The following is a 54,149-nucleotide window of genomic DNA, read 5'->3' on the forward strand; positions in this document are numbered from 1 at the left end:
GCCCTCGCCCTGCGCGGCTACCACGTCCTCGCCTACACCCCGCGCGGCCTCGGCCTCCCCGGCCTGCCCACCACCTCCGAGGGGTACGTCGACGTCGCCGGACCGCACGACGTGGCCGACGGCTCGACCCTCGTCGACTTCGGCATCGAGCACTTCGCCCCCGCCGTCACCGGCTTCATGGGCGAGTCCTACGGCTCCGGCATCAGCCAGCTCGTCGCCGCCCACGACGAACGCGTCGCCGCCGTCGTCGCCCTCAGCACCTGGGGCAACCTCGCCACCAGCCTCTACGAGAACCGGACCCGCCACCTCGCCGCCGTGCGGGCCCTCATCGGCTTCACCGGCGGCCCCGTGGAGGAGAAGTTCGACGAGGGCAACCGGAAGATCCTCGACGACTTCCTCGGCGACCGGAACCTCGACGCCGTCGTCCGCTGGGCCGAGCGGCGCTCCCCCGAGACGTACACCGACCTCACCGACGACCACGGCACCCCCACCTTCTACTCGAACACCTGGCACGAGAGCCTCTTCGCGGTCAACGAGGCCGTCGACACCTTCGACCGGCTCCGCGTCCCCAAGCGGCTCAACCTCTGGATCGGCGACCACGCCGCCCCCGAGGGCGCCGGCCTCCTCGGCACCGGGCTCGGCGCCCCCGACCCGGTGCTCGACGAGGCGTACGCCTGGCTCGACCACCACCTCAAGGGCGAGCGCAACGGCGTGGAGGAGTGGGACGAGGTCTGCGCCCAGGTCATGTTCACGTACGTCACCGAGCCCGTGTCCGACCCGGTCACCGGGCAGCCCACCGGCGCCCGGCGCATCGTCGGACCCGCCGTCCGGGAGTCCCGCCCCACCTGGCGGGACGTCACCGTCGGCTACGAGCTCCTCGCCCTCACCGGCGAGGGCGCGGGCGGCACCGACGGCGGGCTCGTGCCGTTCGGGCGGGACGGGGAGGGAACGCCCGCCACCGGGTGGCGCCGCACCTTCCTCGCGGGCGTCGACACCGAGGCCACCGCGATGGGCGAGCCGCTGAGGACCGGTCAGGAGGAGTGGAAGGGCAACCCCAGGACCTACGACATCCGCAAGATCGACCGGCGGCACGCCCTCGCCTGGACCACCGGGCCCCTTGTCCCGGCCGACGGCGGCCCCGTCGGCCGGCGCGTCCGCGGCGTCCCGAGGCTCCGCCTCACCGTCCGTTCCACCGTCACCACGGCGTGCCTCGTCGCCCACCTCTTCGACGTCGCCGAGGACGGCACGGCCCGCATCGTCACCCACGAACCGCTCAACGCCTACGACCTGACGGCCGACCGGGACACCACCGTCACCTGGCGGCTCCAGGCCGCCGCGTACGACGTCCCGGCCGGCCACCGGCTGATGCTCGTCGTCGACAGCAAGGACCCGCTGTACGGCGACGCCTCCGTCACCTGGACGCAGACCGAGATCGGCTCGCCGCCCGAGGCCGCCTCCTTCCTGGAACTGCCGCTGGGCTGAGCCGCCGGGATACGCCCGCGGGGGGACGCCGTGCCCGGGGGAGAGCCTCTAGCGTGACCGCATGAAGCGACTCACCCGGGCGGCCGCGGCCGCCGTGCTCGCCTGTGCCCTGGCGTTATCCGCCGGCACCGCCGCCACCGCCACGGCCCCCACCGCGCCCCGGACCGACGCGGGTCCCTCGGCCGGCGCCGTCTCCGCTCCGCTCGCGCTGCCGGCGCCGAGCGGACCGCACCCCGTGGGCAGCACCGTCCTGCCGCTCGTCGACCGCTCCCGTACCGACCCCTGGGTGCCGACGGCCGACGGCCGGCGGCTGATGGTCACCCTCCACTACCCGGCCGCACGCCCCGGCGGGCCCCGGGCCCCGTACGCGACCCGCGAGGAGACGCGCCGCCTCGCCGAGGGCCTGGGCGCGGGCACCGCGCTGCCGGCGGACGTCCTGGCCGCCACCCGGACCCACAGCGGGAGGGACGTCCGCCCGGCGCCCGGACGCCGCCCGCTGGTCCTGCTCTCGCCGGGCTTCTCGGTCTCCCGCTGGACCCTCACCCACCTCGCCGAGGACCTCGCCTCGCGCGGCTACGTCGTCGCCTCCGTCGACCACGCCTACGAGTCGTACGGCATCACGCTCCCCGGCGGCGAGACGCTGGGCTGCGCCGCCTGCGCCGCCCTCGACGAAGAGGGCGTCCCCGGCAGCGTGGTGACCTTGACCCGGGCCGCCGACATGCGGTTCGTCCTGGACCGGCTCACCGGACCCGCGCCCGCGTGGCGGCACGCGCGCGTGATCGACGCCCGCAGGATCGGGATGGCCGGCCACTCCATCGGCGGCGCGAGCGCCGCCACCACGATGGTCGCCGACCGCCGGGTCGACGCGGGCGTGAACATGGACGGGGCCTTCTGGGAGGACCTGCCCGCCGAGGGGCTGCGCGGCCGTCCGTTCCTGATGCTGGGCACCCACGACGAGACCCATCTGCCGGGCGGCCTCGACACCACGTGGGACCGGATCTGGCCGGGGCTCGACGGGTGGAGGCGGTGGGTCACGATCGCCGGATCCGGGCACTCGACCTTCTCGGACTTCCCCCTGGTCGAGCGTCACTTCGGCCTGCCCCACCCGGAACTGGCACCCGAGCGCGCCGTCCTCCTCACCCGCGCCTATGTGGCCGCCTTCTTCGACCGCCATCTGCGCGGAGCCCCGGACGGCCCGCTCGCCGGCCCGACCCAGGACCGTCCGGAGGCCCACTTCCACACTCCCTGACGCGCGGACCGGGCGGCGGGCCTCCCCGCTTCCCGACGCGCGGACCGGGCGGCGGGGCGCGGGAGGGTCAGAGGCGGTACGCCGGGACGTGGGCCGCCGCCCAGTCGGCCAGCTCGCGGGAGCAGGCGGCGACCGACTCGCGCCAGGTGCGGTCGGCGCCGTCGCCGGCCTCGTCGCTGACGTGCTTCACGATCCGCAGCGGCACCCCCGCGAGCTCCGCGGCGGCGGCCAGGGCGTACCCCTCCATGTCGACCAGCGGCGCCCGCTCGGCCAGCCGGGCGCGGGCGGACTCGTCGGAGATGAACGCGTCCCCGGTGGCGAGCACCACGTCACCGCCGTCGGGGAGGGCGATCGGCGCCCCGTACGTCTCGCCGGTCAGGGTCGCGAGGAGTTCGCCGTCCAGGTCGTGCTGGACGACCGTGCCGACGACGTGCGTGCCCGTCCAGCCGGTGCGCAGTGCCCCGGCGGTGCCGAGGTTGACGATGCCCGAGGGGCGCGGGCCCCGGGCGAGAGCGGTGGCGAGCGCGGTCGCCGCGTTCACCTTGCCCATGCCGGTGAGGAGCACGGGCAGGGCCGTGTCCAGGAACTGCGCCTCCTCCTTGACGGCGAGGACGAGCAGCGGGCGGTCGGGGGTGATGTCTCCCAGGAGTTCCATGGGCCCCACGCTAATTCGCCCGCCCCGGGGCCGTACAGCCGAGCCGGGTGTGGCCGGCGGCGACGAGGGCGCGGGTCGCGGGCGCGCCGACGCCGCGCGGGAAGCCGGTCGCGGGACGGTCGGATCCGGTGGAGGTCATGGCCCGGTCGTGCCACGGGCGGGTGGCCCCGCGCCGGGAGGGAAGCACGGCCTCCCGCGCCGGGAGGGAAGCACGGCCTCCCGCGCCGGGAGGGAAGCACGGCCTCCCGCGCCGGGAAGGAGCCCCGGCCCCCGGGCCGGGAAGGAGGGCGCCCGGGCCGGGGCTCCGCCCTCGCCGCGGTTCAGACGGGGAGCAGCCGGCCGATCAGTTCGCCGAGCTGACGGGCGTTGCGGCACGGACGCATGTCCACCAGCTCCGCGTAGAGCGGGGCCACCGAGTCGCCGGTGCCCCACAGCGCCGGCTGCTCGGGGTTGAGCCAGTGGACCCGGCGGGCCCGCTCCGCGATGAGCCGCAGGGACTCCGGACGGGGATCGGCGTTGTTGGTGCGGGCGTCCCCGAGGACGAAGACGACCGTGCGCGGGCCGACGGCGTCCGCGTACCGCTCGACGAACCCGTCGAGCGCCGTCCCGTAGTCGCTCTGCCCGTGCCAGCCGGTCAGCCGGGCCTCCGCGAGGATCCGCTCGCCGAGCCCCGAGGGGTCCGCCGTGCCGCGGGCCAGGAGGCCGGTGACCTCGTCGACCCGGTTGACGAAGGCGAAGACCCGCACCCGGCTGAACCGGTCGTGCAGGGCCTGCACCAGCACCATCGTGAACTGGGCGAAGCCGGCCACCGACCCGGACACGTCACACAGCAGCACCAGCTCGGGCCGGCCGGGACGGCGTCGGCGCAGCACCGGACGCACCGGCACGCCACCGGTCGACAGCGAACCCCGCAGGGTCCGGCGCAGATCGATCTCGCCGCGCGAGGCGCGCCGCCGCCGGGCCGCGAGCCGGGTCGCCAGTTTCCGCGCCAGCGGGCGTACCGTCCGGCGCAGTTCGTCCAGCTGCTCCCGTCCGGCGAGCAGGAAGTCCACCCGGTCCGCCGTCACGGCGACCGCCCGCCGGGCCACCTCGTCGCGGCCCCGCCGCTCGGCGACCCGCCGCCGCGCCTCGGTCCGCACCCGTTCGCGGAAGCCCTCGATCGCCCGCCGGATCTCGTCGTCGAGCAGCCGGCCGGTGAAGCCGGTCTCCTGGCCGGCGGCCGTGCGCGCGGCCCGCACCCGGGCCAGGAGGGTCTCGGGGCGGAGCCGGGAGAGCGTCTGGTGCGAGGACCAGCCGTCGGACCCGGGGCCGGAGCCGTATCCGCCGAAACCGGCCACCGCCTCGGCGGCGAGCCGGTCCAGGAGCGCGGAGTCGCCGGCGGCGAGCGCCTCCGCGATCCGCGCGCGCAGCGCGGCGAGGTCGGCGGCGTCCCCGGCCTCCTCCCCGGGCCGCCCGGGGGCGGTGACCAGCGCCGGGAAGTACAGGTCGAAGACCCGGTCGAAGACGGGGCGCTGCCGCTCCCCGTGCAGCAGGGTCGCGGCGAGCGCCGCCCGCGTCCGCTCCCGGTCGGCGAACCCGACCGCTTCGAGCGCCAGTCCGGCGTCGACCGTCTCGCCGGTGCCGATGCCGAAACCGTGCTCGCGCAGTGCCGCCACGAGCCCGGTGAGCCGCGCCACGGGTCCTTCGGCGGTCGCCGGGGCGGCGCCGGCGACCGGCCCGCCGCCGCTCACACCGCTTCCAGGTCGAGCTCGGCCCCGGCCCTCACGATGTCGTCCTGGTGCTTGAGCAGGACGCCCAGGGTCTCCCGGACCACCCGCTCGTCCAGCCGGTCCGCGCCGAGGGCGAGGAGCGTCCGCGCCCAGTCGATCGTCTCCGAGACGGACGGCACCTTGCGCAGGTCCATCGCGCGCAGCGCCCCCGCGACCCGGACGACCGAGGCCGTGAGGGCCGCGTCGAGGCCGGGCACCTTGAGCGCGACGATCCGGCGTTCCAGCTCCTCCTCGGGAAAGCCGATGTGCAGGAAGAGGCAGCGCCGGCGCAGGGCCTCGGACAGTTCGCGGCCGGCGTTGGAGGTGAGGACGGTGAAGGGGCGCCGGACGGCGGTGATCGTGCCCAGTTCGGGCACGGTGACCTGGAAGTCCCCGAGGACCTCCAGGAGCAGGCCCTCGACCTCGACGTCGGCCTTGTCGGTCTCGTCCACCAGCAGCACGGTCGGCTCCTCGGAGCGGATCGCGGTCAGCAGCGGCCGGGGGAGCAGGAACTCCTCGCTGAAGATGTCGGTGCGGGCCTCGTCCCAGGACTCGCCCCGTCCCGCCGTGATCCGCAGCAGCTGTTTGGCGTGGTTCCACTCGTAGAGGGCCCGGGCCTCGTCGACGCCCTCGTAGCACTGGAGCCGTACGAGCCGGGCGCCGGTCGCCTCGGTGACGGCCTTGGCCAGCTGGGTCTTGCCGACGCCCGCGGGGCCCTCGACCAGGAGGGGCTTGCCCAGCCGGTCGGCCAGGAAGACCGTCGTGGCGATGGCGGGGGAGGCCAGGTACCCGGTGGCCGCGAGCCGCTCCGCGACGTCGTCGACGGAGTCGAAGAACCCGTTCGTCATGACTGTCCCCCCGGGGAGCGATGTTTCTTACTGGTCGGTAGCTTCTGGTTCCACTCGATCAGATCGCGCCCCTCCGCACAAGCGTTCCCGCGACCGTTCCCGCCGGCGCGCGCCACGCGCGGAACGCGGCCCCGGCCCCGGTGACGTAGCGCTTCCCGGGCCCCACCCATCGTGGTGACGAAACGTCACTCCGCCCTCCCTGGGCGACGGTTTTCGGCCTCGACGCGATTCTTTCGCCAGGACGCTTGTGCCGCGCCCCGGAGCCCGGCACGCTCCTCGTATGAACACGGCCAGGCATGCCAGTGAACGTCTGATGAGCTGGCCCTCGCTGACCCGTGGCCGTGCGCACTGCGGTGCGGAACTCGGTCTCGGGACGGCGACGGAGGAGATCGTCCACTTCCACGGCGAGCACGAGGCCGACGTCCATCTCACCCGCGCGATGGTCGCCAGGCTGCGCCCCGCCCTCCTGAACTCCACCGCGGTACGGCTCCGGGCCGGTTCGGGCTGGGTGACGGTGAGGCTCGACGCCGGCTCCGACATCGACCTGCTGGCCACCCTGGTCAGCGCCGCCCTCCAGGCCAGCGCGGCTCCCGACGTGGCCCCCGACCGCTGTACCCGCGCCCGCCCGGCCCTCGTCCTGCGCTGACCGGACGGGCGCGCGCCGGGCGTCAGGCGCGGGCGCCGTCGCCCTCTTCCCGGCCGGGAACCGGGAAGAGCATGCAGGTGCTGGTGGCGTGTGCGAGGAGCCGGTCCTCCTCGTCGTACAGCCCGGCCTCCGCGAGCGCGGTGCGCCGCCCCTGCGAGAGGACCGTGCCGATGGCGCGCACCTTGCCCGTGTCCATCGTGATCGGCCGCAGGAAGCGGGTCTGCAGGTCGAGCGAGGTGTACGCGGTGCCCCGCGGCAGCGTGGTGTGCACCGCGCAGCCCGCCGCCGAGTCGAGGAGCGTGGCGTAGACCCCGCCGTGCACGCTGCCGATCGGGTTGTAGTGCTCCTCGCCGGGCTCCAGGGCGAAGACCGCCCGCCCGTGCTCGGCCTCCTCCAGGGAGAACCCGAGCAGCGCCGCGATCGGCGGGCCCGGCAGCCGGCCCGCGATCATCTCGCGCAGGAAGTCGAGCCCGGCCATGGACGCCGCCGCCCGTGCCGTGGCCCCGGCGTCCTCCCACTCGACCGTCCGTGACCGCCCCATGACCACTCCACTCCGTCGTTCCCCGCCGCCGTGGCGACGGCTGACTCTGTACCGCGAAGCTAGCCTCCGCGTCGGCTGACTGTCAACGACAGAGCCAGGTGGCTACAGTGTGACGATGAAGTGGCTGGAGACGGACACCGAGAACTGCTCGGTCCGCCGCACCCTGGACCTCGTGGGCGAGAAGTGGAGCCTGCTCATCCTGCGCGACGCCTTCAACGGCGTCCGCCGGTACGACGACTTCCGCCGCCACATCGGACTCTCCGAGGCCGTCCTCGCCGACCGCCTCCGCAAACTCGTCGCAGCCGGAGTCCTCCGCGCCGTCCCCTACCGGGAACCCGGCACCCGCACCCGCAACGAGTACCGGCTCACCCCCAAGGGCATCGACCTCTGGCCCGTCATGCTCGCCCTCAAACAGTGGGGCGACACCCACACCGGCGACCCCGAGGGGCCCGCCCTGGACATCCGCCACAGCGCCTGCGGCGCCCCCGTCCGGGTCGTCGTCCAGTGCGCCGGCGACGACGCCGAGGTCCTCACCGTCCGGGACGTCACCGTCACCCCCGGCCCCGGCGCCCGCCCGCTCCCCTGACCGGCCCCACACCCACCCGTTCGGCCGCATCGCTGCGGGACCCGGCCCTCGGGCGGGTACCGGACCTGACATGCCCCCCCTCCCCGGTACGCCGAGCGACCCGCCGCCGCCCGAACACGCCCGCTGGTTCCAGCGGTTGCACGCCCGCCTGCTCGACTCGTCCGCGGGCGTCGTGTGGAACCGGGGCCGCGCCATGGAACTCATGCACCGGGCCATGGGGTTCGCCGCCCTCAGCCTCCTCACCCTCGTGCCCCTCCTCATCGTCGTGGCCGCCGCCGACCTTGCCCGCGGCCAGGGCTTCGCACGCTGGCTCATCCAGGGCCTCGGCGTCACGGAGGTCTCCGAGGAAGAGGTCGAGGAGCTCTTCGGCCAGCCCGGTCAGGCACTCCAGCGCACCACCGCCTTCGGCCTCGCCGCCCTCGCCGCCTTCGGCGTCACCTTCGGCTCCGCCGTCCAGACCGGATACGAACGCGTCTGGGACCTCCCCACCGCCCGCTGGCACACCATGTGGCGCCACGTCGTCTGGCTCGCCGTCCTCATCGCCGCCCTCCTCCTCTTCGTCGCCTTCCCCGCCCCCGAGAACGCCCCCGCCGGCGTCACCGTCCTCGTCGCCACCGGCGACCTCCTCGGCACCTTCCTCTTCTTCTGGTGGTCCCAGCGCTTCCTCCTGTGCGGCCGGCTCCGCTGGCGGGCGCTGCTGCCCGGCGCCGTGCTCACCGCCTTCGGCCTCCTCGGGCTGCGGGTCTTCTCCCAGCTGGTCTTCTCCCCGCTGATCGCCTCCAACGCCGTCACCTACGGGCAGTTCGGCACCGTCCTCGTCCTCCAGTCCTGGCTCGTCGGCGTCGGCTTCGTCGTCTACGGCGGCGCCCTCGTCGGCCGCCTCGTCCACGAGAGCCGCGTCCGCCGGCGCCTCACCCCGCCGGACCCCCGCTGACCCGGCGCCCGCCGTCCCGGCTCACTGGTCCCGCCGGCGCACCGCCACCACCGTCACCAGCACCGCCACCACGGCCCAGGCGCCGTACACCGACCACGCCCCGCCCGTCGACCACGGGAACGGCCCCGCCACACCCTCCCCGGCCAGCCGGTGCCACGCCCGGAACGGAGCCGTGTGCGCGAGCACCGCCGTCAGCCGGCGCTCCTCGCTCAGCACCATCGGCAGCAGCAGGAGCAGCACCACGGCGCCGACCACGGCCGCCGCGCCGCGCCGCAGCACCGCCCCCAGCGCCATCCCGGCCAGCGCGCACACCGGAGCGAGCAGCGCCGACGCCACCACCAGCCGCACCGCGCCCGGATGCCCCGGCGACACCCCGACACCGCGCAGCGACAGCACCGCCTGCGAGGCCCAGAACGACCCGCCCGCCACCACCGCGCCGAACCCGGTCTGCACCCCGGCCAGCACCAGCGCCCTCGCCGAGACCAGCGCCCCCCGCGCCGGCACCGCCGCGAACGTCGTCCGCACCTGCCCGCTGCCGTACTCGCCGACCACCGCCACCGCGCCCATCGCCGCCGAGCACAGCACCAGCACCGTCGCCGCGTTCCCCGTGAACGCGTCCCCCAGCGCCAGCCCGTCCGCCACGAAGGCCACCCGCGACGCCTCGTCGTAGGCGAACCAGTACCGGTAGTGGTCCCAGGCCGCCCCCACGTTGAACGCCACCACCGCCAGCGCGCCCAGCAGCAGCGACCAGCCCGTCGAACGCAGCGACCACAACTTCAGCCACTCCGAGGCCACCAGATCGCGGAACCTCGCCCTCGGCTCCACCACGGAAGCGATCGTCGTCGTCATCGGGCACCCCCTGCCGTGTAGTCGGCGCTCTCCGCCGTCAGCTCCATGAACGCCTCCTCCAGGGAGGTCCCGCGGGTCGTCAACTGGTCCAGCACCACCCGGTGCTCCGCCGCCAGCTCGCCGACCCGGGCCGCGCTCAACCCCGTCACCGTCAGCCGGCCCTCCTCCGCCACCACCTCCGCGCCCGCGGCCAGCAGCAGCGGCGTCAGCGTCCCGGGGGCCGGTGTCCCCACCGCCACGCTCGGCCGCGCCCCGCGCGCCGCGAACTCCGCCAGGCTCTGCTCGGCGATCAGCCGGCCCCGGCCGACCACCACCAGGTCATCGGCCGTGTGCTCCATCTCGCTCATCAGATGGCTGGAGACGAACACCGTCCGCCCCTCCTCCGCGAGCCGCCGGAACAGCCCCCGCACCCAGCGCACCCCCTCCGGGTCCAGCCCGTTCAGCGGCTCGTCGAAGAGCAGCACCGGCGGATCGCCCAGCAAGGCGCCCGCGATCCCCAGCCGCTGGCGCATCCCCAGCGAGAAGCCGCCGATCCGCCGCCGCGCGGCGGCGGCGAGACCGACCTCCGCCAGCACCGCGTCGACCCGGGCCGCCGGTATCCGGTTGCTCCGCGCGAGGATCCCGAGGTGCGCCCGCGCGGTACGCCCGCCGTGCACGTCCGAGGCGTCGAGGAGCGCGCCCACGTGCCGCAGTCCTCGCGGCCGGTCCGCGAACCGCCGGCCTCCGACCGTCACCGCGCCGCTCGTCGGCGCGTGCAGTCCCAGGACCATCCGCAACGTGGTGCTCTTCCCCGCGCCGTTGGGCCCGAGGAAACCGGTCACCCGGCCCGGCCGCACGGTGAACGTCAGCCGGTCGACCGCGGTGGTGGCGCCGTAGCGCTTCGTGAGTTCCCTTACTTCGATCATGTCCACCACGGTGCCCTCCGGACCCGCCCCCGGGCATCGGACCAGGACGGACAGTCACACGACCGCCGGTCATCCCCGGTCGTACGACCAGGGGTTGACGACCCGGAGCGGACGACGATCTACGATCACCGGATGTCAGCGACTTCGCCGACCCGCCTTCGCACACGGGTCACGCCCGGCCAATGGGCCGCGCTCGCCTGGCTCGCCGGGCTCCTCTTCACCGTGCTCCTGCGGCTGCGCCTGCCCGGCCAGGAGGAGGCCGACGTCCTCGCCGGCGTCGTCTTCCTCCGCTGGGACGGGCTCACCATGCTCGGCCTCGCCACCGCGCTGGCCCTGCGCGGCAGCGTGCTTCTCGACCGCCGTCCCACCGCGGCCCTCGGCCACCTCCTCGCCGCCGCGGTCCTCTGCTCCACGCCGCTGAGCGTCACCGCCATACCGTTCGCCCAGTACCTCGCCGTCGACGTCGCCCTCTACGCGATCGCCGCCCACCGGCCGACGAGGGAGTCCGAGCGCGCCGTCCTCCTCGCGGTCGGCGTCGTCCTCGCCCACCTCGCCGTCCGGCTCCTCGCCGGCTGGACCGCGGGCACCACCACGGCCCTCGCCGTGTCCTCCACCGCGAGCGCCGTCTGGCTCCTCGGCCGCTCCGCGCGCCAGAACCGCCTCCACGCCGAGGAGACCCGCGCCCGCGCCGCCGAACAGGCCGTCACCGCCGAGCGGCTCCGGATCGCCCGGGAGATGCACGACACCGTCGCCCACAGCATCGGCATCGTGGCCCTCCAGGCCGGAGCCGCCCGCCTCGTCATCGACAAGCGCCCCGAGCTGGCCCGCGCCGCCCTCGACGAGATCGAGGCCGCCAGCCGCGAGACCCTCGCCGGCCTCCGCCGCATGCTCGGCGCCCTCCGCACCGCCGACGCCCTCGACGCACCCGAGGGGCCCGTCGCACCAGGCGTGCCAAGCGGTCCTGCCGCACCTGTCGGCCCCGCCGATCCGTCGTCCGGCGCCCCCGCCGAGCCCGCGCTCCCCGACCTGCCGGGGCTCGCCGCGCTCGACCGGCTCGCCGAGACCACCGGCGCCGCCGGAGTGCGGGTCACCGTCCGCCGCGTCGGCGCCCCGCGCCCCCTCCCGCCCGAGATCGACCTCTCCGCCTTCCGCGTCCTCCAGGAATCCGTCACCAACGTCGTCCGCCACTCCGGCGCCGGCAGCTGCACGGTCACCGTCGACCACCGCGACCCCGCGGTCCTCGCCCTCACCGTCGAGGACCCCGGGCCCGCCCAGGACCGCCGGCGCGAGCGGGTCGGCGGAGGCTCCGGATACGGCCTCGTCGGCATGCGCGAGCGCGTCGGACTGCTGCACGGGGAGTTCACCGCGGGCCCCCGCCCCGACGGCGGCTTCCGCGTCACCGCCCACCTGCCCCTCCCACCAGGAGCCGCCCCCGCATGAGCGACACCACCGCCCCCGCCCCCGCCCCGCGCCCGGTGCGGGTCGTCCTCGCCGACGACCAGCCGCTGGTGCGCACCGCCCTGCGGATGGTCATCGCCGAGACCGAGGACCTGGTCGTCGCCGGCGAGGCGTCCGACGGCGCCGAGGCCGTCCGGCTCGTCGAGGAGACCGGCGCCGACGTCGTCGTGATGGACCTGCGCATGCCGGGTACGGACGGCATCGAGGCGACCCGGAGGATCACCGCCGGCCGGTCCGGTGCCCGCGTCGTCGTCCTGACGACCTTCGACGACGACGACCACGTCTACGGCGCGCTGCACGCCGGCGCGTCCGGATTCCTCGTCAAGGACATGGCGATGGACGACATCCTCGCCGCCGTCCGCGTCGTCGCCTCCGGAGACGCCCTCATCGCCCCCGGCGTCACCGGGCGTCTCATCAAGGAGTTCACCCGACGCCCCCGGGACGGACGGGGCACCCCCGCGGACGGCCCGTCGCCCGCCGCCCGCCACGTCGCCGAGCGCATCACCGAGCGGGAACAGGAGGTCCTCACCCTGGTCGGCCGGGGACTGTCCAACACCGAGATCGCCGACGAGCTCCACATCACGCTCGCCACCGTCAAGACCTACGTCACCCGGCTCCTCGCCAAGCTCGTCGCCCGCGACCGGGTCCACCTCGTCATCCTCGCCTACGAGGCCGGACTCGTCTCCACCGGCGCCGATCACACGCCCCGGTGACGGCCCCCGGACCGGTCGGCCCGCGCGCGGCGGACCGCTCGGACGGGGGCGAGTTGACGGATGAACAGGTCGGCCCGACCGTCCTCGACCCGGAGGTGCGCGCCGCGCACCGTCGACGAGTGGCGGCGGGAGACGCGCTCCGGGGAGTCCGCCCGTCCGGCCGCCGTCGACCGGGCCCGCGGGACGGGGGGCGTCGTCTGCCCGGAGGGCGTCCGGGCCGGTGGCCGACACCGGCGCGGTCCGGTCCCGGCGGAAGGCGGGCGGCGGGGCGGGGACCCGTAACCCTTTTCCGCCCCAGTAGTTGACCAGGGCATGAAGAAGCGCAGCATGCTCGCCATCGCCTCCCTCGCCGCAGGCGTCGTCACCGCCCTCGTCACCCCGCCGCCGCAGGCCAGCGCCGCGGAGAGCCCGCTCGGCGGCGCCACGGGACTCCTCCAGGAGGACGGCGCCGCGACGACCCTCCACGAGACCGTCACGACCGTGGGGAGCACCGTCGCGGAAAGCTCCGGGCAGGGCCTCGGCTGACGCTTCGCCCCCCACCGCCCCCGGTGCCCCGCGTTCCTGTCGGCGCGGGGCACCGGCACGCCGTGACCCGCCGGACGGCGGCCCGTGCGCGCGCGGTGCGCGGGTAATGACAGGATGTCCCCATGAGCAACAACGTTTTCTTCGACATCACCATCAACGACGAGCCGGCCGGCCGGATCGTCTTCAAGCTGTTCGACGACGTCGTCCCGAAGACGGCGCAGAACTTCCGCGAGCTCGCCACCGGCCAGCACGGCTTCGGCTACGAGGGCTCCCCCTTCCACCGCGTCATCCCCGCCTTCATGCTCCAGGGCGGTGACTTCACCCGGGGCAACGGCACCGGCGGCAAGAGCATCTACGGCGAGAAGTTCGAGGACGAGAACTTCAAGCTGAAGCACGACCGCCCGTTCCTGCTCTCGATGGCGAACGCGGGCCGCAACACCAACGGTTCGCAGTTCTTCATCACCACGATCATCACCGACTGGCTCGACGGCAAGCACGTCGTCTTCGGCGAGGTCGTCGAGGGCCAGGACATCGTCAAGAAGGTCGAGGCCCTGGGCTCCTCCTCCGGCGCCACCAAGAGCGTCATCAAGATCGGCAAGTCCGGCATCGTCGAGGGCTGACCCGCCCCCGCCCGGATGCTCGGCGAACGGGGCGGGCGGGACGGCGTCCACCGGACGCCCCTCCCACCCGCCCCGTCCTCCGGAAGCCTCAGTCGCTCTCGCCGTACCGGCGCTCGAACCTGGCGACCCGGCCCTCCGTGTCGACCGTCCGCGCCTTGCCCGTGAAGAACGGGTGGCTCTCCGAGGAGATCTCGACGTCGATCACCGGATAGGTGTTGCCGTCGTCCCACTCGATGGTCCGCTCGCTCGTCGCGGTCGACCGGGTCAGGAACGCGTACCCCGCCGAGCGGTCGCGGAAGACCACGGGCCGGTAGTCGGGCTGCTTGTCCTGCTGCACGGGACCTCCTCGCCTCGGGCGGCCGCCACGCGGCCACCCCGTTCTCGTCCGGCCCGGACGGCCCGGACCCTCCCAGCCTCGCCGCGTCCACCCGCGCCGACCAGCGCCGCTGACCCGACCGGGTGAGCCCCGGAAGACACCCCCGCCCTACCCGCCCCGCCGCAGCCAGCGGGACGCGAGGAGGAGGGCGATGTCGTCGGGACGGTCCGAGGACCGCACCGCCTCGTGCATCAGGCGGTCCGCCGCCTCCGCCAGCGGGAGCGAGCCCGTCGACGCCAGGGTCCGGCGCAGCCGCTCCACCCCCTCGTCGATGTCCGCGCCCGGGCGCTCCACCAGTCCGTCCGTGAAGAGCGCGAGGACCGCGCCCTCGGCCAGCCGCAGCCGGGTCACCGGGTAGGCGGCGCGTCCGTCCACCCCGAGCACCACCCCGCCCGCGATGTCGAGCAGCTCCGCGGTGCCGTCCGGATGCCGCAGCAGCGGCTGCGGGTGCCCGGCCCGTACCGCCTGTACGTCACCGGTGTGGGCGTCCAGGAGCACGTAACAGGCGCTCGCGAACTGGCCGGGGTCCAGGTCGATCAGCAGCCGGTTGGTGCCGCGTACGACCTCCTGCGGCGGCAGGCCGCTCAGGGCGAAGGCCCGCACCGCGCTCCGCAGCTGCCCCATCGTCGCCGCCGCCGCGACCCCGTGGCCCTGGACGTCGCCGATCACCAGGGCCAGCTCGCCCCGGGCCGTCTCCACCACGTCGTACCAGTCGCCGCCCACGTCCATGCCCTGGGTGCCCGGCAGGTAGCGGCCCACCGTCTCCAGGCCCTGCCGCACCGGCAGCCGGTGCGGCAGCAGGGCGTCCTGGAGCCCCCGTGCGACGGCGGCCTCGGTGTCGTACCGCTGCGCCCGCTCCAGCGCCTGCGCGATCAGCCCGGCCAGCGCCGTCAGCACCGCCCGCTCCTCCGGACCGAAGTCCCGGGGCCCGTCGAAGCCGAGGATGCACGAGCCCACCGGCCGGCCCGAGGCGATCAGCGGCAGGAACGCCCGGGCCCCCGTGTCCGCGTCCAGCGGCAGCTCCGGATAGGCCCGGTTCAGCACCTGCATCGACTCGAAGAACATCGCCCGGCCGGACGTCAGCACGTCCACCCCCGGCACATGGGCGTCGAGCGCCACCCCGTCGAAGGGGTCGAGGAAGCCCGGCGGGAACCCCGTCTCCCACGCCAGGTACAGCCGCCGGTCGCTCAGCAGGTAGATCGCCAGCTGCCGGCCGCCGAAGGCCGGCAGCAGCTCCTCCGTGACCACCGCCGAGACCTGCCGCGCCGTCACCGCCTCCGTCAGGGCGATCGCCAGCGCCACCGGCCGGTAGAGCGAGGCCGCCCGCGCGGCCTCCGACCCGAGCCCGTCCCCGGCACGCGTGGACGGCGTGGGAGGCGGGGACGGCACGGCGGTCTCGGGTACGGGGTCCTCCTCCGGGACGAGGACCATGGTCACCCCGTCCCGGCCCGGGTGCAGCGACACCGACAGCCAGCGGCCGTCCTCCGGGCGGGCCAGGAACCTCACCGGCTCGGTCGACAGCAGCGCGGCCCGCAGCTGCTCCTCGTGGAACGGCTGGCCGAACCACGGCAGCGCCTCCCACAGCGGCCGCCCGGCCAGCGCCCCGCGCGGGCGCCCGAGGAGCCGCTCGGTGCGCTCGTTCACGTAGGTGACGCGGCCCAGCCGGTCGATGGCCAGGATGGCCCGGGGCAGCCGGTCCGTGGCGTCCGAGCCGACCAGCCCCGTGCCCAGGTCCACCAGGGTGCCCGCGAGGTGCCCGTGCCCGTCCGTCCCGACGAACCGCGAGCGCGCCGACACCTCCAGCAGGTGCAGCCCGCCGTCGGGCCCCTTCAGCCGCAGCCGGCGCACCGAACCGCCGCCGTCCGCCGCGCCCGTCCGGCGGGCCGCCGCCCACAGCGCGTAACCGTCCTCCGGATCGAGCCGCGAGGTCAGCGCCTCGATCCGCAGCGGCGAGGGGTCCGGGACGCCGAGGATCGACCGCAGCCCGTCGTCCATCGTCACCGTCCCCGACGCCAGGTCCCAGTCGAAGGAACCGAACCGCACCGGCGGCACCGCGCCCGACGGCAGCTGCACACAGATCGGGTCGCCCGGCCACCACACGCCCGTGCCGCCCGCCGAGAGCTCCGCGAGGACCTCGCCGAGCCGCAGCCCCGCCCGCGTCATCCGCTCCCGGTCCCGCGCCCCGGCCGGCAGCCCCGGCGACGGCGGCCGCAGCACCACGAGGACCCCGAAGCGCTCGCGGCCGGCGACCACGGGGGCGTACAGGGAGGCGAAGGGGAACGGCAGGCTCGCCACCAGCTGGGGGAACCGCCGCATCGACTCCTCGACGTCCGACAGCTGGACCGGCTGCCCGGACCGGTGGACCTCGGCGACCGGGAAGGGACGGTTGGTGTGCATCCGCGACCACGGCCGGAACAGCTCGCCCGGCAGCCCCGCCAGCACCGAGAGCCGCAGCAGCCCCTCCGTACCGGAGCGCAGGTACACCCCGCCGGCGTAACCGCCGACGGCCTCGACGGCGTCCGTCGCCGCCTCCGCCAGCGCCTGCGTCAGGGCCGGCGGCGGCATGCCGGGGGGCACGCCGGGCGGCGTGCCGGGGTTCTGGCCGTGCGGGGTCACACAGACAGGATGCGCCCGGCGTGAAAGCCGCCGCATCCCGGCGGACGACCCTCCCCGTCCCGTCCCCGACCACCGCCACGCGCGCGTGCGGGCCGGTTTCGCCCACACGGACCCCGGGCCTGTTGACCCGGCGCGTCCGGACCGTCACACTCGGTCGTCGTCCGCCGCCGCCACGGCGCGCGGCGGACACGACCACCACCCTCATCACCACCTCGCGCGCAGGGGGCACCATGACCGGCCGGGTCCTTCCGTACGACGTCCACGGCGACGGGCCCGGGAGGGCCCTCGTCCTCCACAACTGGTTCGGCGACCGCAGCAGCTTCGACCCGCTCCGGGCGCACCTCGACGAGTCGGCGGCCAGCTACGCCTTCCTCGACTGCCGCGGCTACGGCGAGGCCAGGGACGCCGACGGCGCCTTCACCATGGAGGAGGTCGCCGCGGACGCCCTGGCCGTCGCCGACGACCTCGGCTGGGACTCCTTCTCCGTCATCGGCCACTCCATGGGCGGCAAGGCGGCCCAGCTCATGCTGCTCGACGCGCCCGACCGGGTCCGCTCGATCGTCGGGATCTCGCCCGTCTCCGCCGCCGGCTTCCCCCTCGACGAGGAGAGCCGGCAGCTCTTCGCGGGCGCCGCCGCCGACCCGGCGCTGCGGAGGGTCATCATCGACCACACCACCGGCGGCCGGCACGACGCCCCCTGGCTGGACGCCGTCGTCGACCGCTCCGTCAGCCGCTCCTCGGCCGCCGCCTTCCGCGCCTACCTGGACTCCTGGTCCGGCACCGACTTCCACGAGCGGGTCCGCGACAACCCCACGCCCGTGCTCCTCGTCGTCGGCGCGCACGACCCGGCGCTGGGCGCCGACGCGATGGAGTCGACCTGGCTGCGCTGGTACCCCAACGCCCGCCTCGAAGTCCTCGCGGACGCCGGGCACTACCCGCCCGAGGAGACCCCGAAGGACCTCGCCCGGGCCATCGAGGCCTTCCTGGCGGCCTGACCCCCGCCGACCGGCCTCCGGGGACCTTCGGCGGGGCCACGCGGGACTTCCGGCCCGCGTGGCGCCCGGCCCGGCGGGCAGCCGACGGGTGTACTCGACGACGGGGCACCCGCGATCGGCGGTGCACGACCGGAAGGACGGAAGAGCGATGGGGCGCAGCGAGGAGCCGGCGACGGCACCGGAGACCACGACGGACGGCGGTCCGTTCGTCCTCGTCGGGACGGACGGCTCGCCGTCGGCGCTCGGGGCGGTCGAGACGGCGGCGCGGGAGGCCGGGCGGCGCGGTGCGCGCCTGGTCGTCGTCCACGCCTTCGTCTGGCCGCTGTTCCGCGTCGACCTGGAACCCTCGGTGTACGGGCCCACCGAGAGCGGGCTGCGACGGCAGGCGGAGATCGTCCTGGACACGGCCGTGGCCCGGGCGGGCGCGGTCGCCCCGGGCACCGAGGTCTCCGGCGAGCTGATCACCGGCGAACCGCTCGCCGTCCTCGCGACCAGGGCCCGGGGCGCGGAGCTGGTCGTCGTCGGCAGCCGCGGCACCGGCGCCTTCACCGGCCTCGTGGTGGGCTCGGTCGCCGTCCACCTCGCCGCCCACGCCCCGTGCCCGGTGCTCGTCGTGCGCGGCCGGGACGAGCCGGAGGGGCCGGTGCTCCTCGCGGTCGACGGATCGCCGGACTCCGACGCGGCCGTCGACTTCGCCTTCACGGAGGCGCGGGCCCGTGGCGCCGGCCTCGTCGCCGTCCACGCCTGGGCCCCGCGCTCGGGGCCCGGGGACCTCACGCCGCTCTTCGCCGGCGCGGAGGAGGTGCACGCGGAGGCCGCCCGGGTCCTCGACGCGGCGCTGGCCCGGGCCACAGCCAGGCACCCCGGGACGGAGGCCGAGCCCCGGCTGGTGCGCGGCCGTCCCCGCGAGGTCCTGCTGGAGGAGAGCGAGAACGCGCAGCTGGTCGTCATGGGCGCCCGGGGGCGCGGCGGCTTCGCCGGGCTGCTCCTCGGTTCCGTGAGCCAGGCGCTCCTGCACCACGCCCCCTGCCCGGTCGCGATCGTGCGGCACGGCACGGGGAACGGCGCGGGCTGAGGCGGCGCGGGGAACGGCGCGGGCCGAGGCGGCGCGGCGGCCGTCCCCGGGTCCGACGGGCGCCGACCCGGCCGGTGGGACCCTGGAGGTAGGGGCCGGGCCCGACGCCGGTCCGCCAGGGGGCCGCTGATCGGGAAGGCGGCGTGCCATGTATTTCGCCGACCGGGTCGACGCGGGGCGGCAGCTCGCCGCCCGGCTCGGCCATCTCCAGGGGCGTGACGTCGTCGTTCTCGGGCTGCCGCGCGGCGGGGTGCCGGTGGCGGCGGAGGTGGCCGAGGCGCTCGACGCGCCGCTGGACATCTGCCTCGTGCGGAAACTGGGCGTGCCGAGCCGGCCCGAGCTGGCCATGGGGGCGATCGGGGAGGGCGGCGTCCGGGTCGTCAACGAGCAGGTCGTGCGGGACGCGGGACTGGCCGAGCGGGACCTGGAGGCGGCCGAGGAGCGGGAGCGGGCGGTCATGGCCGAGCGCGCCCGCGTGTACCGGGGCAGCCGCAGGCCGGTCCCGCTGGAAGGGCGTACGGCGGTGGTCGTCGACGACGGGCTCGCCACGGGGGCGACCGCGCTCGCCGCCTGCCGGGTGGTCCGGGCCGCGGGAGCCGCCCGGATCGTGCTGGCCGTCCCGGTGGCGCCGTACGGCTGGACGGCGCGGCTCGGGGGCGAGGCCGACGAGACGGTCGCCGTCCACGCCCCGCAGGGGTTCTACGCGGTCGGGCAGTTCTACCGGGAGTTCGACCAGACGCCGGACGCCGAGGTGGTGGACCGGCTCGACCGGAGCAGGGCGGCCCGCGGCCCGGTCGTCCGGCACACGGCGGTACGGATCCCGGCCGGCGGTCCGGAGCTGCCGGGTGATCTGGCGGTGCCCGACGGGGCGGCGGGGCTGGTCCTCTTCGCGCACGGCAGCGGCAGCGGCCGGCACAGTCCGCGCAACCGCGCGGTGGCCGCCGAGCTGAACCGGGCGGGGCTCGGCACCCTCCTCTTCGACCTGCTCACGGAGGCCGAGGCGACCGACAGGTCACGGGTCTTCGACACCCCGCTGCTCGCCGAACGGCTGGGCCGTGCCGCCGCCTGGTCGGCCCGGTGGCCCGGTGCCGAGGGCCTGCCGCGCGGCTATTTCGGGGCGAGTACGGGTGCGGCCGCCGCGCTGTGGGCGGCGGCGGAACCGGACGACGACGTGGCGGCCGTGGTGTCCCGGGGCGGCAGGCCCGACCTGGCGGAGGAGCGGCTCGCCGGGGTCACGGCCCCCACGCTGCTGGTCGTCGGCGGGAGCGACGAGCTCGTCCTGGACCTCAACCGGCGGGCCGGGGCGCTGCTGCGCTGCGAGAGCCGGGTCGAGGTCGTGCCCGGCGCCGGCCACCTCTTCGAGGAGCCGGGGGCCCTGGAGGAGGTGGCGGCGCTGGCGGCGGACTGGTTCACCGGCCACTTCGGGGTGGCCGCGGGCGGCCCGGATCCGAACAGACTGGATCCGAACAGACTGGATCCGAACAGACTGGATCCGAACAGACCGGATCCGAACGGGCGGGATCAGTAGGCGCCGTTGACGTTGTCGATGGAGCCGTAGCGGTCGGCCGCGTAGTTGCAGGCCGCGGTGATGTTCGCGACGGGGTCGTACGGGTCGAGCGAGGTGCCCGGCACGTGGTAGGCCGTGAACGTCGGGTCGATGACCTGGAGCAGGCCCTTGGAGGGGGTGCCCTTCACGGCGTTGGAGTCCCAGAGGTTGACGGCGCGGGGGTTGCCGGAGGACTCGCGCATCACGTTGCGGAGGATGCCGTCGTACGAGCCGGGGATGCCGTAGCGGGCCATGACGTCGAGCGACTCGCGGATCCAGCCGTCGAGGTTGTCGGCGTACTGGGTGGCGGCGGCGGGCACGGCCTTGACGGAGGCCGGCTGGGCCTGGACCACCGGGGCCGCCGCGCGGGCGGCGGAGCGGCTCGCCCGTTCGGCGGAACCGGCCGAGGCGGGCTTGGCGGCGGGCTTGGCGTCGCTCTTGGACGCGGAGTCGGCGGAGCTCTTCCGGGCCTTCTTCTCCGGCGCGGGGGCGGCCTTCGCGGAATCCCGACGAATCGTCAGTTCAAGGCCCGGGTGAATGAGTGACGGGTTGTCACCCACGGCCGTCCTGTTGGCCTGGTAAATCGACTTCCAGCCGCCCTGAATTCCCTTTCGGTGGGCGATCAGGGAAAGCGAGTCGCCCTTCACGACGGTGTACGCGCGGGCGGCGGCGGGCGCGGCGGGGGCCTGCGCGGGCACGGCGGCCCGGACGGCCTGAGCGGTGACGGCGGCGGCCGGTGCGGCGGTGCTCGCGACGGGCTCGGCGCCGGCCGTGGCGGGCACGACCAGGGGCAGGGCGAGGGCCACGCCGCCGGTGCCGGCGAAGGCGATACCTCGGGAGACGGGGCGGCGTCGGGGGCGGCGGTGCTTGCCGTGAGCGGGCATGACGGTTTCCTCTCCGGCGCCTGCGAGGTGAGCTGTCGGGTTCGGACTGGAGCTGTCCGGCCGCGCGCACGCGGCTTCACCCCGAGCCGTTCCGGATGGCCGGACCGGCGGTGTGGTGGGTCCCCCGCTCCTGCCGTCGGGTGAAATGGGAGGTCTTTCGGACGGTGGCAGGATTCGGCGATCCGTCCGAATGGAGGTGACCGTAGGCGAGGAATACGGCGGGGAACAAGACGGGAATGCGGGTGAAAAGGAGCACCGAAGATCGAACGTGTCGAATTCAAGATCTACCGTTTCGGCGCCCCTTCCCGAATCCCTTGTGCCGCACGGCTCGTGACGGGTGGCGGGGCGTCGGCGGGGCGGGGGGAGTGAGTCGCGTCACTGGGGGCGCAATGTCCGAATAGGGCGGCTCGCTACCTTCGGGGAATTGTGCGGCGTAATGCCCTCCCTGTGTGTCGGTGAAGGGGGCGACACGCTCGGAGCATAAGTCGCAAACCAGACATCTCTCGCTAATGATGTGGGAATGTCCTCCCCCGCCCCGCTGCTGGATCCCGACGCCTTCGACCCCGACGCCCTCGACCGTGAGGCGGCCCGCCTCTACGAGAGCGCCGCCTGGGAACGGCTGCTCTCCCCTGCTCCTGCCCCCACCCCGGTGCCGGCGCCCGACCCCGGCCCCGTGCCCGCGACCGCTCCCGGCCCCGCGCCCGCGCCCGAGGCCTGGCGGAGTCTCCTCTCCGTCCCCGTGGACCGGCTGGTCGCCGACGCGCTGGGCGCGCTCGACGCGCTTCCCCCGCCCCCGCCCGCCGAGCGTCCGCTGCCCGGCCGGCTCGGGGCCGCCCTCCCGGACCGGCTGCACGTCTGGCGCAGGATCGGCCGGGCCGACGTGCGTCCCTCCGTCCACCTCGCGTACGCGCGCAGGGTGCTGACCGAGTGGGGCTGGCAGAACACCCCGTACAGGCTGCGCGACGCGCGCGGCGCCCGGTGCCTCTGCGGCGCGCTGCTCGCCGCCCACCGGCTCGGCCACGGCAGCGCGTCCACCATGAACGAGGCCGGCGCCTGGATCATGACCGAGCTGCGGTCCCGGGGGTGGCACGGGCTCATCGGCCCCTGGAACCGCGCCCCGGGGCGTACCGCCGAGGAGGCGCTCGCGCTCGTCGACGCCACGATCCGGCGCGCGGCCCTGGCCGGGAGGTGAGGGCTCTGCGGGCCGGTCAGCCGGTGACGCTCGGCGCGCCCGTCTCGATGTGGCCGGTGTAGCGGCGGGACCAGGTGCCGTCGATGTCGGCCAGGACCGTGAAGTCGTACCAGCCGTCCGCGTAGGCCACCGCGTTGAAGTAGTCCTCCCGGGACGAGCCGGCCGCGACGGTGTACGTCCACGGGCCGTCCGTGCGGTAGGCGTGGGAGCGGATGGTGAAGGAGACCGGGCCGCCGGAGGCGTTGGTCATCCGGAACCAGATCGCCGTCTTCCCGGTGCCCGGCTCGGTGGCGAAGCGCGCCGCCACCTCGATCGCCTTGCCCGCCTTGGACGCGTCGCCGATGAAGCGGCGGAGGAAGCGGTTCGGGCCCATCATCGAGATGTCGTACTTCCCCGAGCCCGAGCCGAGCCCGATGTTGAAGTAGTCCGTGGCCGTGGTGTCCGGGTCGACCGTGTACTGCCAGGCGGCCGTGTCGCGGTGCTGGTGCGGGTGGATCGAGAAGTGGGCGGCGCGGCGGGCCTGCGGGCCCTGATTGGTCATGGAGAACCAGGCGAGGATCTTGCCGGCGGCGCCGAACTCGAAGCGGTCCAGGTTGCCGTTCGGCTGGTAGGGGAGCGCCCGTGCCGGCCGGGTGCCGGGTTCCTGGGCGGGCAGCGCGTTGTTCTGCGGCGCGGGGTTCGGCAGCGGGGCGCAGGTGGACATGCCGATGACCTTCGCCGTCGACGGCAGGCCGCCGGGGACCCCGTACACCGGGTGGGCGAAGTCGAAGACGCCGGTGAGGTCGCCGGTCACCTTCCGGCGCCAGGCGCTGATGTTCGGGCAGGTCGCCGGGGTGCCGAGGGCGGCGGTCCAGGTCTCCAGGAAGCGCAGGACGGAGGTGTGGTCGAAGACCTCGGAGCTGACCCAGCCGCCCCGCGTCCACGGCGACATCACCACCATGGGGACCCGGAAGCCGAGGCCGATCGGGACGCCGTCGAGGTACTCGCCGGGGGTTCCGGGCGGGGCGACCGGCGGCGGCACGTGGTCGAAGAAGCCGTCGTTCTCGTCGTAGTTGAGGATCATCACCGTCGAGTCGAAGACCTCGGGGTTCGCCGTCAGGGCGCGGTAGACCAGGTCGACGAAGTGGGCGCCGTCGCCGGGAGGGGCGTACGGGTGCTCGGAGAACGCCTCGTTGGCGACCACCCACGACACCTGCGGCAGCGTGCCGGCGACGACGTCGGCGCGGATCGCGGCGGCGATGTCGTCCGGGGTCGAGCCGGTGACCTTCGGGACCGAGGCCATGCCCCGGTCGTGCAGCGGGTCGCCGGGCTTGGCGTCGGCGAACCTCCTGAAGTAAGCGAGGCCGTTGTCGCCGTAGTTGTCCTGGGCGTTCTGGTAGACCTTCCAGCTCACCCCGGCCCGCTGCAACGCCTCGGCGTACGTCTCCCAGGTCAGCCCCGACTCGTCCCCGCCGTCCTTGCTGGAGCCGTCGATCCTCCCGCTCCACAGGAAGGTGCGGTTCGGGCCGGTGGCGCTGAGCGCCGAGCAGAAGTACGCGTCGCAGACCGTGTAGGCGTCGGCGAGCGCGTGGTGGAAGGGGATGGACCCCCGGTCGAGGTGGCCGAGGGTACGGGTGTTGCCGACGCCGGTCACCCAGTTGTCGAGCCGGCCCTTGTTCCAGGCGGCGTGCTGCGAGGTCCAGCTGTGCGGCAGGTCGCCGTTGCACTGGGCGAGGGTCTCGCCGTCGACCCCGCCGGCCGGCGGGGTGTCGCTCAGCTTCCACGGGAACTGCCGGCCGCCCCAGTTGGGCTGCTGGAAGGTGCCCCAGCCGCCGGGGATGTTCCCCGCCGCCCGGTCGCCGAAGCCGCGCACGCCCCGGAGCGTGCCGAAGTAGTGGTCGAAGCTGCGGTTCTCCTGCATGAGGATCACCACGTGACGGACGTCGGTCAGGGTGCCCGTCGCGGCCCGCGCGGCGGCCGAGGCCGTCGCGGTGGGCAGCGCGGCCCCCGTGACGAGTCCGGCGCCGATCCCCGCGCCGATCCCGACGAACCCCCTGCGGCTGATGGGAAGCATGCCCGCCCCTCCTGTCACGGTGTGCCCTCGCGGCACGTCGGAGACATGATGGGGGAGCGGTGGGAAAAGGTATACGCCCGTGCGGTAAGGGGTTGGTGAACAGCGTGGTCGCGGGTGTTCGCCGTGGTCCGACCAGTATGTGAATTGGTGTCAGGTACGACCAATAGGCGGGTGAGAGGTCGTCAGGGAGTGCGGACCCGCCCGTGGTTCGGGTCCCGTCCGGCGGTGCGGTCCGTCCGGTGGGTCGGCTCCCGTCCAGAAGTTCGGGCCCGTCCGGCGGTTAGGGTCCCGTTCGGTGGTTCGGCCCGTCCGACGGTGTGAAGCGTCCGAAGGCGTGGAGCCTCCGGTCGCGTCGAGCGTTCGGACGGTGGGGACCCGGACGCCCGCCTCCGTCGGCCTGGTGGTGACGACACCAGGTCCGGCACGCCCTCCCCACCCGGCGGCCGTCCGGTCATGATCACTTCCATGATCCGGCTCCCGCACCACCACACGACCCTCGTCACCGGCGCCACCCAGGGCCTCGGCCGCGCCCTCGCCCTCGACCTCGCCGCGCGCGGCGGCACCGTCCTGCTGCACGGCCGGGACGCGGACCGCCTCGCCGCCGTCGCCGACGACGTCCGGGCCGTGGGCGCGGGCGGAGAGGTCCGCGCCTACCTCGCGGACCTCTCCGACCTCGACCAGGTGGCCGAGCTCGCCGCACGGGTCACGGACGCCGAACCCCGGCTCGACGCCCTCGTCCACAACGCCGTGGTCGGCGGCGGTCCGAACCCCCTCGACCGCGAGCTCTCGGCCCAGGGCCACGAGCTGCGCCTCGCCGTCAACCACCTCGCCCCGTACGCCCTCACCCGCGGCCTGCTGCCGCTGCTCACCGCCTCCGCGCCGGCCCGCGTCGTCAACGTCGCCTCCATGGGACAGGAGGCCCTCGACCTCGACGACCTCATGTTCGAGGAGGAGTACGAGGGGCTGCGCGCGTACTGCCGGAGCAAGCTGGCCCTGATCATGGCGACCTTCGCCCTCGGCGAGGAACTCGCCGGCACCGGGGTCACCGTCAACGCCCTGCACCCGGCTCATCTCATGGACACCGAGGGCGTCCGTGCCTACGGGCTGACCCCGCTCGTCGGCGTGGAGGAGGGGGTCCGTCCCACGGTGCGGCTCGTCGTCGGCCCGGAGCGGGCCGGGGTCACCGGACGGTACTTCGACCGGTTCGCCGACGTGCGGGCGCACGAGCAGGCGTACGACCCCGAGGCCCGCCGGCGCCTCATGGCGCTGACGGACCGGTGGGTGGGGGTGGCGGCGCCGGGCGCCTGAGGTGTCCGTCCCGCCGTGTCGGGGGCGCCGGTCGGGGCGGGCTCCGGACAGGGGTGCGCCCCCGGGACCGGGTGGGGTCGCGGGGGCGCGGGGTGCGGGGGCGGCCGGCCGTCGGCGGCCGTCCCCGCGGGGTGGGTCAGCGGAGGTCGAAGCGGTCCAGGTCCATGACCTTGGTCCAGGCCGCGACGAAGTCCGTCACGAACTTCTCCTGGGCGTCGTCGCTCGCGTAGACCTCGGCGAGGGCGCGGAGCTCCGAGTTCGAGCCGAAGACCAGGTCGGCGCGGGTGCCGGTCCACTTGACCTCGCCGGTCGCGTCGTCGCGGCCCTCGAAGGTGTTCGCGTCGCCGGAGGTCGCCGACCAGGTGGTGCCCAGGTCCAGCAGGTTGACGAAGAAGTCGTTCGTCAGCGTGCCGGGGGTGGCGGTGAGGACACCGAGGGAGGTGCCCGGCTGGGTGATGCCCAGCGAGCGCAGGCCGCCGACGAGGACGGTGAGCTCGGGGGCGCTGACCGTGAGCAGGTTGGCGCGGTCGACCAGCAGGAACTCGGCGGGGAGGCGGACGCCCTTGCCGAGGTGGTTGCGGAAGCCGTCGGCCTGCGGCTCCAGGGCGGCGAAGGACTCGATGTCCGTCTGCTCCTGGGAGGCGTCCACCCGGCCCGGGGTGAAGGGCACCTCGACGGTCCGGCCCGCGGCGGCGGCGGCCTTCTCGACGGCGGCGGAGCCGGCGAGGACCACGAGGTCGGCGAGGGAGACCTGCTTGCCGTCGGTGCGGCCGGCGTTGAAGGACTCCTGGACGCCCTCCAGGACGCGGAGCACCTGGGCGAGGTCGTCCGGGTTGTTGACCTGCCAGCCGCGCTGCGGCTCCAGGCGGATGCGGCCGCCGTTGGCGCCGCCGCGCTTGTCGCTGCCGCGGAAGGAGGAGGCGGCGGCCCAGGCGGCGCCGGCCAGCTGGGCGACCGTCAGGTCCGAGGCGAGGATCCGCTCCTTGAGGGAGGCGACGTCCGCCGCGTCGACGAGCTCGTGGGTGCGGGCCGGCAGCGGGTCCTGCCAGGCGAGCTCCTCCGAGGGGACCTCGGAGCCGAGGTAGCGGACGACCGGGCCCATGTCACGGTGGGTCAGCTTGTACCAGGCGCGGGCGAACGCGTCGGCGAACTGCTCCGGGTGCTCGTGGAAGCGGCGGGAGATCTGCTCGTAGACCGGGTCGAAGCGGAGCGACAGGTCCGTGGTGAGCATGGTCGGGAGGTGCTTCTTCTCCGGGTCGTACGCGTCCGGGATGATCGCCTCGGCGTCCTTGGCCACCCACTGGTGGGCGCCCGCGGGGCTCGTGGTCAGCTCGTAGTCGTACTCGAAGAGGTTCTTGAAGAAGCCCTGGCCCCACTGGGTGGGCGTGGTGGTCCAGGTGACCTCCAGGCCGCTGGTGATGGCGTCGGCGCCCTTGCCGGAGCGGTAGCTGCTCGCCCAGCCGAAGCCCTGCGCCTCGATCGGGGCCGCCTCCGGGTCCGCGCCGACGTTGTCGGCGGGGCCGGCGCCGTGCGCCTTGCCGAAGGTGTGGCCGCCGGCGATGAGGGCGACGGTCTCCTCGTCGTTCATCGCCATCCGGCGGAAGGTCTCGCGGATGTCGCGGGCCGCGGCGATCGGGTCCGGGTTGCCGTTGGGGCCCTCGGGGTTGACGTAGATGAGGCCCATCTGGACCGCGCCGAGGGGCTCCTCCAGCTCGCGGTCGCCGGAGTAGCGCTCGTCGCCGAGCCAGGTGGTCTCGGGGCCCCAGTAGACGTCCTCGTCCGCCTCCCAGACGTCCTCGCGGCCGCCGGCGAAGCCGAAGGTCTCGAAGCCCATGGACTCCAGCGCCACGTTGCCGGTGAGGATCATGAGGTCGGCCCAGGAGAGGGCCTGGCCGTACTTCTTCTTCACCGGCCACAGCAGACGGCGGGCCTTGTCCAGGTTGCCGTTGTCCGGCCAGCTGTTGAGCGGGGCGAAGCGCTGCTGGCCGGCGCCGGCGCCGCCGCGGCCGTCGCTGATGCGGTAGGTGCCCGCGCTGTGCCAGGCCATGCGGATCATGAAGGGGCCGTAGTGCCCGAAGTCGGCCGGCCACCAGTCCTGCGAGGTGGTGAGGACCTCGGTGATGTCCTGCTTCACGGCGGCGAGGTCGAGACCCCTGAAGGCCTCGGCGTAGTCGAAGTCCTCGCCGAGCGGGTTGCCCACGGCCGGGTTCTTGGCCAGGATCCGCAGGTTCAGCCGGTTCGGCCACCACTGGCGGTTGCCGCCGCCCTGGGTGGGGTGCGCGGCGCGCCCGTGGGCGACGGGGCAGCCGCCCGCGCCGTCGGCCTTCACGTCGCCGCCGTGTGCATCGAGGTTCTCAGACATGAACTCTTCCTGTCCCTTGGCCATCAACGAAACTGATCCTACAATGGACAGAGTCCAAGTCAAGAACAACGCCAAAGTAGAGGTGCGGGCCCGGGGCAGGACGCTCCGCGCCCGGGCCTTCGCCGAGAAGGAACAGGTAAGCCCCTATGAGTGACCTGCTGGAGCGACTGCGCGCCCGAGGCTGGCGGATGACGTCGCAGCGGCGTGTCGTCGCGGAGGTCCTCGACGGCGAGCACGTGCACCTCACCGCCGACGAGGTGCACGCGCGTGCCGTGGAGCGACTTCCCGAGATCGCCCGGGCGACCGTCTACAACACCCTCGGCGAACTGGTCACCCTCGGCGAGGTGGTGGAGCTCTCCACCGACGGCCGCGCGAAGCGGTACGACCCCAACGCCCGCCACCCCCACCAGCACCTGGTGTGCACGGAGTGCGGCACCATCCGCGACGTCCGCCCCGCCGGCGACCCGCTCGCCGTCCTCCCCGACTCCGAGCGCTACGGCTTCACCGTCTCCAAGGTCGACGTCACCTACCGGGGCCTCTGCCCGGCCTGCTCGGTCTGAGTCCCGGGACCGGCGAGCCGGTCCCGCAGGCGGCGAAGACCGTCCCGGCGTGCCGGAGCAGCCGCTCGTCCTCCGCGACACGGAAGCGCATCCGGCCCCGGTGGCCGCCCTCGTTGTCATGGCGGCGCGGCGAGGCCAGCTCCGCGCGCAGCAGCGGGAGGGCGGGGGCGGCGGCCGCACCGAGCCCGGCCCAGATCTCCGTCAGGTCCGGGCGGTCGGAGCGGCTCCGCCCCCAGGCGCGGAAGGCCGCCTCCAGGGTCTCCCCGGGGTCCCGGCCCACCCGCCACAGGGCCCGCGCCAGCGCGCCCGCGTGCCGGTCGCCGAGCTCCTCCGGGCGCGCGGCGAGCCGGCGCAGCGCGGGCAGGAGCGGGGCCGCCGCCGTCCCCGCGCGCGCGACCGCGCGCAGGGCGTGGTGGCGCTCCGACCCCCCGGCGCCGAGCCCGGCCGCCAGCAGCTCCATGGCCCGCTCGGCCTCCCCCTCGCCGCCCGCCGCCCACAGCGCCGCCGCCGTCTCGGCCCCGGCGGCCTCCCCGACGAGGGCGCGCAGCGTCGTGAGCGCGGGCTCCGCCGCGGCGCCCAGCCCGGCCAGGGTGCGCAGCGCCGGCCCCCGGGAGCGGCGCCGGGCCTCGCCCTCCAGGCGCAGAAAACCGAGCGCGGCCGTGACGGCGGCCTCCGGGGCGGCCACGGCCGCCGCGCCCAGGAGCTGCTCGGCGAACGAGCTCCGGCCCGCGCCGACCATCGCCGCGAGTCGGCCGGACAGGGCGGGGGCGAGCCGCGCCGCCGTCTCCGGGCCCATGTGCTCCAGCCACTCGGGCAGCTCCTCGGGCACGTGGCCGTACCGCAGCACCTCGGCCAGGCCCGGCACGGCCCGCCGGTCGCCCTGCGCCGCCAGCGCGCCGAGCGCCGCCCCGTGACTCGTCTCGTGCCAGCGTGCCTGCGGCCGCAGCCCCGGCCCGCGCGCCACCCGCTCGGCCAGCGCCCCGGCCGCCGGCGCTCCGATGGCGGCGAGCCGCCGCAGCTCGCCGGCGGCCTCGCGCGCGAGGACCGGGTCGGACCGCAGTGTCAGTTCGCCCAGGAGCCGCACGGGCTCCTCGTGCGGCCCCCGCCAGCCGGAGAGCAGGTTCCCGGCCGTGTCGACCGCCTCGCGGCGCTGACCCCGCTCGGGGCTGCCCAGCTGGTCGGTGACGAGCGCGAACCGCTCCTCCACGCGGTCGCCCAGCGCGAAGTGCAGCTCGCCGAGGAGATCGGTCGCCCAGGGCGCCCGGGCACCCGCCGTGTGCTCCGCCCGGAGCCGGCGCAGATAGCCGGCCATCGTGTCCGCGGGCCCGGTGGGCGCCGGCTCGGGGGCGGGCGCGCCCTCCACGGCCGTACGCAGCTCCGCCGCCGCGAGCCGGGTCGTGGCCTCCGGCTCGGGAAGGCGGTCCGGGGCGCAGCGCGCGAGGGCGGTGAGCGCGGCGAGGGGGAGCCCCCCGCCGGGCCGGTCGAGCAGCGGCCCCAGGGCGTCCGCCGCGGCTCCGGAGAGCCGGGCGTGGCGCACCGCCAGGTCGCCGAGGGCCGCGGCCACCGCGCGGAGCACGACCGGGTCGCGCTCCGCGGCAAGCCTTCCGGTGAGGGCCGTCAGTGCCTCCTCCGCGTCCGGGAGCAGCTGCGCCAGCGCCCCCGGCACGGCCCGCCGCACCCCGGGGTCCGGATCGGCGAGGAGCGGCAGGAGGCTCCCGGCCCGGTCGCGGACGTCCGCCTCGGCCCGTGCGAGGAGCCGGCACCACTCCTCGTACTCCTCCTCGTCGTCCGACCAGAAGTCCAGCTCCTCCGGGTCGCGCCCGTCGCCGTGGATGCTCCGCAGCAGTTCCACCACCGCGCCGCGCCCCTCGGGGCCGGGGGTGGTGACGATCTCGAAGAGGAAGGGGAGGCAGGCCACCGTGCTGTCGTGCACGTCTCCCTGGTGGTGCACGGTCCCGTGGAGGGCGTCCAGGGCGCGCTCCCGCTCCTCCGCGTCGGCGGCGAGCAGTCCGCGCAGCATGTCCGGCACGTCGGAGGCGTCTCCGTAGGCGTGCCGGAGGGTGGTCCAGTCGATGGCGTCGATCCCCGTGAGCATGGTCCCGAGTCTGCCGCGGCCCACGGACAGCCGTGCCGCGGCGGGCTTCTGACGGGCTGTCCGGGACCGGGGGAGGGGCGGGCTTGACGGTCGTGCGACGAGGTTGTTGGATGAGCCGCGCATGCTATTGGCCGCACGACCAATAATGCTCTCCCCGTCACCCGCCCAGGAAGCCGCCCATGTCCCTCACCGCCTTCCCCCGCCCCGCACACCGGCTCCACGTGGCCGTCGACGCCGCCGACCCGCGCGAGCGCGGCCGGCTGCGCGGTGCCCGGATCGCCGAAGGACTGCGGGCCGCCCTCGACGTCTACGACCGGCTCTTCGCCCTCGCCGGGATACCCGAGGCGACCGTCCGGGACGACGCCCACCGGGCGCTGGACGCGGTCGACGCCTTCCGCCCCGCCCTGCGCGAGCAGATCGAGGGGATCGCGGAGGGGGCCGGCGCCGAACCCTGGCGCGTCGCCGCGCTCAACGCCCGCACCGAGATCCTCGCCCGGAGCCGCGCGGTCCCGCCCGGGGAGTGCTCCACCGTCGTCCGCCGCGTCCCCGCCCCCGGCGGCGGCACCACCCACCTCGGCGTCCAGACCTGGGACTGGCACGTCGAACTCGGCTCCTCCTGGCACACCGTCGACTCCGGCGGCGGCGCCCACCGCCACGTCGGCCTCACCGAACACGGCATCCTCGCCAAGATCGGCGTCAACAGCGCCGGTCTCGCCCTCCACTTCAACATCCTGGGCCACCGGGACGACCGCGCCGGCGGCCTCCCGGTGCACGTGCTCGCCGCCCTCGTCCTGGAGGAGGCCGACGACGCCGCCCACGCCGTCGAGCTGATCCGCTCCGCGCCGCTCGCCTCCTCCGGCTCGTTCCTCCTCTTCGACGAGCGACGGGCCGTCCTGCTCGACCTCAGCCCCGACGGCGTCTTCGAGGTGCCGCCGCTGGCCGGCTCCACCCATCTGCGCACCAACCACTTCCTCACCCCGCGCCCCGCCCGCCGCGAGAAGACCTGGCTCTACCAGCCCGACTCCGGCGAGCGGTACGCCTTCCTCCGCGACCGTCTCGGCCGTGAGCCCGGCACCGCCCCCGAGGACCTGCTGCGGCTCCTGGTGACCGGGCCCGGCGAGCCGCCCGTCAGCTGCGTGCCCGACCCGGAGGCCCCGCTCGGCCGCCGCTGGGCGAGCCTCGCGACCGTCCTCCTCGACCCGGCGGCCCGCACCGCGCGGATCCTCGACGGGACCCCGGCCGAGCACGCCGACCGCCCCTGGTACACGCTGCGCGCCTGACCGGGCCTGACCGCGCCGGAGCCGTCGGGGCCTCGGCCCCGCCCGCCCGGCGCTCCTCCCGGAGGGCCGGGGAGCGGGGGACCGGCGCCGCGTAGGCTCGTGACGTGCCACCCACCCGTCTGTACCGCGTCGCCGTCCTCGTCCTCGAAGGCGCCAAACCCCTCGACGTCGGCATCCCCGCCCAGGTCTTCACGACCCGCGCGAGCATGCCCTACGAGGTGCGCGTCTGCGGCGCCACCCCCGGCCTCGTCGCCGGGGGAGACGGGCTGTCGTACAACGTGGACCACGGGCTCGACGCCCTCGACTGGGCCGACATCGTCTTCGTCCCCGGCTACCGCTTCCCCGACCGCGAGGACCCGCCGCCGGCCGTCGTCGAGGCCCTGATCGCCGCCCACGCGCGCGGGGCGCGGCTCGCCGCCATCTCCACCGGCGCCTTCGCGCTCGCCGCCACCGGACTCCTCGACGGCCGGCGGGCCACCACCCACTGGCACTACGCGCGCGCCCTCGCCGAGAAGCGGCCCCTCGTCCAGGTCGACGAGAACGTCCTCTTCGTCGACGAGGGCAGCGTCCTCACCTCCGCGGGTGCCGCCTCCGGCATCGACCTCTGCCTCCACATCCTCCGCGGCGACCTCGGCGTCGGCGCCGCCAACCACGCCGCCCGCCGGCTCGTCGCCGCCCCCTACCGCAGCGGCGGCCAGGCCCAGTACGTCCCCCGCAGCGTCCCCGAACCCCACGGCGAACGCTTCGCCGCCACCCGCGAATGGGTCCTGCACCACCTCGACGAACCCCTCACCCTCGACGTCCTCGCCCGGCACGCGGCCGTCTCGCCCCGCACCTTCTCCCGGCGCTTCGTCGAGGAGACCGGCTACACGCCCATGCAGTGGCTGCTGCGCGCCCGCGTCGACCGCGCGCGCGAGCTGCTCGAACGCTCCGAACTCGGCGTCGAGCAGATCGCCGCGGAGACCGGCCTCGGCACCGGCGCCAACCTGCGGATGCACTTCCAGCGGATCCTCGGCACCACCCCGAGCGACTACCGGCGCACCTTCACCCAGGGCGGCTGACCGGCGCGGACCGCCCCCGCCCGGATCTTGGCACGATCCTTGCGGACCATGGCGATCTCGCCCCTGCCGCGAGGCGCCACGGCGAGCGAGGCTGGGTGGCGAAGAAACGGAAGGGACATCGCATCATGACTCGCATCGCCATCAACGGTTTCGGTCGCATCGGCCGCAACGTGCTCCGCGCCCTGCTGGAGCGCGACACCACGCTGGAGGTCGTCGCCGTCAACGACCTCACCGAGCCGAAGGCGCTCGCGCGTCTCCTCGCCTTCGACTCCACCTCCGGCCGCCTCGGCCGCCCGGTCTCCGTCGACGGCGACACCCTCGTCGTGGACGGCCGCCGCATCAAGGTCCTCGCCGAGCGCGAGCCGGCGAACCTCCCGTGGGCCGAGCTGGGCGTCGAGATCGTCCTGGAGGCCACCGGCCGCTTCACCAGCGCCAAGGACGCCCGCCTCCACCTCGACGCCGGCGCCAAGAAGGTCCTGGTCAGCGCCCCCTCCGACGGTGCCGACGTCACCCTCGCCTACGGCGTGAACAGCGACACGTACGACGCCGAGCTGCACACGATCGTCTCCAACGCCTCCTGCACCACCAACGCGCTCGCCCCGCTGGCCGCCGTCCTCGACGAGCTGGCCGGCATCGAGCACGGCTTCATGACGACCGTGCACGCCTACACCCAGGAGCAGAACCTCCAGGACGGCCCGCACCGCGACGCCCGCCGCGCCCGCAACGCCGCCGTCAACATCGTCCCGACCAGCACCGGCGCCGCCAAGGCCATCGGCCTGGTCCTGCCGCAGCTGGACGGCAAGCTCGCCGGCGACTCGATCCGCGTGCCCGTGCCGGTCGGCTCGATCGTCGAGCTGAACACGACCGTCGCCCGCGAGGTCACCCGCGAGCAGATCCTCGACGCCTACCGCACGGCCGCCGAGGGCAAGCTCGCCGGCGTCCTGGAGTACTCGGAGGACGAGCTGGTCTCCTCCGACATCACCGGCAACCCGCACTCCTCCATCTTCGACGCCGCCCTCACCCGGGTCGACGGCCGCCACGTCAAGGTCGTCGCCTGGTACGACAACGAGTGGGGCTTCTCCAACCGCGTCATCGACACCCTGCTGCTGCTCGCCGGCTGACCCCGCGTCACCCGTCGCGACGCCCCCCTCGGCTCCGGCCGCGGGGGGCGTTGTCAGTGCCGCGTGACAGCATGTCGATCATGAGCCGAATCATCTCGTACACCACCGGCGACCGCGCCGAGGCCGTCTCCTACCTCGGAGCGGCGGAGCGCCTCACCGGCGAACAGCGGCGCGTGCTCGCCCTGATGCGCGAGCGGGCCGAGGCCAGCCAGCGTGACCTGGACCACCAGGGGCTCGACTGGGACCTGACCGTCCCCGAGGCCCTGCGGCACCTGATCGAGGGCCGCGCCGACGCGGAGGGGACGTACGCGGGCAAGGCCTACGCCCGGGCGCTCCAGCACGTCATCGACTACTGCGGCTCCGACCCCTCCGACCTGGGCGTCTACTCCAAGCCCAGCACCTTCTTCGGCCTCCTCGACGAGCAGTTGAAGCGGCACGGCGTCCCCGCCGACCTGCTGCCGCACGGCTTCCTCTTCTCCGGCCCGCCGGACGAGATCCCCTTCCACATCCCCTACGCCGTGGACGGACCGGACATCGGGATGCTGCCGCTGGCCAAGGCGAAGCCGGCCGTCGACGCGTACCGTGCGGTCCGCGACAAGATCGACCCCGACTTCCTCTACGACCTCGACCTCCTCATCGAGAAGCTGGAGTTCGAGCACGAGGAGTGGGAGTCGACCAGGTCGCGCGGGTACGACTGGTACACCCACGACACCCTCTTCTTCTCCATCAACGGCTGACGGGGGCCGCCTCGGGGGTGGGGACGGGGACGAGGACCGGGTCCGGCAGGCCGAGCGCGTCGGCCAGACGGGCACGGTGCCAGTGCGGCGGCCCGAAGAGACGGGCCGAGCCGTGCGCCCGCTTGAAGTACCGGTGGGCGTCGTGCTCCCAGGTGACGCCGATCCCGCCGTGCAGCTGGATCATCTCGCCCGCCACCTCGGAACAGGCCTCGGAACAGACCGACCCGGCGGTGGCGGCGAGCCGGGTCAGCTCCGGGCCCCGCGCGCCGTCCGCCGCGGCGAAGGCGGCGCCGAGCGCGGCGGAGCGGGCCGACTCGACCAGGACGTAGGCGTCCGCGAGCCGGTGCTTCACCGCCTGGAAGGAACCGATCGGGCGTCCGAACTGCACCCGCTCCGCGGCGTACGCCACCGTGAGCTCCAGACACCGCGCGGCCGTGCCGACCTGCTCGGCGGCGAGCGCCGTACAGGCCAGGTCGAGGACGTGCCGCAGCACCCGGCCGCCGTCGCCGTCCACGCCGACCAGCCTGCCCCGCGCGCCGGAGAGCACCACCCGCGTCTGCGCCCGGCTGGCGTCCATCGGGACGGACTCCTCGCGCCCGACCCCCGGTCCGTCGCCGGCCACCGCGAAGAGCGACACCCCGGCGGCCGTGCGCGCGGCGACGAGCAGCGTCCCGGCGCGCGACCCGTCGAGGACGTGCTCCTTCACCCCGGTCAGCAGCCAGCCGCCGCCGGGCCCGGGGACGGCCTCGGCCCGTACCGCCCCGGGGTCCCAGGAACCGGCCTCGGCCCAGGCCAGGGCCGCCGTCGTCCCGCCCGACACCAGCCCCGGCAGCAGGGCGGCGCACTCCGCGGCGGAGCCGGAGGCGAGGAGCGCCTGCGTCGCGAGGACGGCGGAGCCGAGGTAGGGGACGGGGCTCAGCTCCCGGCCCAGCTCCTCCATGACCACGTGCACCTCCACGGCCCCGCAGCCGGCGCCGCCGTACTCCTCGGGGACGGCGAGCCCCGCCGCCCCGATCTGCTCGGCGAGCGGCCGCCAGGCCTCCTCGCCGGGGTGACGCCCGAGCAACTTCCGCACGGCGGTGCGCAGTTCCTCCTGTTCGTCGGTGAACCTCATGCCTCTGCTCCCTTCTCCGCGACGGACGCGGTGTGGGTCCGGGAGGGGTCCTCACCGGAGAGTTCACGGCCCCTGGTCCCGGCGGTGCGCCGGACGGCCGGCGCGGTCACCGGGCCGCCGCCGACGAGGGCGGCCGGCCGGTAGCCGGGCGGGGCGCCGGTGGAGAGGACCCCCCGGCGCGGCGGTCCCGGGTCGGGGGGCGTCCCGGGGGCGTGCGGGGACGGTGCGGGGGCGTGCGGGGACGGTACGGGGGACATGGGGCTCCGGAGTGCGGTGGCGAGGGGGTTTGTCAGGGGGCGAGGACGCGGGCGCGACAGGCGGCGGGGGCGCCCCAGGCATCGCGGAGCGGGCGTGCCTTGCGGATCCACAGGGAGAGGTCCAGCTCCTCGGTGTAGCCGACCGCGCCGTGGAGCTGGAGGGCGGTGCGGGCGGCGGCGTGGGCCGCCTCGCCGGCGGTGACCTTGGCCGCGGCGATCTCGCGCGGCGCCGATCCTCGTCCGGCGAGGGCGAGGGCGGCCGCGTACAGCAGGGGCCGGGCGAACTCCAGGGCGATCAGCGTGTCGGCCAGGCGGTGCTTCACGGCCTGGAACGAGCCGATGGGGACGCCGAACTGGGTGCGCTGCCCGACGTACGCGACCGTCCGGTCGAGCAGTGCCCGGCCGAGCCCCAGGGACTGGGCGGCGGTCGCGAGGGCGGCGACCTCGGCGGCGTACCCGCTCGCGGCGGCCACCTCGGGGCCGCGGGCCAGGACGGTGCCGCCGGCGGAGGGGCGGGCGAGGCGGCGGGCCGGGTCGGCCGAGGGCTGGACGGGGCCGGCGGAGTCGGCGAGGCGCAGGGCGTCGTCCTCGACGACCAGTACGGCGTCGGCCATGTCGGCGTCCAGCGCGTACGGGCCGGTGAGCGCGGGGACGCTCAGGGAGACGGTCGCCTTGCCGGCGGCGACGCGGGGCAGCCACGCGGCGGCCGGGCCCCCGTCCCCGTCCCCGTTGCCGAGTCGGCCGAGGAGGGCCGCCGCGGCGACCGTCTCGACGAGCGGGCCGGGAACGGCGTGGCGGCCGAGTTCGGTGAAGGCCACGGCCAGTTCCACCGGCAGCGGGCCCAGTCCCTCGTACGCCTCCGGCACCGCCAGCGCGAGGACGCCGGCCTCCGCGAGCCGGGACCAGAGCGCGAGGCCGGGCGCGTGGTCCCCGGCGGCCCAGGCGCGGGCGGCCCGGGGGGTGTCGGCCGCCGACAGCATCGTGTCCAGGGTGCGGGCGAACTCCCGCTGTTCGTCGTCGAGCAGGAACCGCATCACCGGCGTCCCTTCGGCAGGCCGAGCAGCCGCTCGGCGATGATGTCGCGCTGGATCTCGTTGGTCCCGGCGTAGATCGGCCCGGCCAGGGAGAAGGTGTGGCCCTCGGCCCAGCCGCCGTGCGCGGGTGCCTCCGCGGCCTCGTCGGAGAGTTCGCCGTACGGCCCGAGGAGGTCGAGGGCGGTCTCGTGCAGGGCGATGTCCAGCTCGGACCAGAAGACCTTGTTGAGGCTGGACTCGGCGCCGATCGAGCCTCCGGCGGCGAGCCGGGAGGCGTTGGCGTAGGTGAAGAGGCGGTAGGCGTGGGCCCCGATGACGGCGTCGGCGACCCGGTCGCGGACGGCCGTGTCGGACGGGTCGGCGCGCTCCCGCCACAGCGCGGCGAGCCGGTCGGCGGCGGCGGAGAACCGGCCGGGGCTGCGCAGGGTGAGCCCGCGCTCGTTGCCCGCCGTGCTCATGGCGACCCGCCAGCCGTCGCCGGGGGCGCCGATCACGTCCTCGTCGGGGACGAAGACGTCGTCGAGGAAGAGTTCGGCGAAGGCCGGCTTGCCGTCCAGCCGGCCAACGGGCCGTACGGTCACGCCCTCGGCGTCGAGGGGGAACATCAGGTACGTCAGTCCCCGGTGCGGCCGGTCCGCGTCCGGGGCGCTGCGGAAGAGGCCGAAGGCGCGGTCGGCGAAGGCGGCCCGGGACGACCAGGCCTTCTGGCCGCGGAGCAGCCACCCCCCGTCGGTGCGCGCGGCGGTGGAGCGCAGGCTCGCCAGGTCGGAGCCGGACTCGGGCTCGGACCAGGCCTGGGCCCAGACGACCTCGCCGGACGCCATCGGCGGCAGGATCCGGGCGCGCTGCTCGTCGGTGCCGTGCTCGAAGAGGGTGGGGGCGAGCAGGTTGATGCCGTTCTGGCTGACCCGGCCGGGCGCGCCGGCGGCGTAGTACTCCTCCTCGAAGACCAGCCAGCGCAGCACGGAGGAGCCCCGGCCGCCGTACGCCTCGGGCCAGGAGACCACCGACCAGCGGTCGGCGGAGAGTTCGCGCTCCCAGGCGCGGTGGGCGGCGAAGCCCTCCGCCGTCTCCAGGGAGGGCAGGGGTGCGGGGGGCACGTGGGCGGCGAGCCAGGCGCGGGCCTCGGCCCGGAAGGCGTCGTCGGCCGCCGGGAAGTCGAGGTCCATCAGGCTCCCGCCGCCTTCATCGCGTGGATGTCCATGCCGCCGAGCGCGTCGCGGGCGGTCTCGGCGTTGTGCGCGTGCGCGAGGTGGTGCAGTCCGAAGACGGCGTCCATGCCGGTGTGCAGGCCCTGGAGGTCCTCGGCCTGGTTGACGGCGCGCTTGGTGAGGGCCAGGCCCATGCGGGGCATCTCCGCGATCCGGTGCGCCAACTCCATCGTCCTCGCTTCGAGTTCGGCGCGGGGGACGACGCGGTTGATCATGCCGACCTCGTAGGCGCGGCGGGCGCTCATCCGGTCGCCGGTGTAGAGGAACTCCTTGGCGATCCGGGGCGGCATCACCCAGGGGTGGGCGAAGTACTCGACGCCGGGGATGCCCATGCGGACCACCGGGTCGGCGAAGAACGCGTCCTCGGAGGCGACGACGAGGTCGCAGATCCAGGCGAGCATCAGGCCGCCGGCGACGCAGGCGCCCTGCACGGACGCGACGACCGGCTTGGGCAGTTCGCGCCAGCGGCGGCACATGCCCAGGTAGACCTCGGACTCGCGGGCGAAGCGGCTCTCCGCGCCCTCCTTGTCCGAGTGGTCCCACCAGAGGCCGGCCTTCCGTTCGAAGGGCAGGTGCGCGTCGCGCTCGGGGGTGCCGATGTCGTGGCCCGCGGAGAAGTGCTCGCCGGCTCCGGCGAGGACGACGACCTTGACCTCGCCGTCCTCGGCCGCGCGGTAGAAGGCGCGGTCGAGGGCGTAGGTCATCGCGGAGTTCTGGGCGTTGCGGTACTCGGGCCGGTCCATGGTGACGACGGCGACGGGACCGCGCCGTTCGTAGCGGACGGGCCCGGTGGACGTGGTGCGGGCAGTGGACATCCGCCCTCCTTCCCTAACAAGTGTTTGGTAGGTTAACGTACCGCCATGAGCAACGTCGAGGAGTTCCGCAGGGAGGTCCGCGGCTGGCTGCGAGCCCACCTCACCGGCGAGTTCGCGTCCCTGCGAGGCCGCGGCGGCCCCGGCCGCGAACACGAGGCACACACCGAACGCCTCGCCTGGGAACGGCACATGGCCGCCCACGGATGGACCTGCGTCGGCTGGCCGAAGGAGTACGGCGGCCGCGGCGCGAGCCTGGAGGAACAGGTCGCCTTCCACGAGGAGTACGCCCTCGCCGACGCCCCCGCGCGCGTCGGCCACATCGGCGAACAACTCCTCGGACCGACCCTGATCGCCTTCGGCACCCCCGCCCAGCGCGCCCGCTTCCTGCCCCGGATCGTCGCCGTCGACGAACTCTGGTGCCAGGGCTACTCCGAGCCCGACGCCGGCTCCGACCTGGCCAACGTGCGCACCCGTGCCGAGCTCCGGGACGGCGGCGCCTCCCGTCCGACCGCGGCCGAGACCGGGGGGAAATGGGTGGTCACCGGACAGAAGGTGTGGACCTCAGGCGCCCACGAGGCCGACTGGTGCTTCGTCGTCGCCCGCACCGACCCCGGATCGGCCCGCCACCACGGCCTCTCCTACCTCCTCGTCCCGCTGGACGCGCCCGGCGTCGAGATCCGGCCCATCGTCCAGCTCACCGGCACCTCCGAGTTCAACGAGGTGTTCTTCGACGGGGCCGAGACGGACGCCGGCAACATCGTCGGCGCGCCGGGCGACGGCTGGAAGATCGCCATGGCCACCCTCGGCTTCGAGCGCGGCGTCTCCACCCTCGGCCAGCAGGTCGGCTTCCGGCGCGAACTCGAAGCCGTCGTCGAACTGGCGAGACGGAACGGCACCGCCGCCGACCCGATCGTCCGCGACCGCATCGCCCGCGCCTGGACCGGCCTGGAGACCATCCGCTTCAACGCCCTGCGGATGCTCAGCGGCGTCGCCGCCGGAGCCCCCGGACCCGAGGCCTCCATCAACAAGATCTTCTGGGCCACCTGGCACCGCGAACTCGGCGAACTCGCCATGGACGTCTGCGGCGCCGACGGCATGCTCGCCGCCGGGGAACCCTACGACCTCACCGACTGGCAGCGCCTCTTCCTCTTCTCCCGCGCCGACACCCTCTACGCCGGCTCCAACGAGATCCAGCGGAACATCATCGCCGAGCGCGTCCTCGGCCTGCCCAAGGAGGCCCGCCCGTGACCGGCACCCCGCCCCCCTACCTCCCCGGCCACGGACTGCTCGCCGGCCGCTCCGCCGTCGTCACCGCCGCCGCCGGCGCCGGCATCGGCGGCGCCACCGCCCGCCGCCTCCTGGAGGAAGGCGCCCGCGTCCTCCTCTCCGACGCCCACGCCCGCCGCCTGAAGGAGTCCGAGGCCGAACTCGCCGCCGAGTTCGGCGCCGACCGGGTGACCTCGCTGCCCTGCGACGTCACCGACGAGACCCAGGTGACGGCCCTCTTCGACCGCGCCGAGGAGACCCACGGCCGCCTCGACGTCGTCGTCAACAACGCCGGACTCGGCGGCACCGCCGACCTCGTCGACATGACCGACGCGCAGTGGGACAAGGTCCTCGACGTCACCCTGGGCGGCACCTTCCGCTGCACCCGCGCCGCGCTGCGCCGCATGAAGGCCGCGGGCACCGGGGGAGTCGTCGTCAACAACGCCTCCGTGATCGGCTGGCGCGCCCAGAAGGGCCAGGCCCACTACGCCGCCGCCAAGGCGGGCGTCATGGCCCTCACCCGGTGCGCCGCGCTCGAAGCCGCCGCGTACGGCGTGCGCGTCAACGCCGTCTCCCCGTCGCTCGCCATGCACCCCCACCTCGCGAAGGTCACCACCCCCGAACTCCTGGAGGAACTCACCTCCCGCGAGGCCTTCGGACGCCACGCCGAACCGTGGGAGGTGGCGAACGTCATCGTCTTCCTCGCCAGCGGCTACTCGTCCTACCTCACCGGCGAAGTCCTCTCGGTCAGCAGCCAGCACCCGTGAGACCGGCGCCCGAGCGGCGCCGCCAGCTCCTGGACGCGGCGGCCGAGGTCTTCGCCGCCCAGGGGTACGACGCCACCACCGTCCGCCGGATCGCGGACTCCGTCGGCCTGCTCGCCGGCAGCCTCTACTACCACTTCGACTCCAAGGAGTCGATGCTCGACGAGATCCTCTCCGGCTTCCTCGACGACCTGTGGACCCGGTACGACGGCGTGCTCGCCGCCGGGCTCGGCCCCCGGGAGACGCTGGAGGCCCTCGTCACCGAGTCGTTCCGGGAGATCGACCGGCACCGCGCCGCCGTCGCCATCTACCAGAAGGAGTCCCGGCACCTGACGGACCAGCCGCGCTTCGGCTATCTCGCCGACGCCCAGCGGCGGTTCGAGCGGGCCTGGCTCAGGACCCTGGAGGCCGGCGCGGCCTCCGGGGACTTCCGCACCGACCTCGACGTCCGGCTCACCTACCGCTTCGTGCGCGACACCGTCTGGGTCGCCGCGTCCTGGTACCGGCCGGGCGGACAGCACAGCCCGGAGGAGATCGCCCGCCAGTACCTCTCGATGGTGCTGGAGGGCGTCGCCCTCCGCGACAGACACCGGACGCACGACTAAGGAGTGACCATGGCCGAGGCCTACATCGTGGAAGCGGTCCGCACGCCGGTCGGCCGGCGGAACGGCGGACTCTCCGCCGTCCACCCCGCCGACCTCGGCGCGCACGCCCTGAAGGCCCTGATGGAACGCTCGGGCGTCGACCCGGCCGCCGTCGAGGACGTCGTCCTCGGCTGCCTCGACACCGTCGGCCCCCAGGCCGGCGACATCGCCCGCACCTGCTGGCTCGCCGCCGGACTCCCGGAGGAGGTGCCGGGAGTGACCGTGGACCGGCAGTGCGGCTCCTCCCAGCAGGCCCTGCACTTCGCCGCGCAGGGCGTCATGTCCGGCACCCAGGACCTCGTCGTCGCCGGCGGCGTGCAGAACATGTCGATGGTCCCCATCGCCTTCGCCAGCCGCCAGGCCGCCGAGCCCCTCGGCCTCACCGAGGGCCCCTACGCCGGCTCGGCCGGCTGGCGGGCCCGCTACGGCGACCGGCCCGTCAACCAGTTCCACGGCGCCGAACTCATCGCCGAGAAGTGGGGCATCACCCGGCGGGACATGGAGGAGTTCGCGCTCCGCTCCCACCAGCGGGCCGTCCGCGCCATCGACGAGGGCCGCTTCACGCGCGAGATCGTCCCCTACGGCGACGTGACCACCGACGAGGGCCCGCGCCGCGACACCTCCCTGGAGAAGATGGCCGGCCTGAAGCCCGTGGTGGAGGGCGGCCGGATCACCGCCGCCGTCTCCTCGCAGGTCTCCGACGGAGCCTCCGCGATGCTCCTCGCCAGCGAGCGCGCCGTACGGGAGCACGGGCTCACCCCGCGCGCCCGGATCCACCACCTCTCCGTGCGCGGCGAGGACCCGATCCGGATGCTCTCCGCGCCCATCCCGGCGACGGCGTACGCCCTGAAGAAGGCGGGCATGACGCTCGACGACATCGACCTCGTGGAGATCAACGAGGCCTTCGCCCCGGTCGTCCTCGCCTGGCTCAAGGAGACCGGCGCCGACCCGGAGAAGGTCAACGTCAACGGCGGCGCCATCGCCCTGGGCCACCCCCTCGGCGCCACCGGCACCAAGCTGGCCGTCACCCTCCTCCACGAACTGGAGCGCACCGGCGGCCGCTACGGCCTCCAGACCATGTGCGAGGGCGGCGGCCAGGCGAACGTGACGGTCATCGAGCGGCTGTGAGCGAAGGGCTCGCCCCGCCGTCCGGCCGGAGGCCGGCGCAGGTCTCCGAAGCCCGGGAGGCCCCCTGGGGCCGAGCGGTGCGAGGGGGCCGTTCGGGGAGGGGGCCGTGTGCGAGGGCGGCGGCCAGGCGAACGTGACGGTCATCGAGCGGCTGTGACGGGCCGTTCGGGGAGGGGCATGTGCGAGGGCGGCGGCCAGGCGGACGTGACGGTCATCGAGCGGCTGTAGGGCCCTGCGGGGGAGTGGTGCCGTGGAGGCGCTGCCAGACGGTGTGATCGGTGCGGGGGCCTCCCGGGGTCTCCGCGCCGTACGTCGCGATCTCGGCGTCGATGTCGAGCGGGCGGGTCGGCGAGGTCATGGCGGAGAGCTCCGCGGCCACGGCATGGTCGGGGACCAGCCAGCACACCTCGAACTCGATGCCGTCGGGGTCGCGGGCGTACAGGGCCTTCGTCGAGGCGTGGTCGCTCGCCCCGGTCAGCGCCCCGGCCTCGGCCAGGCGGGCCCGCATGGCCTTCAGCTCGGCGAGGGTGTCCACCTCCCAGGCCAGGTGGTAGAGGCCGACCCGGCCGCGGCCGGCGCCCGAGCCGGGCTCGGGGGACCGGAAGAGGCCGAGGTCGTGGTCGTTGGCGGAGCCCGCCGCCTGGAGGAAGGCCGCGCCGGGGAAGGCCCCGGGCAGGGGGCGGAAGCCGAGGACGTCGCGGTAGAAGGCGAGGCTGCGGTCCAGGTCGGAGACGAAGAGGACGGCGTGGTTCAGCCGCTGGATGGGCATGCGGTGGTCCGTTCGTGTGCGGTGCGGTGCGGAAGGCAGGGGCACGATACGTCCGCCGGGGTGACGGCACCCCGGCGGACGTCGTGTGCGCGGGCCGTTCAGGCCGCGCGGGGCAGGGCGCGGAGCGTGGCCGCCGCCTCGGCCATGACGCGGTCGACGAGCTCCGCGCACGACGGCAGGTCGTCGATCAGGCCCGCGACCTGGCCCGAGGCCATCACCCCGAGGTCGGTGCGGCCGTCCACCATCGACGCCTTGAGCATCATGGGGGTGTTGGCGGCGAGCAGGACCTGGCTCCAGGTCAGCTCCTTTCCGTGCTTCATGGCGACCCCGTCCCGGACCATCCGGGCCCAGCTCATGCCGGACTCGCGCCGGAAGGCCGCCGCGTGCCGCACGGCCCGCAGCAGCGACGCGGCCCGCCCCGAGCGCTCCAGTGCGTCGACCAGTTCGGTGCGGAGCATCCGGTGGGGCAGCCCGTCGACCTTGGTGGTGACGGTGACGTCCCCCACCGCCGCGGCCAGGTAGCGGGCCTTGACCGCCTCGGGGACGGTCGAGTCGGAGGTGAGCAGGAAGCGGGTGCCCATGGCGATGCCGGCCGCGCCGTAGGAGAGCGCGGCGACCAGGCCGCGTCCGTCGTGGAAGCCGCCGGCGGCGATCACCGGGATGTCCACCGCGTCCACCACCTGGGGGAGGAGCACGGTGGTGGCGACGCTCCCGGTGTGGCCGCCGCCCTCCCCGCCCTGCACCACGACCGCGTCGGCGCCCCACGCGGCGACCTTCTCCGCGTGCCGGCGGGCGCCGATCGAGGGGATCACGACGACGCCGGCGTCCTTCAGCCGGGCGATCAGCTCGCGCGAGGGCGCGAGCGCGAAGGACGCGACCCGCACCCCCTCGTCGACGATGATCCGGACGCGTTCGGCGGCGTCACCGGCGTCCGCCCGCAGGTTCACGCCGAACGGCGCGTCCGTACGGGACTTGACCTCGCGCACGGCGGACCTGAGCTGCTCGACGCCCATGGTCGCCGAGGCCAGGACGCCCAGCGCGCCCGCGTTCGCGGCGGCGGAGACCAGCCGGGGGCCGGCGACCCACCCCATGCCGGTCTGCACGATCGGGTGCCGCACCCCGACGAGGGAGGTGAGGGGGGTGGTGATCGTGGCGTCGCTCATCCGCGGACCTCGCGGTCGCGCAGGCCCCGGGGGTCGATCTCCTCGCGGATCAGCCGCAGTTCCTCCGCCGTGGGGTCCCGGGTGTACGGCACCTCTCCCGGCACGACCAGCTCGAAGCCGGTCGCCTCCCGCACCTGCTCGACCGTGACGCCCGGGTGGAGCGAGCGCAGCCGCATGGTGCGGTCGGGGGTCTCGAAGTCGAAGGCGCCCAGGTCGGTGACGACGTCCGGGACGCGGTGGTAGCGGGTGGCGGAGGGGCCGGCCGCGGCCGCCCGGTCGTAGCCGACGCCGCAGACCATGTCGACCCGTTCGACGAAGACCCGGGGAGAGTGCCGGGGGACCCAGTAACTCGTCGGGTTGTTCAGCGTGTTGACGGGCGCGCCGCGGACGCCGAGCAGCTGGCGGGACGGCCGCCGCCAGTCGCCGACGCAGCTGATGTTCTGGTTGCCGTGCCGGTCGAGCTGGCTGGCGCCCATCATCACGTGCCGCCGACCGGTGGCGACCATCGCCAGGTGCTGCCGGTACGGCAGCCAGCCCTCCACCACCCCGGGCGCCGCGCCGATCGCCGGCACGTCGCCCATCAGCAGCGCCTCGCCGTCGGTGAGCAGGAGGTCGGGGGCGAAGGTGAGCCGTGCGAGCCGGGCGCCGATCATCGGGACCGTACCCATCGGGCTGGCCAGCACCTCGCCCGCGTCCCGCCACGCCTCGGCGCAGGCCACCACGCAGTACTCGGCCCGGGTGACCGCGGCCGTCGTGGTCGTGTCGCCGCCGCTCATGCTTCCTCCTCGTGGAACGCCGCCACCGCGGCCTGGTACGCGTCCTCGTCGCCGGACAGGAACCGCGCGGTGAACTCCCGCCAGCGCTCCGGGTCGCGGGCGGCCTCGACGTAGTGGCGCTGGAAGGCCTCGTCGCGGTCGTGGTCGGGCACGCAGGAGGTGAAGTGCGCGCCGCCGGGGGTCTCGACGACCCCGTCGACGAAGGCCCGCTTGAGCAGCAGCGTCTGCGGCCCCGCGTCCTTGAGCAGGTCGGAGGTGTCCACGATCCGCTCGCAGGAGACGTACGCCGTGTCGGCGGCCTCGCAGAAGAGGTCGTCGAAGTACGGGTCGGGGCCCAGGTACTGGCCGTTGCCGTGGACGTCGGCGCGGTTGAGGTGGACGAGCGCGGCGTCCAGGCGGAGCGCGGGGACCGCGACCAGTTCCTCGCGGTCGCCGTACGGCGAGGTCACCGTCCGAAGCGAGGGGTTGACGGTCATCACGTCCGACGCGAGCCCGGCCCGGATGGGCATGAAGGGCAGCCGGTGCACGGCGGCGGTGAGGCCCCACATCATCATCGCCTCGTCCAGCTCCACCAGTTCGAACGCGCCGCGCTGCCGGGCCGCGACGAAGTGCGGCTCCAGCGGGACGGAGTCGAGCGTCGCGAAGGCGGCGACCAGTTTACGGATCCTGCCCGCGGCGGCGAGCAGGCCGACGTCCGGACCCCCGTACGAGACCACGGTCAGGTCCGTGAGGTCCGAGCGCAGCAGCGCGCGCACCAGCGCCATCGGCTTGCGCCGGGAGCCCCAGCCGCCGATGCCGATGGTCATCCCGCTGCGGAGCCTGCCGACGACCTCCTCGGCGGTCATCGTCTTGTCCTTGCTCACGACTGCTCCTCCTTGTCGGTGCCGAAGGTGTCGCGGACCTCGTCGGCGGCGCCGCTGAGGTTGGCCTCGAAGGTGAAGCCCTGTTCGAAGCGGTAGCTGCGCCGCACGTCCACCGGGTCGATGCCGTTGATCGCCGCCTTGGCGAGGCGGACGAGCCGGCCGTCCTTCGCGGCGATCTCCCGGGCCAGCTCCAGGGCCGCCTCGCGCAGTCGCGCGCGCGGGACGACCCGCCACACCGAGCCGTGCCGGTGGAGCTCCTCGGCGGTGACCGTGCGGGAGGTGTAGTAGAGGGTCCGCATGAGGTGCTGGGGGACCAGCCGGGCGAGGTGGGTGGCGGCGCCGAGGGCGCCCCGGTCGAGCTCGGGGAGGCCGAAGGCGGCGTCCTCGGAGGCGACGATCGCGTCGGCGTTGCCGACCAGGCCGATGCCGCCGCCGAGGCAGAAGCCGTGGACGGCCGCGACGACCGGCACCTCGCAGTCGTAGACGGCGGAGAAGGCCTCGGCGCAGCCGTGGTTGGCGCCGAGGATCGCCTCGGGGCCGGTCGCGCGCTGGAGCTCCTTGATGTCGACGCCGGCGTTGAAGCCCCGGCCCTCGGCGGTGAGCACCACACAGCGCACCTTCGGGTCGGCGCCCGCGGTCCGGACGGCGGCGGCGAGGTCGTACCAGCCCCGGACGGGGAGGGCGTTGACCGGGGGGAAGTCGACGGTGACGACGGCGACGCCGTCGTCCGGTGCGGAGGTGGAGACACCCATGAGCAGATCAGCTACCTTTCCACCAAACGTTTGTTAGGTGGAAGATAGCAGCGGTTCGGCCGCTGCGGGAGGTGTCCCTTGGCAGTGACCATCGATCTGTCCGGCTCCGTCGCCGTCGTCACCGGCGGCACCCGGGGCGTCGGCGCCGGGATCACCAGAGCCCTGCTCGAAGCCGGGGCGGACGTCGTGACCTGCGCCCGGCGGGCCCCCGACGCACCCGTGACGGCGGCGGGCCGCACCGCCCGCTTCCTCCCCGTCGACCTGCGCGACCCGGACGCCGTGACGGCCCTCTTCGACCGGGTGCGCGACGAGCACGGCCGCCTCGACACCCTCGTCAACAACGCGGGCGGCACCCCGTACCGCACCCTCTCCGACGGCGACGCGGCCCAGCACGCCAGGGTCGTCGAACTGAACCTCGTCGCCCCCCTGACCGCCTCGCTCGCCGCCCACCGGGTCATGAGCGGGCAGGACGCCGGAGGCTCCATCGTCATGGTCGGCAGCGTCAGCGGCACCCGCCCCTCACCGGGCTCCGCCGCGTACGGCGCCGCCAAGGCCGGCCTGGAGAACCTCGCCCGCTCCATGGCCGTGGAATGGGCCCCGCTCGTCCGGGTCAACACCCTCGTCCTCGGCATGGTCCGCACCGAGCTGTCCCACCTGCACTACGGCGACGAGGACGGCATCGCCGCCGTCGGCCGCACCGTGCCGCTCGGCCGGCTCGCCGCGCCCGCCGACATCGGCGACGCGTGCGTCTTCCTCGCCTCCGGCCGGGCCGCCTACATCAGCGGCGCCGCCCTCCACGTCCACGGCGGAGGGGAACGCCCCGCGTTCCTCGACGCCGCCACCGTCAACCACCCCTGAAAGGCAGGACCCCCACATGACCGGACTCTGCGCGGGACGCGTCGTCGTCGTCACCGGAGCGGGCCGCGGCCTCGGGCGCGCCCACGCGCTCGCCTTCGCCGCGGAAGGCGCCCAGGTCGTCGTCAACGACCTCGGCGTCGGCCTCGACGGCACCGGCGGCCCCGGCGGCGGCACCGGCCCCGCCCAGGACGTCGTCGACGAGATCACGGCGGCCGGCGGAGAGGCGATCACCCACGGCGGGGACATCGCCACCGCCGAAGGCGCGGCCTCGCTGATCGCCGCCGCCGTCGACACGTACGGCCGCCTCGACACCCTCGTCAACAACGCGGGCTTCCTCCGCGACCGGATGCTCGTCAACCTCGGCGAGGACGACTGGGACGCCGTCATGCGCGTCCACCTCAAGGGCCACTTCCTGCCGCTGCGGCACGCGGCGGCGTACTGGCGCGCCGAGTCCAAGGCCGGGCGGACCCCCCGGGCGCGGGTGATCAACACCAGCTCGGGCGCGGGGCTGCTCGGCAGCGTGGGCCAGGGCAACTACGCCGCCGCCAAGGCCGGGATCGTCGGCCTCACGCTCGTCGCGGCCGCCGAGATGGGCCGGTACGGGGTCCAGGTCAACGCCATCGCGCCCGCCGCGCGGACCCGGATGACCGAGCGGACCTTCGCCGACACCATGGCCGCCCCCGAGGGCGCCGGGTTCGACGCCATGGCCCCGGAGAACGTCTCCCCGCTCGTCGTCTGGCTCGGCTCCGACGCGGCGGCCGGGGTGACGGGCCGGGTCTTCGAGACGGAGGGCGGCCGCATCACCGTCATGGAGGGCTGGCGGCCGGGACCGACCGCCGACAAGGGCGCCCGCTGGGCCCCGGTGGAGGCGGGCGAGGCGGCCCTGAAGCTCCTCGCGGACGCGCAACCGCCCCACCCGGTCTACGGAGCCCACTGACCGCCGCCGCCCCGTCACGGGCACACCCCGCGGGTGTGCCCGCACGGGGGCGCGGCGCGGGGCGCCGTCCGTGCCGGGCGTGGGTGGTGCGCGGCCCGGGGCGAGGGGGCGTCCTCGCGAGGGGCGGGGGGCGTCCTCGCGAGGGGCGGGGGCGGGGCGGGCGAGGACGGGCGGGGTTTCCCGGTCAGTGGGAACGCGCGCTCCCCGCGCTCGGCGACCCCGGCCTAGCCTCGCCGGACACAGCCCCGAGCGCCCCCAGGAGGGACCCGTCATGCTCACGGACCGTCAGCGACACGAGGCGGCCGAGCTGCTGCGCTCCGCCGAACTCGGCGTCGTGCCGATCGCCCCGCTGAGCGAGGCGTACCCCGGGATCGACGCCGAGGACGCGTACGAGATCCAGCTCGTCAACATCCGGCACCGGCTCGCCGCCGGCGCCGAGGTGCGCGGTCACAAGGTCGGGCTCTCCTCGCCCGTCATGCAGCGCATGATGGGCGTCGACGAGCCCGACTACGGGCACCTGCTCCACGACATGGAGCTCGCCTCCGGCGACCCCGTCCCCACCGCCCGCTACTGCCGGCCCCGCGTCGAGGTCGAGATCGGTTTCGTCCTCGGCGACGACCTGCCGGGGGAGGGCTGCACCCCCGAGGACGTGCTCGCCGCGACCGAGCGGGTCGTGCCGGCCCTGGAGCTCATCGACAGCCGCATCCGCGACTGGCGGATCACGATCGCCGACACCATCGCCGACAACGCCTCCTCCGCCGGATACGTCATCGGCGAGGGCCGCTCCCCGCGCGGGCTGGACCTCGGGGCGATCGAGGCGCGGCTCGACGGCGGCGGCGAACGGCTCGCCGAGGGGCGCGGCGACGCCGTCCTCGGTGATCCGGCCCGCTCCGTCGCCTGGCTCGCCCGGACCGTCGCCCGCTTCGGCGTGGCCCTGAGGAAGGGGCACGTGGTGCTGCCCGGCTCGTGCACCCGGGCCGTCGACGTCGTGCCCGGCGCGACCTACACCGCCGAGTTCACCGGGCTGGGCCCGGTCTCCCTCTCCTTCACCTGAGGTGATGATGACCCGCAAGACCAAGGCGACCGCCGCCATCGTCGGCTCCGGCAACATCGGCACCGACCTGCTGTACAAGCTGCTCCGCTCCGAGCTCGTCGAACCCCGCTGGATGGTCGGCGTCGACCCCGGCAGCGACGGCCTCGCCCGCGCCCGCCGGCTCGGCCTGGAGGTCACCCACGAGGGTGTCGACCGGCTGCTCGCCCAGGACGAGAGGCCCGACCTCGTCTTCGAGGCGACCAGCGCCTACGTCCACCGGGCCAACGCCCCCCGCTACGCCGAGCTCGGCATCCGGGCGATCGACCTGACGCCGGCCGCCGTCGGCCCGGCGGTCGTCCCGCCCGCCAACCTGCGGGCCCACCTCGACCGGCCCAACGTCAACATGATCACCTGCGGCGGCCAGGCCACCATCCCCATGGTGTACGCCGTCTCCCGCGTCGTCCCCGTGGCGTACGCCGAGATCGTCGCCTCGGTGGCCTCCGTCTCCGCGGGCCCCGGAACCCGCGCCAACATCGACGAGTTCACCCGCACCACCGCCCGCGGCATCGAGACCATCGGCGGCGCCGCGCGCGGCAAGGCGATCATCATCCTCAACCCGGCCGACCCGCCGGTCATGATGCGCGACACCGTCTTCTGCGCCGTCCCCGAGGACGCCGACCGGGCCGCGATCGCCCTCTCCGTCAAGGAGGTCGCCGAGCAGGTGGCCTCGTACGTCCCCGGCTACCGGCTGCGCGGGGAGCCGCAGTTCGACGACCCGAGCCCCGAGAACGGCGGCATGGCGCGCGTCGCGATCTTCCTGGAGGTCGAGGGCGCGGGCGACTACCTCCCGCCGTACGCCGGAAACCTCGACATCATGACCGCCGCCGCCACCAAGGTCGGCGAGGAGTTCGCCCGGGGGCTCCTCGCCCCCGGCGCGTAAGGAGCCCCTGCCATGCCCTACTCGGACACCCTCGACATCCGGATCACCGACTCCTCGCTGCGCGACGGCTCGCACGCCAAGCGGCACCAGTTCACCGCCGGGGACGTACGGTCCGTGGTCGCCGCCCTCGACGACGCCGGCGTCCCCGTCATCGAGGTGACGCACGGCGACGGGCTCGGCGGCTCCTCGTTCACCTACGGCTTCTCCAAGACCCCCGAACAGGAACTGATCAGGGCCGCCGCGGAGACCGCGCGGCGGGCCGTGATCGCCTTCCTCATGCTTCCCGGACTCGGCGTCAAGGACGACATCCGGGCCGCCCACGACAGCGGCGCGGGCATCTGCCGGATCGCCACCCACTGCACCGAGGCCGACATCGCGGTCCAGCACTTCGGACTCGCCCGCGAGCGGGGCCTGGAGACCGTCGGCTTCCTGATGATGGCCCACTCCACCAGCCCCGAGAACCTCGCCCGGCAGGCCCGGATCATGGCCGACGCGGGCTGCCAGTGCGTGTACGTCGTCGACTCCGCGGGCGCCATGGTCATGGACGACGTCACCGACCGCGTCCAGGCCCTGGTCGCCGAGCTCGGCGGCGACGCCCAGGTCGGCTTCCACGGCCACGAGAACCTCGCCCTCGGCACCGGCAACTCCGTCGCCGCCGTCAAGGCCGGAGCCCTCCAGATCGACGGCTCCACCCGCCGCCTCGGCGCCGGCGCCGGCAACACCGCCGTCGAGGCCTTCGTCGCCGTCTGCGCCAAGATGGGCATCCGCACCGGCATCGACGTCCTGAAGATCATCGACGCGGCCGAGGACGTGGTCCGCCCCGTCATGGACGAGGAGTGCCGGCTCGACCGGCTCGCCCTGCTCATGGGCCACGCCGGCGTCTACTCCAGCTTCCTCAAGCACGCCTACCGGCAGGCCGAGCGGTACGGCGTCCCCGGCGCCGAGATCCTGCTGAAGGCCGGCGAACGGCGCCTGGTCGGCGGCCAGGAGGACCAGCTCATCGACATCGCCCTCGAACTCGCCGCCGCCCGCGACTGAACCCACCACAACCCAGGGAGAACATGATGACTGCTCTCGGCGACGAGGCCAGGGTCATCGAAGCCGGCCGCCCGCCCACCCGCTTCGCCCGGGGCTGGCACTGCCTCGGCCTCGCCGACTCCTTCAAGGACGGCACACCGCACGAGATCGAGGCCTTCGGCACCAAGCTGGTGGTCTTCCGGGGCGAGGACGACGGCGGACTCCACGTCCTCAACGCCTACTGCCCGCACATGGGCGGCAACCTCGCGCACGGCACCGTCAAGGGCGACGCCGTCGCCTGCCCCTTCCACGACTGGCGCTGGGCCGGCGACGGCCGCTGCGCCGGCATCCCGTACGCCCGCCGCGTCCCGCCGCGGGCCCGCACCCGCACCTGGCTGACCCTGGAGCGCAACCGGCAGCTCTTCGTCTGGCACGACCCGGAGGGGAACCCGCCGCCCCCCGGGGTCACCGTCCCCGAGATCGCCGGCGTCCACGGCCCCGAGGCCGACCGGTGGAGCGACTGGAACTGGAAGACCCTCCGCGTCGAGGGCTCCCACTGCCGCGAGATCGTCGACAACGTCGTGGACATGGCGCACTTCTACTACGTCCACTACGCCTTCCCCGAGTACTTCAAGAACGTCTTCGAGGGCCACACCGCCACCCAGTACATGGAGAGCAGCCCCCGGGGCGACATGGAACTCGGCACCCTGAGCTCCGGCCGGCTGCGCTCCGACGCCTCCTACCACGGCCCCTCCTACATGATCGACCACCTCTACAGCGACGTCGGCGACGGCCAGGAGCTGGAGATCGTCCTCATCAACTGCCACTACCCGATCGACGCCGACAGCTTCCTCCTCCAGTACGGCGCCATCGTCAAGCGGCTCCCCGGCATGACCGACGAACAGGCCGCCGAGGCCGCGAAGGCCACCGCCGAGGGCGCCACCGTCGGCTTCGAGCAGGACGTGGAGATCTGGAGGAACAAGACCCGGATCGACAACCCGCTCCTCACCGAGGAGGACGGCCCCGTCTATCAGCTCCGCCGCTGGTACGAGCAGTTCTACGTCGACACCGCCGACGTCAAGGACGAGATGACCAGGCGCTTCGAGTTCGAGATCGACACCCGGCGGGCCAACGCCGCCTGGCGCGCCGAGGTCGACGAGAACCTGGCCCGCCGCGCGGCGGAGACGGAAGCCGGAGCCCCCTGACATGCGCCCCGTCGAGTGCGCGGCCTGCGGAAACCAGGTCCTGTGCGAGAAGTTCACCCCCGCCCACACCTCCGTGCAGTGGACCGAGGACGCGGCCGTCGTCTGCGCCGAGTTCCGCGACCGGGTGGGGCGGGGCGCGAGCAGCGCCCGGATACCGACCTGCCGGTCGCTGCGGTCCAGCATCGAGCGGGCGGTCGCGGACGGCACCCTGGAGGTCGGCGATGTCCGTGTCGACCGCTGAGCCGTCGGCGGCCCCGCCCGCCGGGCGCCGCACCCACCGGCTGCGGATCGTCGAGGTCGTCGCCGAGACGCCCGACGCCCGCAGCCTGGTCCTCCGGCCGCCGCCGGAGAGCGCGGACCGATTCGCCCACCGGCCCGGGCAGTTCCTCACGCTGAGGCTGCCGGGACCGGACGGCGGGTCCGTCGCCCGCTGCTACTCCCTGGCGAGCTCGCCCCACACCGGCGAACCGCTGAAGGTCACCGTCAAGCGGGTCGCCGGGGGGTACGGCTCCAACTGGGTCTGCGACCACCTGGCCGCGGGGGACGAGGTGGAGGTCCTGCCCCCGGCCGGAACCTTCACCCC

General features: G+C 74.8%; 54 protein-coding genes and 1 riboswitch (2 of these 55 only partly in view). Of the genes, 31 read left to right on the top strand and 23 right to left on the bottom strand.

Features of this window, described 5'->3' with window-relative positions:
* Both ACFQ8C_RS03105 and ACFQ8C_RS03110 read left to right on the top strand, forming a co-directional pair.
* Positions 1-1,482: the 3' portion of a CocE/NonD family hydrolase C-terminal non-catalytic domain-containing protein gene (locus ACFQ8C_RS03105; protein WP_383451704.1), read on the top strand. It extends 408 nt beyond the left edge of the window; the window shows 1,482 of its 1,890 coding nt (coding positions 409-1,890); the start codon falls outside the window, past its left edge; the stop codon is at positions 1,480-1,482.
* A gap of 61 nt (positions 1,483-1,543) precedes the next feature.
* Positions 1,544-2,731, top strand: a complete 1,188-nt coding sequence (locus tag ACFQ8C_RS03110) for an alpha/beta hydrolase family protein (protein ID WP_383451706.1) — start codon at positions 1,544-1,546, stop codon at positions 2,729-2,731.
* Between the two features lie 67 nt (positions 2,732-2,798).
* On the opposite strand, the gene ACFQ8C_RS03115 is transcribed toward ACFQ8C_RS03110, so the two are convergent.
* The 4 genes from ACFQ8C_RS03115 to ACFQ8C_RS03130 form a co-directional block, all read right to left on the bottom strand.
* Positions 2,799-3,386, bottom strand: a complete 588-nt coding sequence (locus ACFQ8C_RS03115; RefSeq protein ID WP_383451708.1) for a nucleosidase — start codon at positions 3,384-3,386, stop codon at positions 2,799-2,801.
* A gap of 10 nt (positions 3,387-3,396) precedes the next feature.
* The gene (locus ACFQ8C_RS03120) at positions 3,397-3,525 is read right to left on the bottom strand and encodes a hypothetical protein (RefSeq protein WP_383451710.1); all 129 of its coding nucleotides are present in this window, start codon (positions 3,523-3,525) and stop codon (positions 3,397-3,399) included.
* Between the two features lie 181 nt (positions 3,526-3,706).
* Positions 3,707-5,116 carry a VWA domain-containing protein gene (locus ACFQ8C_RS03125; protein ID WP_383451712.1) on the bottom strand — a complete coding sequence of 470 codons (1,410 nt, stop codon included), beginning with the start codon at positions 5,114-5,116 and terminating at the stop codon, positions 3,707-3,709.
* A complete protein-coding gene (locus ACFQ8C_RS03130; RefSeq protein WP_383451713.1) occupies positions 5,113-5,982 on the bottom strand; it encodes an AAA family ATPase in 870 nt (289 codons plus the stop codon). The genes ACFQ8C_RS03125 and ACFQ8C_RS03130 overlap by 4 nt, the downstream gene beginning before the upstream one ends.
* A gap of 280 nt (positions 5,983-6,262) precedes the next feature.
* Between ACFQ8C_RS03130 and ACFQ8C_RS03135 the strand changes: the two genes are divergently transcribed.
* The gene (locus tag ACFQ8C_RS03135; RefSeq protein WP_383451715.1) at positions 6,263-6,628 is read left to right on the top strand and encodes a luciferase family protein; all 366 of its coding nucleotides are present in this window, start codon (positions 6,263-6,265) and stop codon (positions 6,626-6,628) included.
* A 22-nt stretch (positions 6,629-6,650) separates the two neighbouring features.
* Here ACFQ8C_RS03135 and ACFQ8C_RS03140 read toward each other — a convergent pair whose 3' ends face one another.
* Positions 6,651-7,169, bottom strand: a complete 519-nt coding sequence (locus ACFQ8C_RS03140) for a PaaI family thioesterase (protein WP_383451717.1) — start codon at positions 7,167-7,169, stop codon at positions 6,651-6,653.
* Between the two features lie 115 nt (positions 7,170-7,284).
* Here ACFQ8C_RS03140 and ACFQ8C_RS03145 point away from each other — a divergent pair, with 115 nt between their 5' ends.
* Positions 7,285-7,755, top strand: coding sequence for a winged helix-turn-helix transcriptional regulator (locus tag ACFQ8C_RS03145; RefSeq protein WP_383451719.1), 471 nt, complete (start codon positions 7,285-7,287; stop codon positions 7,753-7,755).
* A 70-nt stretch (positions 7,756-7,825) separates the two neighbouring features.
* A complete protein-coding gene (locus ACFQ8C_RS03150) occupies positions 7,826-8,689 on the top strand; it encodes a YhjD/YihY/BrkB family envelope integrity protein (RefSeq protein WP_383451721.1) in 864 nt (287 codons plus the stop codon).
* Between the two features lie 21 nt (positions 8,690-8,710).
* On the opposite strand, the gene ACFQ8C_RS03155 is transcribed toward ACFQ8C_RS03150, so the two are convergent.
* Together ACFQ8C_RS03155 and ACFQ8C_RS03160 are read right to left on the bottom strand one after the other, a co-directional pair.
* A complete protein-coding gene (locus ACFQ8C_RS03155) occupies positions 8,711-9,538 on the bottom strand; it encodes an ABC transporter permease (RefSeq protein ID WP_383451723.1) in 828 nt (275 codons plus the stop codon).
* A complete protein-coding gene (locus ACFQ8C_RS03160; RefSeq protein WP_383451724.1) occupies positions 9,535-10,443 on the bottom strand; it encodes an ABC transporter ATP-binding protein in 909 nt (302 codons plus the stop codon). The genes ACFQ8C_RS03155 and ACFQ8C_RS03160 overlap by 4 nt, the downstream gene beginning before the upstream one ends.
* A 132-nt stretch (positions 10,444-10,575) precedes the next feature.
* On the opposite strand from ACFQ8C_RS03160, the gene ACFQ8C_RS03165 reads away from it, so the two are divergent.
* The 4 genes from ACFQ8C_RS03165 (at position 10,576) to ACFQ8C_RS03180 (ending at position 13,759) form a co-directional block, all read left to right on the top strand.
* Entirely contained in the window at positions 10,576-11,883 is a 1,308-nt protein-coding gene (locus tag ACFQ8C_RS03165; protein ID WP_383451726.1) for a histidine kinase, read from the top strand.
* A complete protein-coding gene (locus ACFQ8C_RS03170; protein ID WP_383451728.1) occupies positions 11,880-12,614 on the top strand; it encodes a response regulator in 735 nt (244 codons plus the stop codon). The genes ACFQ8C_RS03165 and ACFQ8C_RS03170 overlap by 4 nt, the downstream gene beginning before the upstream one ends.
* Before the next feature lie 312 nt (positions 12,615-12,926).
* Positions 12,927-13,139, top strand: a complete 213-nt coding sequence (locus ACFQ8C_RS03175; protein ID WP_383451730.1) for a hypothetical protein — start codon at positions 12,927-12,929, stop codon at positions 13,137-13,139.
* A gap of 122 nt (positions 13,140-13,261) precedes the next feature.
* A complete protein-coding gene (locus ACFQ8C_RS03180) occupies positions 13,262-13,759 on the top strand; it encodes a peptidylprolyl isomerase (RefSeq protein WP_383451732.1) in 498 nt (165 codons plus the stop codon).
* 88 nt (positions 13,760-13,847) lie between these two features.
* Here ACFQ8C_RS03180 and ACFQ8C_RS03185 read toward each other — a convergent pair whose 3' ends face one another.
* Together ACFQ8C_RS03185 and ACFQ8C_RS03190 are read right to left on the bottom strand one after the other, a co-directional pair.
* Positions 13,848-14,096: a type B 50S ribosomal protein L31 gene (locus tag ACFQ8C_RS03185; protein ID WP_383451733.1), complete on the bottom strand. Its 249-nt coding sequence runs from the start codon at positions 14,094-14,096 to the stop codon at positions 13,848-13,850.
* Positions 14,097-14,243: 147 nt separating this feature from the next.
* Entirely contained in the window at positions 14,244-16,787 is a 2,544-nt protein-coding gene (locus tag ACFQ8C_RS03190; RefSeq protein ID WP_383451735.1) for a SpoIIE family protein phosphatase, read from the bottom strand.
* Positions 16,788-16,981: 194 nt separating this feature from the next.
* On the opposite strand from ACFQ8C_RS03190, the gene ACFQ8C_RS03195 reads away from it, so the two are divergent.
* From ACFQ8C_RS03195 to ACFQ8C_RS03205, 3 genes are all read left to right on the top strand, one after another.
* A complete protein-coding gene (locus tag ACFQ8C_RS03195) occupies positions 16,982-17,746 on the top strand; it encodes an alpha/beta fold hydrolase (RefSeq protein WP_383451736.1) in 765 nt (254 codons plus the stop codon).
* A gap of 148 nt (positions 17,747-17,894) precedes the next feature.
* Entirely contained in the window at positions 17,895-18,821 is a 927-nt protein-coding gene (locus ACFQ8C_RS03200) for a universal stress protein (protein ID WP_383451738.1), read from the top strand.
* Between the two features lie 148 nt (positions 18,822-18,969).
* Complete coding sequence (locus ACFQ8C_RS03205; protein WP_383451740.1) at positions 18,970-20,349, top strand: phosphoribosyltransferase family protein; 1,380 nt, start codon at positions 18,970-18,972, stop codon at positions 20,347-20,349.
* Here ACFQ8C_RS03205 and ACFQ8C_RS03210 read toward each other — a convergent pair.
* Complete coding sequence (locus ACFQ8C_RS03210) at positions 20,343-21,251, bottom strand: transglycosylase SLT domain-containing protein (RefSeq protein WP_383451742.1); 909 nt, start codon at positions 21,249-21,251, stop codon at positions 20,343-20,345. The two genes, ACFQ8C_RS03205 and ACFQ8C_RS03210, sit on opposite strands and share 7 nt — an antisense overlap.
* Before the next feature lie 4 nt (positions 21,252-21,255).
* Positions 21,256-21,441, bottom strand: a riboswitch (cyclic di-AMP (ydaO/yuaA leader).
* 330 nt (positions 21,442-21,771) lie between these two features.
* Here ACFQ8C_RS03210 and ACFQ8C_RS03215 point away from each other — a divergent pair.
* On the top strand, positions 21,772-22,443 hold the full coding sequence (locus tag ACFQ8C_RS03215; protein ID WP_383451744.1) for a hypothetical protein: 672 nt from the start codon (positions 21,772-21,774) through the stop codon (positions 22,441-22,443).
* Positions 22,444-22,459: 16 nt separating this feature from the next.
* On the opposite strand, the gene ACFQ8C_RS03220 is transcribed toward ACFQ8C_RS03215, so the two are convergent.
* Complete coding sequence (locus ACFQ8C_RS03220; RefSeq protein WP_383451746.1) at positions 22,460-24,496, bottom strand: phosphocholine-specific phospholipase C; 2,037 nt, start codon at positions 24,494-24,496, stop codon at positions 22,460-22,462.
* 465 nt (positions 24,497-24,961) lie between these two features.
* On the opposite strand from ACFQ8C_RS03220, the gene ACFQ8C_RS03225 reads away from it, so the two are divergent.
* The gene (locus ACFQ8C_RS03225; protein WP_383451748.1) at positions 24,962-25,804 is read left to right on the top strand and encodes an SDR family NAD(P)-dependent oxidoreductase; all 843 of its coding nucleotides are present in this window, start codon (positions 24,962-24,964) and stop codon (positions 25,802-25,804) included.
* A gap of 136 nt (positions 25,805-25,940) precedes the next feature.
* Here ACFQ8C_RS03225 and katG read toward each other — a convergent pair whose 3' ends face one another.
* Positions 25,941-28,166 carry a catalase/peroxidase HPI gene (gene katG / locus ACFQ8C_RS03230; RefSeq protein WP_383451749.1) on the bottom strand — a complete coding sequence of 742 codons (2,226 nt, stop codon included), beginning with the start codon at positions 28,164-28,166 and terminating at the stop codon, positions 25,941-25,943.
* A gap of 146 nt (positions 28,167-28,312) precedes the next feature.
* On the opposite strand from katG, the gene ACFQ8C_RS03235 reads away from it, so the two are divergent.
* Entirely contained in the window at positions 28,313-28,726 is a 414-nt protein-coding gene (locus tag ACFQ8C_RS03235; protein ID WP_383451751.1) for a Fur family transcriptional regulator, read from the top strand.
* Here the strand turns inward: ACFQ8C_RS03235 and ACFQ8C_RS03240 are convergent.
* Positions 28,689-30,821, bottom strand: coding sequence for a HEAT repeat domain-containing protein (locus ACFQ8C_RS03240; protein ID WP_383451753.1), 2,133 nt, complete (start codon positions 30,819-30,821; stop codon positions 28,689-28,691). The two genes, ACFQ8C_RS03235 and ACFQ8C_RS03240, sit on opposite strands and share 38 nt — an antisense overlap.
* Before the next feature lie 179 nt (positions 30,822-31,000).
* Here ACFQ8C_RS03240 and ACFQ8C_RS03245 point away from each other — a divergent pair, with 179 nt between their 5' ends.
* The 4 genes from ACFQ8C_RS03245 to ACFQ8C_RS03260 all read left to right on the top strand — a co-directional run bounded on the left by ACFQ8C_RS03245 (position 31,001) and on the right by ACFQ8C_RS03260 (position 35,020).
* Positions 31,001-32,101: a C45 family autoproteolytic acyltransferase/hydolase gene (locus ACFQ8C_RS03245; protein ID WP_383451755.1), complete on the top strand. Its 1,101-nt coding sequence runs from the start codon at positions 31,001-31,003 to the stop codon at positions 32,099-32,101.
* Between the two features lie 104 nt (positions 32,102-32,205).
* The gene (locus ACFQ8C_RS03250; protein ID WP_383451757.1) at positions 32,206-33,162 is read left to right on the top strand and encodes a GlxA family transcriptional regulator; all 957 of its coding nucleotides are present in this window, start codon (positions 32,206-32,208) and stop codon (positions 33,160-33,162) included.
* Positions 33,163-33,287: 125 nt separating this feature from the next.
* A complete protein-coding gene (gene gap, locus ACFQ8C_RS03255; RefSeq protein ID WP_383451759.1) occupies positions 33,288-34,283 on the top strand; it encodes a type I glyceraldehyde-3-phosphate dehydrogenase in 996 nt (331 codons plus the stop codon).
* 80 nt (positions 34,284-34,363) lie between these two features.
* Entirely contained in the window at positions 34,364-35,020 is a 657-nt protein-coding gene (locus ACFQ8C_RS03260) for a hypothetical protein (RefSeq protein WP_383451761.1), read from the top strand.
* Here ACFQ8C_RS03260 and ACFQ8C_RS03265 read toward each other — a convergent pair.
* Genes ACFQ8C_RS03265 through ACFQ8C_RS03285 form a run of 5 tightly spaced genes read right to left on the bottom strand, consistent with a single transcriptional unit; the run spans position 35,010 to position 39,451 of the window.
* Complete coding sequence (locus tag ACFQ8C_RS03265; RefSeq protein WP_383451763.1) at positions 35,010-36,134, bottom strand: acyl-CoA dehydrogenase family protein; 1,125 nt, start codon at positions 36,132-36,134, stop codon at positions 35,010-35,012. The genes ACFQ8C_RS03260 and ACFQ8C_RS03265 overlap by 11 nt on opposite strands.
* A complete protein-coding gene (locus ACFQ8C_RS03270) occupies positions 36,131-36,391 on the bottom strand; it encodes a hypothetical protein (protein ID WP_383451765.1) in 261 nt (86 codons plus the stop codon). The genes ACFQ8C_RS03265 and ACFQ8C_RS03270 overlap by 4 nt, the downstream gene beginning before the upstream one ends.
* Before the next feature lie 32 nt (positions 36,392-36,423).
* Positions 36,424-37,425 (bottom strand): acyl-CoA dehydrogenase family protein, encoded by a 1,002-nt coding sequence (locus tag ACFQ8C_RS03275; protein ID WP_383451767.1) that lies wholly within the window; start codon positions 37,423-37,425, stop codon positions 36,424-36,426.
* Positions 37,425-38,594, bottom strand: coding sequence for an acyl-CoA dehydrogenase family protein (locus ACFQ8C_RS03280; RefSeq protein WP_383451769.1), 1,170 nt, complete (start codon positions 38,592-38,594; stop codon positions 37,425-37,427). The genes ACFQ8C_RS03275 and ACFQ8C_RS03280 overlap by 1 nt, the downstream gene beginning before the upstream one ends.
* Entirely contained in the window at positions 38,594-39,451 is an 858-nt protein-coding gene (locus ACFQ8C_RS03285; RefSeq protein WP_383451771.1) for an enoyl-CoA hydratase, read from the bottom strand. The genes ACFQ8C_RS03280 and ACFQ8C_RS03285 overlap by 1 nt, the downstream gene beginning before the upstream one ends.
* Before the next feature lie 45 nt (positions 39,452-39,496).
* Here ACFQ8C_RS03285 and ACFQ8C_RS03290 point away from each other — a divergent pair, with 45 nt between their 5' ends.
* From ACFQ8C_RS03290 to ACFQ8C_RS03305, 4 genes are read left to right on the top strand one after another with little or no spacing between them, the layout of a single operon-like run.
* Entirely contained in the window at positions 39,497-40,699 is a 1,203-nt protein-coding gene (locus ACFQ8C_RS03290) for an acyl-CoA dehydrogenase family protein (protein ID WP_383451773.1), read from the top strand.
* A complete protein-coding gene (locus ACFQ8C_RS03295) occupies positions 40,696-41,484 on the top strand; it encodes an SDR family oxidoreductase (RefSeq protein ID WP_383451774.1) in 789 nt (262 codons plus the stop codon). The genes ACFQ8C_RS03290 and ACFQ8C_RS03295 overlap by 4 nt, the downstream gene beginning before the upstream one ends.
* Entirely contained in the window at positions 41,481-42,086 is a 606-nt protein-coding gene (locus ACFQ8C_RS03300) for a TetR/AcrR family transcriptional regulator (protein WP_383451776.1), read from the top strand. Before ACFQ8C_RS03295 ends, ACFQ8C_RS03300 begins: the two co-directional genes overlap by 4 nt.
* Positions 42,087-42,095: 9 nt before the next feature.
* Positions 42,096-43,253 (top strand): acetyl-CoA C-acetyltransferase, encoded by a 1,158-nt coding sequence (locus tag ACFQ8C_RS03305; protein WP_383451778.1) that lies wholly within the window; start codon positions 42,096-42,098, stop codon positions 43,251-43,253.
* Between the two features lie 211 nt (positions 43,254-43,464).
* Here ACFQ8C_RS03305 and ACFQ8C_RS03310 read toward each other — a convergent pair whose 3' ends face one another.
* The 5 genes from ACFQ8C_RS03310 to ACFQ8C_RS03330 form a co-directional block, all read right to left on the bottom strand.
* Positions 43,465-44,022, bottom strand: coding sequence for a VOC family protein (locus tag ACFQ8C_RS03310; RefSeq protein WP_383451780.1), 558 nt, complete (start codon positions 44,020-44,022; stop codon positions 43,465-43,467).
* Positions 44,023-44,120: 98 nt separating this feature from the next.
* Positions 44,121-45,185 (bottom strand): NAD(P)H-dependent flavin oxidoreductase, encoded by a 1,065-nt coding sequence (locus ACFQ8C_RS03315; protein WP_383451782.1) that lies wholly within the window; start codon positions 45,183-45,185, stop codon positions 44,121-44,123.
* Positions 45,182-45,961, bottom strand: a complete 780-nt coding sequence (locus tag ACFQ8C_RS03320; RefSeq protein ID WP_383451784.1) for a CoA-transferase subunit beta — start codon at positions 45,959-45,961, stop codon at positions 45,182-45,184. The genes ACFQ8C_RS03315 and ACFQ8C_RS03320 overlap by 4 nt, the downstream gene beginning before the upstream one ends.
* Positions 45,958-46,806, bottom strand: coding sequence for a CoA transferase subunit A (locus tag ACFQ8C_RS03325; RefSeq protein ID WP_383451822.1), 849 nt, complete (start codon positions 46,804-46,806; stop codon positions 45,958-45,960). Before ACFQ8C_RS03325 ends, ACFQ8C_RS03320 begins: the two co-directional genes overlap by 4 nt.
* A 14-nt stretch (positions 46,807-46,820) precedes the next feature.
* On the bottom strand, positions 46,821-47,576 hold the full coding sequence (locus tag ACFQ8C_RS03330; protein WP_383451786.1) for an enoyl-CoA hydratase family protein: 756 nt from the start codon (positions 47,574-47,576) through the stop codon (positions 46,821-46,823).
* A gap of 78 nt (positions 47,577-47,654) precedes the next feature.
* Between ACFQ8C_RS03330 and ACFQ8C_RS03335 the strand changes: the two genes are divergently transcribed.
* From ACFQ8C_RS03335 to ACFQ8C_RS03370, 8 genes are all read left to right on the top strand, one after another.
* Positions 47,655-48,434 carry an SDR family oxidoreductase gene (locus tag ACFQ8C_RS03335; RefSeq protein ID WP_383451788.1) on the top strand — a complete coding sequence of 260 codons (780 nt, stop codon included), beginning with the start codon at positions 47,655-47,657 and terminating at the stop codon, positions 48,432-48,434.
* 16 nt (positions 48,435-48,450) lie between these two features.
* On the top strand, positions 48,451-49,371 hold the full coding sequence (locus ACFQ8C_RS03340; RefSeq protein ID WP_383451789.1) for an SDR family oxidoreductase: 921 nt from the start codon (positions 48,451-48,453) through the stop codon (positions 49,369-49,371).
* 271 nt (positions 49,372-49,642) lie between these two features.
* The gene (locus ACFQ8C_RS03345; RefSeq protein ID WP_383451791.1) at positions 49,643-50,425 is read left to right on the top strand and encodes a 2-keto-4-pentenoate hydratase; all 783 of its coding nucleotides are present in this window, start codon (positions 49,643-49,645) and stop codon (positions 50,423-50,425) included.
* 7 nt (positions 50,426-50,432) lie between these two features.
* Positions 50,433-51,344 (top strand): acetaldehyde dehydrogenase (acetylating), encoded by a 912-nt coding sequence (locus ACFQ8C_RS03350; RefSeq protein WP_383451824.1) that lies wholly within the window; start codon positions 50,433-50,435, stop codon positions 51,342-51,344.
* Positions 51,345-51,356: 12 nt separating this feature from the next.
* Complete coding sequence (dmpG, locus tag ACFQ8C_RS03355) at positions 51,357-52,382, top strand: 4-hydroxy-2-oxovalerate aldolase (RefSeq protein ID WP_383451793.1); 1,026 nt, start codon at positions 51,357-51,359, stop codon at positions 52,380-52,382.
* Positions 52,383-52,408: 26 nt separating this feature from the next.
* The gene (locus tag ACFQ8C_RS03360) at positions 52,409-53,566 is read left to right on the top strand and encodes a Rieske 2Fe-2S domain-containing protein (RefSeq protein WP_383451826.1); all 1,158 of its coding nucleotides are present in this window, start codon (positions 52,409-52,411) and stop codon (positions 53,564-53,566) included.
* Between the two features lies 1 nt (position 53,567).
* Positions 53,568-53,807 carry a hypothetical protein gene (locus ACFQ8C_RS03365; RefSeq protein ID WP_383451795.1) on the top strand — a complete coding sequence of 80 codons (240 nt, stop codon included), beginning with the start codon at positions 53,568-53,570 and terminating at the stop codon, positions 53,805-53,807.
* Positions 53,788-54,149, top strand: partial view of a 2Fe-2S iron-sulfur cluster-binding protein gene (locus tag ACFQ8C_RS03370; RefSeq protein ID WP_383451797.1) — the 5' end (the start) only. Its footprint extends 706 nt past the window's final position; the window shows 362 of its 1,068 coding nt (coding positions 1-362); its start codon is at positions 53,788-53,790; its stop codon lies off the right edge, out of view. The genes ACFQ8C_RS03365 and ACFQ8C_RS03370 overlap by 20 nt, the downstream gene beginning before the upstream one ends.

Source organism: Streptomyces sp. NPDC056503, assembly GCF_042794995.1.
GTDB lineage: Bacteria > Actinomycetota > Actinomycetes > Streptomycetales > Streptomycetaceae > Streptomyces.

Excerpts from the sequence above, each read along its gene's own strand:
- ACFQ8C_RS03110 (WP_383451706.1), top strand. The coding sequence starts at position 1,544 with ATGAAGCGACTCACCCGGGCGGCCGCGGCCGCCGTGCTCGCCTGTGCC.
- ACFQ8C_RS03115 (WP_383451708.1), bottom strand. The coding sequence starts at position 3,386 with ATGGAACTCCTGGGAGACATCACCCCCGACCGCCCGCTGCTCGTCCTC.
- ACFQ8C_RS03120 (WP_383451710.1), bottom strand. The coding sequence starts at position 3,525 with ATGACCTCCACCGGATCCGACCGTCCCGCGACCGGCTTCCCGCGCGGC.
- ACFQ8C_RS03130 (WP_383451713.1), bottom strand. The coding sequence starts at position 5,982 with ATGACGAACGGGTTCTTCGACTCCGTCGACGACGTCGCGGAGCGGCTC.
- ACFQ8C_RS03135 (WP_383451715.1), top strand. The coding sequence starts at position 6,263 with ATGAACACGGCCAGGCATGCCAGTGAACGTCTGATGAGCTGGCCCTCG.
- ACFQ8C_RS03140 (WP_383451717.1), bottom strand. The coding sequence starts at position 7,169 with ATGGGGCGGTCACGGACGGTCGAGTGGGAGGACGCCGGGGCCACGGCA.
- ACFQ8C_RS03145 (WP_383451719.1), top strand. The coding sequence starts at position 7,285 with ATGAAGTGGCTGGAGACGGACACCGAGAACTGCTCGGTCCGCCGCACC.
- ACFQ8C_RS03150 (WP_383451721.1), top strand. The coding sequence starts at position 7,826 with ATGCCCCCCCTCCCCGGTACGCCGAGCGACCCGCCGCCGCCCGAACAC.
- ACFQ8C_RS03155 (WP_383451723.1), bottom strand. The coding sequence starts at position 9,538 with ATGACGACGACGATCGCTTCCGTGGTGGAGCCGAGGGCGAGGTTCCGC.
- ACFQ8C_RS03160 (WP_383451724.1), bottom strand. The coding sequence starts at position 10,443 with ATGATCGAAGTAAGGGAACTCACGAAGCGCTACGGCGCCACCACCGCG.
- ACFQ8C_RS03165 (WP_383451726.1), top strand. The coding sequence starts at position 10,576 with ATGTCAGCGACTTCGCCGACCCGCCTTCGCACACGGGTCACGCCCGGC.
- ACFQ8C_RS03170 (WP_383451728.1), top strand. The coding sequence starts at position 11,880 with ATGAGCGACACCACCGCCCCCGCCCCCGCCCCGCGCCCGGTGCGGGTC.
- ACFQ8C_RS03175 (WP_383451730.1), top strand. The coding sequence starts at position 12,927 with ATGAAGAAGCGCAGCATGCTCGCCATCGCCTCCCTCGCCGCAGGCGTC.
- ACFQ8C_RS03180 (WP_383451732.1), top strand. The coding sequence starts at position 13,262 with ATGAGCAACAACGTTTTCTTCGACATCACCATCAACGACGAGCCGGCC.
- ACFQ8C_RS03190 (WP_383451735.1), bottom strand. The coding sequence starts at position 16,787 with ATGCGGCGGCTTTCACGCCGGGCGCATCCTGTCTGTGTGACCCCGCAC.
- ACFQ8C_RS03195 (WP_383451736.1), top strand. The coding sequence starts at position 16,982 with ATGACCGGCCGGGTCCTTCCGTACGACGTCCACGGCGACGGGCCCGGG.
- ACFQ8C_RS03200 (WP_383451738.1), top strand. The coding sequence starts at position 17,895 with ATGGGGCGCAGCGAGGAGCCGGCGACGGCACCGGAGACCACGACGGAC.
- ACFQ8C_RS03205 (WP_383451740.1), top strand. The coding sequence starts at position 18,970 with ATGTATTTCGCCGACCGGGTCGACGCGGGGCGGCAGCTCGCCGCCCGG.
- ACFQ8C_RS03210 (WP_383451742.1), bottom strand. The coding sequence starts at position 21,251 with ATGCCCGCTCACGGCAAGCACCGCCGCCCCCGACGCCGCCCCGTCTCC.
- ACFQ8C_RS03215 (WP_383451744.1), top strand. The coding sequence starts at position 21,772 with ATGTCCTCCCCCGCCCCGCTGCTGGATCCCGACGCCTTCGACCCCGAC.
- ACFQ8C_RS03220 (WP_383451746.1), bottom strand. The coding sequence starts at position 24,496 with ATGCTTCCCATCAGCCGCAGGGGGTTCGTCGGGATCGGCGCGGGGATC.
- ACFQ8C_RS03225 (WP_383451748.1), top strand. The coding sequence starts at position 24,962 with ATGATCCGGCTCCCGCACCACCACACGACCCTCGTCACCGGCGCCACC.
- katG (WP_383451749.1), bottom strand. The coding sequence starts at position 28,166 with ATGTCTGAGAACCTCGATGCACACGGCGGCGACGTGAAGGCCGACGGC.
- ACFQ8C_RS03235 (WP_383451751.1), top strand. The coding sequence starts at position 28,313 with ATGAGTGACCTGCTGGAGCGACTGCGCGCCCGAGGCTGGCGGATGACG.
- ACFQ8C_RS03240 (WP_383451753.1), bottom strand. The coding sequence starts at position 30,821 with ATGCTCACGGGGATCGACGCCATCGACTGGACCACCCTCCGGCACGCC.
- ACFQ8C_RS03245 (WP_383451755.1), top strand. The coding sequence starts at position 31,001 with ATGTCCCTCACCGCCTTCCCCCGCCCCGCACACCGGCTCCACGTGGCC.
- gap (WP_383451759.1), top strand. The coding sequence starts at position 33,288 with ATGACTCGCATCGCCATCAACGGTTTCGGTCGCATCGGCCGCAACGTG.
- ACFQ8C_RS03260 (WP_383451761.1), top strand. The coding sequence starts at position 34,364 with ATGAGCCGAATCATCTCGTACACCACCGGCGACCGCGCCGAGGCCGTC.
- ACFQ8C_RS03265 (WP_383451763.1), bottom strand. The coding sequence starts at position 36,134 with ATGAGGTTCACCGACGAACAGGAGGAACTGCGCACCGCCGTGCGGAAG.
- ACFQ8C_RS03270 (WP_383451765.1), bottom strand. The coding sequence starts at position 36,391 with ATGTCCCCCGTACCGTCCCCGCACGCCCCCGCACCGTCCCCGCACGCC.
- ACFQ8C_RS03275 (WP_383451767.1), bottom strand. The coding sequence starts at position 37,425 with ATGCGGTTCCTGCTCGACGACGAACAGCGGGAGTTCGCCCGCACCCTG.
- ACFQ8C_RS03280 (WP_383451769.1), bottom strand. The coding sequence starts at position 38,594 with ATGGACCTCGACTTCCCGGCGGCCGACGACGCCTTCCGGGCCGAGGCC.
- ACFQ8C_RS03285 (WP_383451771.1), bottom strand. The coding sequence starts at position 39,451 with ATGTCCACTGCCCGCACCACGTCCACCGGGCCCGTCCGCTACGAACGG.
- ACFQ8C_RS03290 (WP_383451773.1), top strand. The coding sequence starts at position 39,497 with ATGAGCAACGTCGAGGAGTTCCGCAGGGAGGTCCGCGGCTGGCTGCGA.
- ACFQ8C_RS03305 (WP_383451778.1), top strand. The coding sequence starts at position 42,096 with ATGGCCGAGGCCTACATCGTGGAAGCGGTCCGCACGCCGGTCGGCCGG.
- ACFQ8C_RS03310 (WP_383451780.1), bottom strand. The coding sequence starts at position 44,022 with ATGCCCATCCAGCGGCTGAACCACGCCGTCCTCTTCGTCTCCGACCTG.
- ACFQ8C_RS03315 (WP_383451782.1), bottom strand. The coding sequence starts at position 45,185 with ATGAGCGACGCCACGATCACCACCCCCCTCACCTCCCTCGTCGGGGTG.
- ACFQ8C_RS03320 (WP_383451784.1), bottom strand. The coding sequence starts at position 45,961 with ATGAGCGGCGGCGACACGACCACGACGGCCGCGGTCACCCGGGCCGAG.
- ACFQ8C_RS03325 (WP_383451822.1), bottom strand. The coding sequence starts at position 46,806 with ATGACCGCCGAGGAGGTCGTCGGCAGGCTCCGCAGCGGGATGACCATC.
- ACFQ8C_RS03330 (WP_383451786.1), bottom strand. The coding sequence starts at position 47,576 with ATGGGTGTCTCCACCTCCGCACCGGACGACGGCGTCGCCGTCGTCACC.
- ACFQ8C_RS03340 (WP_383451789.1), top strand. The coding sequence starts at position 48,451 with ATGACCGGACTCTGCGCGGGACGCGTCGTCGTCGTCACCGGAGCGGGC.
- ACFQ8C_RS03345 (WP_383451791.1), top strand. The coding sequence starts at position 49,643 with ATGCTCACGGACCGTCAGCGACACGAGGCGGCCGAGCTGCTGCGCTCC.
- ACFQ8C_RS03350 (WP_383451824.1), top strand. The coding sequence starts at position 50,433 with ATGACCCGCAAGACCAAGGCGACCGCCGCCATCGTCGGCTCCGGCAAC.
- dmpG (WP_383451793.1), top strand. The coding sequence starts at position 51,357 with ATGCCCTACTCGGACACCCTCGACATCCGGATCACCGACTCCTCGCTG.
- ACFQ8C_RS03360 (WP_383451826.1), top strand. The coding sequence starts at position 52,409 with ATGACTGCTCTCGGCGACGAGGCCAGGGTCATCGAAGCCGGCCGCCCG.
- ACFQ8C_RS03365 (WP_383451795.1), top strand. The coding sequence starts at position 53,568 with ATGCGCCCCGTCGAGTGCGCGGCCTGCGGAAACCAGGTCCTGTGCGAG.